54 protein-coding genes and 3 pseudogenes (1 of these 57 only partly in view) are annotated in these 56,589 nt (G+C 70.4%); 35 read left to right on the forward strand and 22 right to left on the reverse strand.

Translation table 11 applies throughout. The features are described from left to right. On the reverse strand, nt 1-254 hold a 254-nt coding region (locus ABZ098_RS34690), incomplete at its 3' end, for a glycosyltransferase (RefSeq protein ID WP_356597709.1). Nucleotides 255-564: 310 nt separating this feature from the next. Between ABZ098_RS34690 and ABZ098_RS34695 the strand changes: the two are divergent. The 5 genes and pseudogenes from ABZ098_RS34695 to ABZ098_RS34715 all read left to right on the forward strand — a co-directional run. Next, nucleotides 565-1,070 (forward strand): annotated as a pseudogene (locus tag ABZ098_RS34695) (DapH/DapD/GlmU-related protein); the annotation flags it as partial. A gap of 14 nt (nt 1,071-1,084) precedes the next feature. Next, complete coding sequence (locus ABZ098_RS34700; protein ID WP_356597856.1) at nt 1,085-1,975, forward strand: virginiamycin B lyase; 891 nt, start codon at nt 1,085-1,087, stop codon at nt 1,973-1,975. Nucleotides 1,976-2,039: 64 nt separating this feature from the next. Further along, nucleotides 2,040-2,387 (forward strand): YciI family protein, encoded by a 348-nt coding sequence (locus tag ABZ098_RS34705; RefSeq protein ID WP_356597710.1) that lies wholly within the window; start codon nt 2,040-2,042, stop codon nt 2,385-2,387. A gap of 249 nt (nt 2,388-2,636) precedes the next feature. Continuing rightward, a pseudogene (locus ABZ098_RS34710) lies at nt 2,637-3,352 on the forward strand (IS5 family transposase); the annotation flags it as partial. Nucleotides 3,353-3,480: 128 nt separating this feature from the next. Continuing rightward, nucleotides 3,481-3,870: a hypothetical protein gene (locus tag ABZ098_RS34715; protein ID WP_356597711.1), complete on the forward strand. Its 390-nt coding sequence runs from the start codon at nt 3,481-3,483 to the stop codon at nt 3,868-3,870. 267 nt (nt 3,871-4,137) lie between these two features. Here ABZ098_RS34715 and ABZ098_RS34720 read toward each other — a convergent pair whose 3' ends face one another. The 7 genes from ABZ098_RS34720 to ABZ098_RS34750 form a co-directional block, all read right to left on the reverse strand. After that, on the reverse strand, nt 4,138-5,034 hold the full coding sequence (locus ABZ098_RS34720) for an aminoglycoside phosphotransferase family protein (protein WP_356597712.1): 897 nt from the start codon (nt 5,032-5,034) through the stop codon (nt 4,138-4,140). A 437-nt stretch (nt 5,035-5,471) separates the two neighbouring features. Next, nucleotides 5,472-6,074: a DUF4328 domain-containing protein gene (locus ABZ098_RS34725; RefSeq protein ID WP_356597713.1), complete on the reverse strand. Its 603-nt coding sequence runs from the start codon at nt 6,072-6,074 to the stop codon at nt 5,472-5,474. 350 nt (nt 6,075-6,424) lie between these two features. Then, nucleotides 6,425-8,140 (reverse strand): cellulase family glycosylhydrolase, encoded by a 1,716-nt coding sequence (locus tag ABZ098_RS34730; RefSeq protein WP_356597714.1) that lies wholly within the window; start codon nt 8,138-8,140, stop codon nt 6,425-6,427. Nucleotides 8,141-8,753: 613 nt separating this feature from the next. Beyond that, a complete protein-coding gene (locus tag ABZ098_RS34735; protein WP_356597715.1) occupies nt 8,754-9,347 on the reverse strand; it encodes a DUF308 domain-containing protein in 594 nt (197 codons plus the stop codon). Nucleotides 9,348-9,391: 44 nt separating this feature from the next. Then, a complete protein-coding gene (locus tag ABZ098_RS34740) occupies nt 9,392-11,011 on the reverse strand; it encodes a DUF6351 family protein (RefSeq protein ID WP_356597716.1) in 1,620 nt (539 codons plus the stop codon). 198 nt (nt 11,012-11,209) lie between these two features. After that, entirely contained in the window at nt 11,210-11,911 is a 702-nt protein-coding gene (locus ABZ098_RS34745) for a cytochrome b/b6 domain-containing protein (RefSeq protein ID WP_356597717.1), read from the reverse strand. After that, nucleotides 11,859-12,587 (reverse strand): molybdopterin-dependent oxidoreductase, encoded by a 729-nt coding sequence (locus tag ABZ098_RS34750; protein ID WP_356597718.1) that lies wholly within the window; start codon nt 12,585-12,587, stop codon nt 11,859-11,861. The genes ABZ098_RS34745 and ABZ098_RS34750 overlap by 53 nt, the downstream gene beginning before the upstream one ends. Before the next feature lie 386 nt (nt 12,588-12,973). On the opposite strand from ABZ098_RS34750, the gene ABZ098_RS34755 reads away from it, so the two are divergent. The 4 genes from ABZ098_RS34755 (at nt 12,974) to ABZ098_RS34770 (ending at nt 17,885) form a co-directional block, all read left to right on the forward strand. Then, nucleotides 12,974-14,608, forward strand: a complete 1,635-nt coding sequence (locus ABZ098_RS34755) for an ABC-F family ATP-binding cassette domain-containing protein (protein WP_356597719.1) — start codon at nt 12,974-12,976, stop codon at nt 14,606-14,608. A 79-nt stretch (nt 14,609-14,687) separates the two neighbouring features. Continuing rightward, nucleotides 14,688-16,367: an ABC-F family ATP-binding cassette domain-containing protein gene (locus ABZ098_RS34760; protein WP_356597720.1), complete on the forward strand. Its 1,680-nt coding sequence runs from the start codon at nt 14,688-14,690 to the stop codon at nt 16,365-16,367. Between the two features lie 112 nt (nt 16,368-16,479). After that, nucleotides 16,480-17,046 carry a CGNR zinc finger domain-containing protein gene (locus ABZ098_RS34765; protein WP_356597721.1) on the forward strand — a complete coding sequence of 189 codons (567 nt, stop codon included), beginning with the start codon at nt 16,480-16,482 and terminating at the stop codon, nt 17,044-17,046. 266 nt (nt 17,047-17,312) lie between these two features. After that, on the forward strand, nt 17,313-17,885 hold the full coding sequence (locus ABZ098_RS34770) for a hypothetical protein (protein WP_356597722.1): 573 nt from the start codon (nt 17,313-17,315) through the stop codon (nt 17,883-17,885). 489 nt (nt 17,886-18,374) lie between these two features. Here the strand turns inward: ABZ098_RS34770 and ABZ098_RS34775 are convergent, their stop codons facing one another. Both ABZ098_RS34775 and ABZ098_RS34780 read right to left on the reverse strand, forming a co-directional pair. Beyond that, nucleotides 18,375-18,821, reverse strand: a complete 447-nt coding sequence (locus ABZ098_RS34775) for a VOC family protein (RefSeq protein WP_356597723.1) — start codon at nt 18,819-18,821, stop codon at nt 18,375-18,377. 638 nt (nt 18,822-19,459) lie between these two features. Further along, nucleotides 19,460-19,885: an organic hydroperoxide resistance protein gene (locus ABZ098_RS34780; protein WP_356597724.1), complete on the reverse strand. Its 426-nt coding sequence runs from the start codon at nt 19,883-19,885 to the stop codon at nt 19,460-19,462. A 472-nt stretch (nt 19,886-20,357) separates the two neighbouring features. Here ABZ098_RS34780 and ABZ098_RS34785 point away from each other — a divergent pair, with 472 nt between their 5' ends. The 3 genes from ABZ098_RS34785 to ABZ098_RS34795 are packed head-to-tail and all read left to right on the forward strand — an operon-like array spanning nt 20,358 to nt 22,967. Further along, nucleotides 20,358-20,864 carry a SigE family RNA polymerase sigma factor gene (locus tag ABZ098_RS34785; RefSeq protein WP_356597725.1) on the forward strand — a complete coding sequence of 169 codons (507 nt, stop codon included), beginning with the start codon at nt 20,358-20,360 and terminating at the stop codon, nt 20,862-20,864. A gap of 10 nt (nt 20,865-20,874) precedes the next feature. After that, nucleotides 20,875-21,237 (forward strand): cellulase, encoded by a 363-nt coding sequence (locus tag ABZ098_RS34790; RefSeq protein ID WP_356597726.1) that lies wholly within the window; start codon nt 20,875-20,877, stop codon nt 21,235-21,237. Next, nucleotides 21,237-22,967, forward strand: coding sequence for a phospholipid carrier-dependent glycosyltransferase (locus tag ABZ098_RS34795; protein ID WP_356597727.1), 1,731 nt, complete (start codon nt 21,237-21,239; stop codon nt 22,965-22,967). Before ABZ098_RS34790 ends, ABZ098_RS34795 begins: the two co-directional genes overlap by 1 nt. Before the next feature lie 123 nt (nt 22,968-23,090). Here the strand turns inward: ABZ098_RS34795 and ABZ098_RS34800 are convergent, their stop codons facing one another. Both ABZ098_RS34800 and ABZ098_RS34805 read right to left on the reverse strand, forming a co-directional pair. Further along, complete coding sequence (locus tag ABZ098_RS34800; RefSeq protein WP_356597728.1) at nt 23,091-23,288, reverse strand: hypothetical protein; 198 nt, start codon at nt 23,286-23,288, stop codon at nt 23,091-23,093. Between the two features lie 147 nt (nt 23,289-23,435). Beyond that, entirely contained in the window at nt 23,436-24,878 is a 1,443-nt protein-coding gene (locus tag ABZ098_RS34805) for an aldehyde dehydrogenase (protein WP_356597729.1), read from the reverse strand. 241 nt (nt 24,879-25,119) lie between these two features. On the opposite strand from ABZ098_RS34805, the gene ABZ098_RS34810 reads away from it, so the two are divergent. From ABZ098_RS34810 to ABZ098_RS34820, 3 genes are all read left to right on the forward strand, one after another. Further along, complete coding sequence (locus ABZ098_RS34810; RefSeq protein ID WP_356597730.1) at nt 25,120-26,187, forward strand: alpha/beta hydrolase; 1,068 nt, start codon at nt 25,120-25,122, stop codon at nt 26,185-26,187. 253 nt (nt 26,188-26,440) lie between these two features. Beyond that, the gene (locus tag ABZ098_RS34815) at nt 26,441-26,758 is read left to right on the forward strand and encodes a hypothetical protein (RefSeq protein WP_356597731.1); all 318 of its coding nucleotides are present in this window, start codon (nt 26,441-26,443) and stop codon (nt 26,756-26,758) included. A gap of 108 nt (nt 26,759-26,866) precedes the next feature. Next, nucleotides 26,867-27,727 carry an alpha/beta hydrolase gene (locus ABZ098_RS34820; protein ID WP_356597732.1) on the forward strand — a complete coding sequence of 287 codons (861 nt, stop codon included), beginning with the start codon at nt 26,867-26,869 and terminating at the stop codon, nt 27,725-27,727. Between the two features lie 284 nt (nt 27,728-28,011). Here the strand turns inward: ABZ098_RS34820 and ABZ098_RS34825 are convergent, their stop codons facing one another. From ABZ098_RS34825 to ABZ098_RS34835, 3 genes are all read right to left on the reverse strand, one after another. Continuing rightward, complete coding sequence (locus ABZ098_RS34825) at nt 28,012-28,812, reverse strand: GNAT family N-acetyltransferase (RefSeq protein WP_356597733.1); 801 nt, start codon at nt 28,810-28,812, stop codon at nt 28,012-28,014. Nucleotides 28,813-29,020: 208 nt separating this feature from the next. Next, the gene (locus ABZ098_RS34830; RefSeq protein WP_356597734.1) at nt 29,021-29,158 is read right to left on the reverse strand and encodes a hypothetical protein; all 138 of its coding nucleotides are present in this window, start codon (nt 29,156-29,158) and stop codon (nt 29,021-29,023) included. 267 nt (nt 29,159-29,425) lie between these two features. Next, complete coding sequence (locus ABZ098_RS34835; protein ID WP_356597735.1) at nt 29,426-30,967, reverse strand: DHA2 family efflux MFS transporter permease subunit; 1,542 nt, start codon at nt 30,965-30,967, stop codon at nt 29,426-29,428. A gap of 198 nt (nt 30,968-31,165) precedes the next feature. Here ABZ098_RS34835 and ABZ098_RS34840 point away from each other — a divergent pair, with 198 nt between their 5' ends. The 3 genes from ABZ098_RS34840 (at nt 31,166) to ABZ098_RS34850 (ending at nt 34,919) form a co-directional block, all read left to right on the forward strand. Further along, nucleotides 31,166-31,654 (forward strand): TetR/AcrR family transcriptional regulator, encoded by a 489-nt coding sequence (locus ABZ098_RS34840; RefSeq protein WP_356597857.1) that lies wholly within the window; start codon nt 31,166-31,168, stop codon nt 31,652-31,654. Nucleotides 31,655-31,955: 301 nt separating this feature from the next. Then, nucleotides 31,956-32,093 carry a hypothetical protein gene (locus ABZ098_RS34845; protein WP_356597736.1) on the forward strand — a complete coding sequence of 46 codons (138 nt, stop codon included), beginning with the start codon at nt 31,956-31,958 and terminating at the stop codon, nt 32,091-32,093. 165 nt (nt 32,094-32,258) lie between these two features. Next, the gene (locus ABZ098_RS34850) at nt 32,259-34,919 is read left to right on the forward strand and encodes a glycosyl hydrolase (protein WP_356597737.1); all 2,661 of its coding nucleotides are present in this window, start codon (nt 32,259-32,261) and stop codon (nt 34,917-34,919) included. A gap of 45 nt (nt 34,920-34,964) precedes the next feature. Here ABZ098_RS34850 and ABZ098_RS34855 read toward each other — a convergent pair whose 3' ends face one another. Then, the gene (locus ABZ098_RS34855; RefSeq protein WP_356597738.1) at nt 34,965-35,237 is read right to left on the reverse strand and encodes an acetyl-CoA synthetase; all 273 of its coding nucleotides are present in this window, start codon (nt 35,235-35,237) and stop codon (nt 34,965-34,967) included. A gap of 37 nt (nt 35,238-35,274) precedes the next feature. Here ABZ098_RS34855 and ABZ098_RS34860 point away from each other — a divergent pair, with 37 nt between their 5' ends. The 3 genes from ABZ098_RS34860 to ABZ098_RS34870 are packed head-to-tail and all read left to right on the forward strand — an operon-like array spanning nt 35,275 to nt 36,466. Further along, nucleotides 35,275-35,682 (forward strand): hypothetical protein, encoded by a 408-nt coding sequence (locus tag ABZ098_RS34860; protein WP_356597739.1) that lies wholly within the window; start codon nt 35,275-35,277, stop codon nt 35,680-35,682. Further along, nucleotides 35,679-36,137, forward strand: a complete 459-nt coding sequence (locus ABZ098_RS34865; RefSeq protein WP_356597740.1) for an SRPBCC family protein — start codon at nt 35,679-35,681, stop codon at nt 36,135-36,137. The genes ABZ098_RS34860 and ABZ098_RS34865 overlap by 4 nt, the downstream gene beginning before the upstream one ends. Then, a complete protein-coding gene (locus ABZ098_RS34870; protein WP_356597741.1) occupies nt 36,137-36,466 on the forward strand; it encodes a TfoX/Sxy family protein in 330 nt (109 codons plus the stop codon). Before ABZ098_RS34865 ends, ABZ098_RS34870 begins: the two co-directional genes overlap by 1 nt. Nucleotides 36,467-36,555: 89 nt before the next feature. On the opposite strand, the gene ABZ098_RS34875 is transcribed toward ABZ098_RS34870, so the two are convergent. The 4 genes and pseudogenes from ABZ098_RS34875 to ABZ098_RS34890 form a co-directional block, all read right to left on the reverse strand. Then, the gene (locus ABZ098_RS34875) at nt 36,556-37,434 is read right to left on the reverse strand and encodes an LLM class flavin-dependent oxidoreductase (RefSeq protein WP_356597742.1); all 879 of its coding nucleotides are present in this window, start codon (nt 37,432-37,434) and stop codon (nt 36,556-36,558) included. 182 nt (nt 37,435-37,616) lie between these two features. Then, nucleotides 37,617-37,859, reverse strand: a complete 243-nt coding sequence (locus tag ABZ098_RS34880; protein ID WP_356597743.1) for a DUF5302 domain-containing protein — start codon at nt 37,857-37,859, stop codon at nt 37,617-37,619. 39 nt (nt 37,860-37,898) lie between these two features. Then, nucleotides 37,899-38,003 (reverse strand): annotated as a pseudogene (locus tag ABZ098_RS34885) (zinc-binding dehydrogenase); the annotation flags it as partial. Nucleotides 38,004-38,193: 190 nt separating this feature from the next. Beyond that, nucleotides 38,194-38,757: a TetR/AcrR family transcriptional regulator gene (locus tag ABZ098_RS34890; RefSeq protein ID WP_356597744.1), complete on the reverse strand. Its 564-nt coding sequence runs from the start codon at nt 38,755-38,757 to the stop codon at nt 38,194-38,196. A 178-nt stretch (nt 38,758-38,935) separates the two neighbouring features. Between ABZ098_RS34890 and ABZ098_RS34895 the strand changes: the two genes are divergently transcribed. From ABZ098_RS34895 to ABZ098_RS34920, 6 genes are all read left to right on the forward strand, one after another. Then, nucleotides 38,936-39,835: an NAD(P)-dependent oxidoreductase gene (locus ABZ098_RS34895; RefSeq protein ID WP_356597745.1), complete on the forward strand. Its 900-nt coding sequence runs from the start codon at nt 38,936-38,938 to the stop codon at nt 39,833-39,835. A 271-nt stretch (nt 39,836-40,106) separates the two neighbouring features. Next, entirely contained in the window at nt 40,107-40,685 is a 579-nt protein-coding gene (locus ABZ098_RS34900) for a hypothetical protein (RefSeq protein ID WP_356597746.1), read from the forward strand. Nucleotides 40,686-40,851: 166 nt separating this feature from the next. Next, nucleotides 40,852-41,472: an SRPBCC family protein gene (locus ABZ098_RS34905; protein ID WP_356597747.1), complete on the forward strand. Its 621-nt coding sequence runs from the start codon at nt 40,852-40,854 to the stop codon at nt 41,470-41,472. A 63-nt stretch (nt 41,473-41,535) separates the two neighbouring features. Further along, entirely contained in the window at nt 41,536-43,851 is a 2,316-nt protein-coding gene (locus ABZ098_RS34910; RefSeq protein ID WP_356597748.1) for an FdhF/YdeP family oxidoreductase, read from the forward strand. Nucleotides 43,852-44,129: 278 nt separating this feature from the next. Then, nucleotides 44,130-45,197 (forward strand): hypothetical protein, encoded by a 1,068-nt coding sequence (locus ABZ098_RS34915; protein ID WP_356597749.1) that lies wholly within the window; start codon nt 44,130-44,132, stop codon nt 45,195-45,197. A 2-nt stretch (nt 45,198-45,199) separates the two neighbouring features. Beyond that, nucleotides 45,200-46,309 carry a hypothetical protein gene (locus ABZ098_RS34920; RefSeq protein WP_356597750.1) on the forward strand — a complete coding sequence of 370 codons (1,110 nt, stop codon included), beginning with the start codon at nt 45,200-45,202 and terminating at the stop codon, nt 46,307-46,309. Between the two features lie 337 nt (nt 46,310-46,646). Here ABZ098_RS34920 and ABZ098_RS34925 read toward each other — a convergent pair whose 3' ends face one another. Further along, the gene (locus tag ABZ098_RS34925) at nt 46,647-47,078 is read right to left on the reverse strand and encodes a MarR family transcriptional regulator (RefSeq protein WP_356597751.1); all 432 of its coding nucleotides are present in this window, start codon (nt 47,076-47,078) and stop codon (nt 46,647-46,649) included. A gap of 187 nt (nt 47,079-47,265) precedes the next feature. On the opposite strand from ABZ098_RS34925, the gene ABZ098_RS34930 reads away from it, so the two are divergent. The 7 genes from ABZ098_RS34930 to ABZ098_RS34960 all read left to right on the forward strand — a co-directional run bounded on the left by ABZ098_RS34930 (nt 47,266) and on the right by ABZ098_RS34960 (nt 54,430). Continuing rightward, nucleotides 47,266-48,438 carry a PP2C family protein-serine/threonine phosphatase gene (locus ABZ098_RS34930; RefSeq protein WP_356597752.1) on the forward strand — a complete coding sequence of 391 codons (1,173 nt, stop codon included), beginning with the start codon at nt 47,266-47,268 and terminating at the stop codon, nt 48,436-48,438. A gap of 134 nt (nt 48,439-48,572) precedes the next feature. Further along, nucleotides 48,573-49,472 carry an STAS domain-containing protein gene (locus ABZ098_RS34935; protein ID WP_356597753.1) on the forward strand — a complete coding sequence of 300 codons (900 nt, stop codon included), beginning with the start codon at nt 48,573-48,575 and terminating at the stop codon, nt 49,470-49,472. After that, on the forward strand, nt 49,469-49,894 hold the full coding sequence (locus tag ABZ098_RS34940) for an STAS domain-containing protein (protein ID WP_356597754.1): 426 nt from the start codon (nt 49,469-49,471) through the stop codon (nt 49,892-49,894). Before ABZ098_RS34935 ends, ABZ098_RS34940 begins: the two co-directional genes overlap by 4 nt. Further along, nucleotides 49,894-50,337: an anti-sigma regulatory factor gene (locus ABZ098_RS34945; RefSeq protein WP_356597858.1), complete on the forward strand. Its 444-nt coding sequence runs from the start codon at nt 49,894-49,896 to the stop codon at nt 50,335-50,337. The genes ABZ098_RS34940 and ABZ098_RS34945 overlap by 1 nt, the downstream gene beginning before the upstream one ends. Next, nucleotides 50,334-51,419, forward strand: coding sequence for a SpoIIE family protein phosphatase (locus ABZ098_RS34950; protein WP_356597755.1), 1,086 nt, complete (start codon nt 50,334-50,336; stop codon nt 51,417-51,419). The genes ABZ098_RS34945 and ABZ098_RS34950 overlap by 4 nt, the downstream gene beginning before the upstream one ends. Further along, nucleotides 51,403-53,265 carry a GAF domain-containing SpoIIE family protein phosphatase gene (locus ABZ098_RS34955; protein ID WP_356597756.1) on the forward strand — a complete coding sequence of 621 codons (1,863 nt, stop codon included), beginning with the start codon at nt 51,403-51,405 and terminating at the stop codon, nt 53,263-53,265. Before ABZ098_RS34950 ends, ABZ098_RS34955 begins: the two co-directional genes overlap by 17 nt. After that, the gene (locus ABZ098_RS34960) at nt 53,243-54,430 is read left to right on the forward strand and encodes a PP2C family protein-serine/threonine phosphatase (RefSeq protein WP_356597757.1); all 1,188 of its coding nucleotides are present in this window, start codon (nt 53,243-53,245) and stop codon (nt 54,428-54,430) included. The genes ABZ098_RS34955 and ABZ098_RS34960 overlap by 23 nt, the downstream gene beginning before the upstream one ends. A gap of 29 nt (nt 54,431-54,459) precedes the next feature. Here ABZ098_RS34960 and ABZ098_RS34965 read toward each other — a convergent pair whose 3' ends face one another. Further along, entirely contained in the window at nt 54,460-54,948 is a 489-nt protein-coding gene (locus ABZ098_RS34965; protein WP_356597758.1) for a MarR family transcriptional regulator, read from the reverse strand. A gap of 412 nt (nt 54,949-55,360) precedes the next feature. Here ABZ098_RS34965 and rph point away from each other — a divergent pair, with 412 nt between their 5' ends. Continuing rightward, a protein-coding gene (rph, locus tag ABZ098_RS34970; protein ID WP_356597759.1) for a rifamycin-inactivating phosphotransferase crosses the window boundary here: on the forward strand, nt 55,361-56,589 show its beginning. Its footprint extends 1,369 nt past the window's final position; 1,229 of the gene's 2,598 nt are visible here — the first part of the coding sequence; it begins with the start codon at nt 55,361-55,363; its stop codon lies off the right edge, out of view.

Raw genomic sequence — 56,589 nt, forward strand, 5'->3', positions numbered from 1 at the left:
CCGCGCGCCTCCCGCACCCCGACGTTGCGGGGCTTGCCCGGCCAGCCCGAGTTCTCCTGATGGATCACCCGCACCTGCGCGTGCTCGGCGGCCAATTCGTCGAGCCGCTGCGCGGAGTCGTCGGTCGAGCCGTCATCGACGTAGATGATCTCGTACGCGTCCTCCCCCAGCGTCTGGCCTAACAGCGACGGCGCACACATGTCGATATAACGGCCCGCGTTGTACACGGGCACCACGATGCTCACCTTGAGCATGAACGCTCCCCCTAAACGGAGACAACGTGTCTCCTGTTGTTCTTTGGACGTTCAGACTCTGGCAAAGGTTGTCCAATCCGAAGCAATCAAACGATTGTCTTCAGAAGTCGCCGCCCCCGCGGTGCGGTGCCGGTTCGCTGTGGGGGCTGCGCAGCGATCCTGGACTCCCCCGCCATGTCGGCGCGACCTGCGCGAGAGCATGGACGTGATCCCTCCGCGCGGACCGGCCCCGGGCCCCTTGATCTTGCTCGGGCAACCGGTCCACGGGTCGTATCCGGAAGGCTCCGGCGCAGGCACTTGGCCGCACGTCGTCCTCTACGCCCACGGCCAGGAGCGCCTCGTCATCGGCAAGTACTGCGCCATCGCCACCGGCACCACCTTCCTGATGGCCGGCGCCGAGCACCCGACGATGGGCGTCTCGACGTACCCGTTCACCATGTTCGCGGCCGGTGGGCCGAACAGACCCTGGACGTCGTCACCGCCATGCCCAGCCGCGGCGACACAGTCGTCGGCAACGACGTCTGTTCGGATACCGGGCGACCGTCATGCCCGGCGTTCGGATCGGCGACGACGCCATCATCGCGGCCGGCGCCGTGGTCACCACCGACGTTCCGCCCTACACGATCGTCGGCGGCACCCCCGGGCCGACCGATCCGGCAGCGCTTCGACGACGCCGACGTCGAGCGACTGCGGCGCGCCGCCTGGTGGGACTGGCCCGGCGACCTGGTCGCCGAACACGCCCGTACCATCATGGCCGGAACTCCGGCTGACATCGAACGCATCGCCACCGAGCAGGAAGCAAGGAAGTTCCATTGAGTCATGTGACCCAGATGCTCATCGAAGAACACACGGTGGCCGACGGTACGGCCGGGCCCTACGCCCTCACCACGGGACCGGACGGCGCCCTGTGGTTCACCCTCGTCCACAGCGGCCGGATCGGCCGCCTCGTCCCCGGCGAGGAGCCGACGAGTCATCGGCTCGATCCCGACTGCGGGCCGACCGTCATCACCCCTGGCCCGGACGGTGCGCTGTGGTTCACCGAGTACCGGGCGGACCGGATCGGGCGGATCACCACCAACGGCGTGATCGACGAATTCCACATCCCCACACCTGGTTGCGGGCCGTTCGGCATCGCGGCGAGCCCTGACGGCGCGCTGTGGTTCACCGAGACCACTGCCGACCGCATCGGCCGCATCACCGTCGACGGCCGCATCACCGAGTTCCCGCTGCCCGTCACCGGCGCTTTCCCCTCGGCGATCACCGCCGGCGGCGACGGCGGGATGTGGTTCACCCTCAACCAGGCCAACGCCATCGGACGGATCGGCGTGGACGGTACGGTCATCCTCCACCCCCTGCCGACGCCGGAGGCGGCACCGGTGGGGATCGCCGCGGGCCGCGACGGCGCGCTGTGGTTCACCGAAATCGCCGCAGGTCAGATCGGCCGAATCACACCCGACGGGCAGATCGACGAGTTCCCGCTGCCCGACCGCGCCGCCCGCCCGCACGCCGTCACCGTCGACGGACAGGGCACCGTCTGGTTCACCGAATGGGGCGGCAACCGCGTCGGCACGCTCACCGCCGACGGTTCCGTCACCGGTCACGACCTGCCCACGCCAGGTTCCGAACCGCACGGCATCGCCATCGGGCCCGACGGCGCTCTGTGGACCGCACTGGAGATAGGTTCACTTGCCCGCATCACCTCGGCCGACAGCACCGCCTGAAAAAATCACCCCTTCCCACACCATCAGCAGCGGTCGCTCGTACGACGACCGGAGAGGAGTTCCCATGAAATTCGCACTCGTGATCTTCGAGACGGACGAGTCGCGTCGTAGGATCCAGGCCGACCGGGCCGGGTACCGCAAGGAGTACGAAGGCTGGATCGGCGGACTCGCCGCAGCCGGAAAGCTGGTCGGCGGCGACGCCCTGGAGACCGAACACACGGCCCCTGCGACAGTACGCAGCGCGGCCGACGGGACATCGATCGTGACCGAGGGACCCGCGCACCCCGGCGAGGAGACCCTCGGCGGCTGGTTCATCGTCGACGTGGCCGACCGCGAGGAAGCCCTCGAACTGGCCATGAGCCTCCCCACCCCGGAGACCGTCGAGATACGCCCGATCCTCGAATCCGCCTGAACAACGCGGGAAACCGGCCCGATGGCACGCGTGCAGCCGCAGGGGTACCACTGCAGTGCCGCCTGACCTCGGCTGATCAGGCCGTCTGGCCGCAGCCGTAGGCGCCAACGATCTCGCCGCACAGAAGGCTGAAGTCGCCTTTAGCGACGTCTGGAACACGTCTTCGACGAGTTCTGGACGTCGCTTCTGATCGCGGAATCGCTCGTTGAGCCGTGCATGACGGATCTGATCGAGCGGCTGACGGAGGTCATACGCCCGCAAGGCGGCGGGCGACGGCGGGCCGGAGACCGCGAATGCCTGGCGGCGATCGTCTTCGTGGCCAGATCCGGCTGCACGTGGCGGCAGTTGCCGCCGGTGTTCGGGCCGGCCTGGCCCACGGTTTACCGGCGCTTCGCCCAGCGGAGCCGGAACCGGGTCTGGGCCAGGCCGCACCGGTTCATCCTCGCCGAGCTCGGCGCTCGGGGTGAGCTGGACTGGTCGCGGTGCGTGATCGACTCCGTCAGCGTCCGAGCTACAAAAGGGGCCACTGACTGGACCGAAGCCGACCGACCGTGGCAGGCAGGGGCGAAAGTTCACCTGATCACCGACCGGGGTGGCATGCCGCTGTCGCTAGGGATCCCCGGCGGCCACATGCGCGACAGCCGCGGACTGCAGCCGCTCGTTCGTGGAATCCCGCCCATCCGCTCCCGCCGCGGACCCCTCGGCGACGTCCGGCCCAGCTCCATGCCGACAAGGGCTACGACTACGGCCACCTGCGGAAATGGCTTCGCGGGCGCAGCATTCGCCACCGCATCGCCCGCAAGGGCATCGAGTCGTCCACGTGGCTTGGCCGACACCGCTGGGTCGTCGAGAGAACGGTCTCCTGGCTCGCCGGATGCCGAAGGCTGCACCGCCGCTACGAGCGCAAAGCCGAGCACTTCCTGACCTTCGTCGGCGTAGCCGCAGCCCTCATCGGCTACCGCCGTCACCAGGGGAAACGACGTCTTAGAGTGCTGTCGGGAGGGTGTCCATGTCGTTCGCCAGAAAACGATCTTGGACACCTTCGTTCTCGTCTCCGCAGGCACCCCTTGGACCACACCACCAGGAGGAACCAGTGTCACACCCGCAACTGCTCACCCCCGAGGAGAAGCTCGCCGACGCGAAGAGGCTGCTGAACCTCCCGCGCATCGTCGTTATCTGCGGCTCCACCCGCTTCATGACCGAGATGAACGAGGCGGATCTGCGGGAGACCAAAGCCGGAAAGATCGTCGTCAAACCGGGCTGTGACATGAAGTCGCCGCACGAACTCTGGTCCGATCCCGTAGAGGCCGAGGCGCTGAAGGTTCGACTCGACGATCTGCACCGGGCGAAGATCCGGCTCGCTGATGAGGTGCTCGTAGTCGGCGACTACATCGGAGACAGCACCCGAACCGAGATCGCCTACGCCCGGGCGCTGGGCAAGCCCGTGCGGTTCACCCACCCCGAAGTCGACCCTGACGCCTGACCGCTCGCTGCCACCCCGCCAACCAGGGCCGGTAGCCCGCCGCCTGACCGTCTCGCGGTGGTTTCGGCCGCCGCCCACCACGAGTCCTCCGTGAGCGTCCCTCGGAATTGATCATCTAGGGATGGAGCACTTCGACTGCCGGCTGCTAGCCACCGTGGACCGGGGGTGCCGATGCCGGGCTCCGCAACCGCGACGCGGCGGGCAACGGGGGCGGCGGCGAAGGACGGTCCGCGACCGCTCGGCTCATGCCCCTCGATCGGGGTGATATCACTCCATCGACGCCAAGATGCGGTCGAGTGTCCGGCGCCCCATTCTGCTCATCGTCGGGTTGCTCTCGACGTAGTACCAGACAAGACCCATCGCCTGTTGGAACGCCCACGCCTTGCCGCGCTCCCACTCCAGATCGTCACAGCCCAGTGTCCGCCGGAGGACTTCCCGCGGGCCCGACTGCAGCAGATGCCAGGCACTGACCAGATCCAGCGCCGGGTCGGCGGGCCCGAAGCCGCCGGTGTCGAGTACGCCGCTGAGCCGGTCTCCTGAGACCAGTACGTTGCCGGGAATCAAGTCACCATGGCTCATCACATCGGTACCCGTACGTGGCAACTCCCGAAAGTGGCTCCACACCTGGCGCAGCCGCGGCACGTCGAGCAACTCCTCGCTCTCCTCGAAGCACTTCGCCATCCAATCGTCATGGTGCGCGAGGACACCGCCACGGTTGTCGCCGCTGAAAACCCGCCCTCGCGTCTCGGCGCCCCGCAGAGCTGCGACGAAGGCCGCAAGGTCCTCGGCAAAGGCGTCCGACCCACTCGGGTCGGCGTCAGAGGCGACTGTTCCTGGTAGCCACGTCTGGACCGACCACGTCATGGGGTAACCCGCTCCCGGCTTTCCCAGGGCGACGGGTTCCGGGACGGGGAACCGAGACACCTGTGCCAGCTCCGCGCTCGCCTGGATCTCCTGTTCCAGAACTGCCAGTGCCTCTGCGGGATCGGCCAGACGCAGTGGGAAACGCGCAGAAAGATCGTTCCCAATGCGGAAGACGGCGTTGACCGTCCCGGTCGACGACTGAGGTTGGACCGCCTTGTCGCTCCACTGAGGAAACTGTTCCTGGACCAAGGTCGCAACGATTTCAGTGGTCACGTCCACCTGGTCATCGTGCATGGACATTCTCGCAAGCCTTCCCCTGGTGCAGTACGGGACGCCGGAAGCAGACCAGATCAACTCAGACGACAGTCAGTATGCAGACACCAGGGACCAGATCACCTGAGATTTTCGACCGCCCAGGCGCCTCAACCGGGCGCGCAGCGAGGTGTTCCGCGGTGCGCTCGGCGTCGTCGGCACCCTTGAGGTGGGCGGCATCCTGCTGACCCCGAGGCTGGTCCACGGTCATGACGACGGGCGTGGCGGGTGGCAGGGGATCGTCGACTCCGGCTACGGCGCCGATGTGGCCGACGGCTCGGCGATGTGCCGATCTCCTCGGCGCGCGCGTCCGGCAAGGGAGTTGGCAAGCAGCCCTACGGTCGGTGAAGCCCACGCCCGCCTCACCATCGCCGGTCACGCGCGGCACCTCTCGCCGCTGTGGGGAGATGCCTGGGAGAAACGCCTCACGCCTGTGCGAGAGGTACGGCCGGGACGGTGTCGCCGAGCGCGGCGCTCTGCAAGGCGGTGATGCGCTCGATGACGAGCCCAAGCAGCACGGCCGCCGCGATCATGAGCGCCTCCGCCACTACGAGGAAGGCCATCGACCCCGGGGCCACCCGACCCCCCACCACGAGCACCACCGTGTGCGTGACCCAGGCGACCCACCACAGATTCACCAGTGTCGCGTCTCGCTTCTGCCTCCAGGACGCGGAGCTCGCGCGCCCGATGTCGAGGAGGATCCGGCGTGGGACAAACAAGTTGGCCACCGGTATGAACCACGCGCCGATCGTCCAGCCCCGACTCGGGACCGAGGCCCGAGGGGACAGCTCCTGGGCGTTGCGCCGGGACCGGGCGAGCCATACGAGGAACAGCACGATCGCAAGGGTCATCAGATAGACGAAGATCATGGAGATGAAACCCGACTCGTGCAGGGACTCATCCGTCTGGCGGAGGTAGTCATCCCGGACAGCCGTCGCGCGGAACACGTCCGCCACGGCGGCGGCCGCTGTCGCCGCCTGCGCGGAGCGGGCAAGGATGCGGGGAGCTCTGCGGGTGGTGCTCGTCATCGTCTTCGGCCTGTCTCGGAGGCGTGTGCGGCCGCAGCGGGGCGCTGCGGCGGAGTGATCATAGGATCTACTCGCCGCACATGAATACGACTGTCCGGTTGTCGGTCGCGAGGTGTACGACCCCGACGGCGGTTGGCCACAAGTGCACGGCGACCGGCTCGCAGCAAGCCCGTATCCACAGGGCAGTCACGCCCAAAGCGCCGGGAGCCACCAGGCGCTCCTACGACAGCGCTGACCATCCCCCCACCTCCGGCATCGTCTACGAACCACTCCTCCCTCCAGGGATGCGGGGGCGCCCGTACATGGTGGCGCCTCCGCATCAGGTCCTGGTACGGAGAACACTGCCGTTCTCAGGCACTGCCCGTGACCGCGGTGCCGGACCTGGTCAGCGTGTACTTCACGATCGCCCCGCTCCAGAAGTGGAAGGTGAGGGTCACGGTGGAGTTGTCCGTGACCTCGCCGAAGAACGCGGTCGGCAAAGTGATCGTGCCTGCGGTGTAGTCCGGTGTGAAGGCCACGTTGAACTGCTTGTACGTCGTCCAGGACTGCGGACCGGCGGCGGTGCCGTCGGCGTAGACGGCTTCCATGGTCGCCAGCTTGTCGCCGTTGAACGCGGTGGGTATCACCAGCGAGGTCGTCGTACCGGTCGCACCGGTCAGCACCGGCTTCTCATAGGTGATGACGTTGACGGCCCAAGGAATTCCTTCCGTGAACCGGAGGGACAGGACGGCATTCGTGCCGTACTCCTGTGCTGCGGTCAGCCGAGTGAGCGTCGCCGCTGCGACGGTGAGGGTGTTGCCGCTGAGGGTGTAGTCCACGCCCCGGATCAGGGGGCGGGTGCCGACATCGATCCTCATCAGCCTGGTGCCGTTGGGGTTCACCGTGATCGTCGCGTCCGTCGGGGTCTTGCCCTTGGGCACGAAGAGCTGGTCGGTGGACGCCGTGCCGGAGCGCCCGGTCCAGCTGGAACGTATCTGCGCGTAGAGGCTCGGGTCGTTCCACTGCAGGGTGCGGCGGTTGAAGCGACTGCCGTTGTCCCACAGCATCGTGGTCAAGCCCCGGTAGCGCGCGTAGTAGCCGAGATACTCAAGGTACTTGAGCGTCTCGCCCTGTTCGACCGTGCCGGGGCCGGAGTCCCAGCCGAGCAGCCCGTACTCACCTACGACGACCGGGATCCCCTTGGCCACGAAGGACCTGTGCAGCAGGTCGAACGTGTCGGTCAGGTCCTGCTGGGTGGCCGCGTTGAAGGTCGTGTAGCCGGCGAGGTTCACGCTGAAGGGCCAGAAACTGTAGTAGTGGATCGAGGCCACGAGGTTCGGGTCGTCCAGCGCTGCGAACGTGGCCAGCAGGGTGTCGATCTTGGGCTGATCCGGGGTGTCCCCGAGCGTCGGCATGACGAGCAGGCGGTCGGCATTGCCTCCGCCGGTCGCGCGGACGACGGAGTGGAAGGTCGTGTTGAGCTCGTTCATCAGAACGGCGTTCTGCTGGTCGCCGGAACTGCCGTTGAAGAAGGGCTCGTTGATGCTCTCGAAGAGCAGTCGGCGCGATGCGTCCCGGAAGGTGGCCGCGATCTGCTGCCAGGTGGCTGTGTACTGCGCCAGGACCGTGTCGTGCTGGGTCGGCATGTTCGGCACCCACTGCCACGCGTCGCCGTGCATGTTGATCAGAACGTAGAAGCCCTCGGCCAGGGCCCAGTCGACCACCTGCTTGATCCTGGCCAGGAACGCCGGGTCGAGGGTGTAGGTGGGAGCGGGGCCCTCGTGCTGGCCCCAAGTCACCGGTATCCGGATGCTTTTGAAGCCCTGTGCCTTCACCCGGCGCAAGAACGCCTGGGTCACCCGAGGGTTGCCCCACGCCGTCTCGTCGGCGCCGATGGCTTCGAAGCTGTTGCCCAGATTCCAGCCCGGTTGCATGTGCGCGACGACGTCCAGCGCGGACGCCGACCCGGCGGAACCGGTGGGCCGGGCGGCGGCCTGGGCGGCCGTCGGGATGGACAACGCCGTGGCGGCGAGGGCCGCGGTGGTCGTCATGACCTGGCGGCGAGTGAAACCGGCTGAACTCGGCATAGAACTCTCCATTGAGTCGAAAGGCCTGCCCCCTGCGTCGAAGACGTCATCGTCGAAGCGCTTCGACATGCGGCCGGAGCCTAGCGCAACCCGACGCTGCTGAGAACGGGCTGATCCGTTTGGAACCTGCATCGGGTTTCGAAAAGTTGCGTGTCGAAGCGCTTCTCCTGCTGGGGCTTCAGGCGGGGTCTCACACAGGCCTCGTCGGGGGTTCGCCGTCCATCCGCCGCCGTTGCCCACGGAACCGGTGGTCACTCGGCGGGGGCGCTTACGCCCTCTCCGCGATCCGTCCGCGAGGGACGCACCGGAAGGTCCCGATCCGACGAGCTACAGCCGGACCTCCAGGGCGTCGTCGCCCGTTCCCACGGCCACGGCCGCCGCCGACGGCCATGTACCTCTACCGCTGCCGAGCCGACTCCCCCTGTTCAGGCGCCACTCGTCCTCCACGTACCTGCGGCAGGCTGTACACCTCTGCTTGGGACGACCTGCGCGGGCAGCTTCTCGCCGGGCCACAGCCGTCCAGCGCCACTTGCGACGACGGCTCCGCACGCACATCGCCCCGCAGCCCCGCAGCCTCGAAGGCCGCGGGGCGATGTGACGAGGTGTGAGCGAGTCACATGGTCCGAGCGCCGCGCAGCCGGCGGGACTTCCAGGCCAGCAGCAACGCCTGGAGGATGAACCACACTCCGCCACCCGTGGCGTACACCGACAGCACGTCGAGCGAGGGGTTTTCGCCCGCGGCCTGGATGTTGTAGGTGATGCCGACGAGGAAGGACAGGGTGCCCGAGATCAGGGTCGGCCACTGCTTGCCGAGTTCGGGACCGCGCCGCCGCAGTCCGACGAACACCTGAGCAGCTCCGGAGACGATCGCCCAGGCGCCGAACGCATGGAGCACGGGTGACACACCTCCGGCACCGGCGATGCCGATCGCGAGGGCGGCGAGTGTGCTGAGGGCTCCGTTGAAAGCAAGGACCCGGCGCTCGGAACCGTTCGGGGTGGCCCGGTGGTCGATCAGCGAGGACACGGCGTCGATCAGCGGGTAGGCGACCAGGAGGGTGAGCGCCACGGGATCGATGTCCTCGTGGGCGCCGGCGAACGCCAGGGCCCAGGCCAGGGCGAGGACACCGCGGCTCAGGTACAGCCTCAGCAGGGAGGAGCGTTCGTCCGTGGCCGCCGCGGGTGCGGGGGCCGATGTCCGGGTGCTCATGATGGTTCGGCCTTTCTCAGGTCGGTCGGTCGTCGTCCGCCCGGTCAATGCCGCGACGGGGAGACGCACTTGAAGGTGGAGGCGACGGCCGGGTCGCCGTGGCCCTTGTAGCCGGACACCTGCGGGTAGCTGCACAGGTCGCGGGAGACGCTCTGCCCCTGGTCGTCGACCAGCGTGGCGGGCAGGGTCCTGGGTGCCTTGCCGTGCTCGACCCACGCGGTCAGCGCGGCGAGGCCGTCCGCCGAGCCGTCGAGGCCGTTGAGACCGCAGTGGTTGGTCCCCGGGGCGAGGAAGAGACGGTAGAAGTCGTCGACCTTCCTGGTGCCGCCCAGCTCCCGCTCGACCTTCTGGCGGTACTGCACGGTGCCCCGGGCGGGGATGTACTGGTCGGCTTCGCCGTGCCAGGTCAGCAACTTGCCACCGGACGCGTGAAAGCCCGACAGGTCCGGGTCGTCGGTGCCGATGACCTTGTCGTACTCGGCGCGCGACTGCTTGAACAACTGCGTGAACCGGCTGTAGGTGATCGTGGAGAGGTCGAGGGACGGGTCCTTGGCCACCCAGAGCCTGAGCCAGGCGGCGGGTACCGGGAAGGGCGAGCCAACGACGTTCCCGTCGGTGTCGGGGGCGGTGTGCGCGGCCAGGGCCCAGATGTCGGCGCCGACCGGGACGCCGTACCAGAGCTTCTTGCCGGACGCCGTGCGCGGGCCGTCCCAGATCTTGCGTACGACGCCGGCGTCGGCCGCTGTGACGGTCAGCTCCTTCCCCTCGCACAGGACCTTGGTGCCGATGAGTCGACGCGGGTCGAAGTCGCACCGGGCGGGGTCGTTGACCAGGCCGTCCTTGACCCCGTCGAGGGAGTCACAGGCCCTGACGGCGGCGTCGGTGAAGGCGGTGAACTCGCACTGGGACGGATAGGTTTTCTCGTTGTTCATGACGACCTGCGGCCACAGGGTGGCGACCTCGAACTCGTCCCAGTTGACGCCGGGGGCGTCGGCGAGGATGCCGTCGTAGTCGTCGGGGTGGCGCTGGGCCTCCATGTAGCCCTGGCGTCCACCGGTGGAACAGCCGGTGAAGTACGAGTACGCGGGACGCTTGCCGTAGACCGCGTCGACGACCTCCTTGCCGACGACCGCAGCCTCGTGCTGGGAGCGGGAGGCGAAGTTCTTCAGCAGGGCGGTGTTGACCAGTCCCGCACTGTTCAGCGCCCAGCCCGTGTCGAGGGCGTCGCCGACACCGGCGTCCGTGCTGACGGCGGCGTAGCCGCTCTTGACCGCTGTGCCCAGGCCGACGTTGTTGTCACCGGCCAGGTAGGCGGCGCCGCCGAGACCCTGGAAGCGGCCGTTCCAGCCGCTGACCGGCAGCCAGGTCCGCACCTTCGCGTGGTCGTCGTCCCCGGGGTGGGTGAGGGTGACCGTGACCTCGCAGTAGGCCGGGACGCCGGAGACCGAACCGCCGAGGACCCCTGTGCCGGCGATGGTGCCGCCCTCCTGGCTGACCGCCGTCACGGACTCCACCTGGGTGCCGGCCGGGGCCTTCACGGACGGCGCCGCGCAGGCGGACGAGGTGGCGGCGGAAGCGTCCTTGGTCTCCGCCGAGGCGGTCGGCAGGTACACCGCCGCGGCCAGCGGCACACCGGCCGCGAGGACAGTCAGAAGTCGTCTCATGAGGTTCCCATCCAGGAAGAAGTAAGGGGTGTGTCCGGCCATGGGCGACACATGTGCAGGGCACACATGGCGGGCCGAGGACTGGTCGAAATCTATCACCTGTTAAGCCGGTGACGATAGTGTGCGGGGCGAGGTCGGCGGGGAGACAGATGTGGACTTCTCGCCCTGGCCGCAGGTTGGCACGCTGCCACGGACGTGTCAGGCCGTTCGACGGTCCGCCGCGTCCGCCGCACCGCCAGTCACCCGCTCCTCGCGCAGCCAGCGCGAGTGGTACCGCTGCGCCCAGGAGAGACTGACGTATCCGGTGCGCATCCCCGACCGCGCCTCGGGGTCCTCGAACGCCTTGCGCATGTGGCCCAGGAGGACGAGGGTGATCGCCCACGCCAGGAGGTCATGGACGAAGATCGCGCTGGTGCGGGAGATGAGGGGCAGCAGCCCCATGAACCACATCAGCAGGCCGGTGAACATCATCACCAGCACGGCACCGGCGATCCAGCCCGCGTAGAGCTTCTGACCCGCGTTGAACTTGCCGGCCGGGCGCGCTTCGGGCGAGGTACGGCGCCTGCGGACGGCGCGCAGCCACTGGCGGTCGTACACCGCGAAGCGGTTGAGGCGGCGCAGGTCCGCACGGAAGGCGGGAGAGAGGAGGCCGAGCAGGAAGGGCACGGGCAGTGTGATGCCGGACCACTCGTGCACCGTGACCATCAGGTGCCGTCGTCCGACGAGTTGTGCCAGTGGTCCGAGATAGAGGCAGGCGGCGGTGATCAGGCAGAGCAGCATCAGACAGCCTGTGGCCCGGTGGACCAGCCGCTCGGCGGTGCTGAAACGGCGTATCCGGCCCTCGCGTTCAGGCCGCGTCGCCGCGCCGGTCGGCTCCCTCGAGCCAGCCGTCGACCGCATAACCGCGCTCCTCCCAGTAGCCGGGAACGACCTTGTCGGTGACCGAGACGCCGGACAGCCACTTGGCCGACTTGTAGAAGTACATGGGTGCCACGTAGAGGCGGACCGGGCCGCCGTGCGCGTGGGTGATGGGCTTGTCCTGCATGGTGAGCGCCACCAGGACGTCCGAGCGGCGCGCCTGGTCCAGGGTGAGGCTCTCGCTGTAGGCGCCGTCGAAGCAGGTGAAGCGGATCGCGGCGCCCGGGGAGCGCACCCCGGCGTCGTCGAGGAGGTCCGCGAGTTTCACCCCGCCGAACGGCGTCTTCTCGACACGCCAGCCGTCGGTGCACACCACGTCGTGGACGACCCGGGTCTGCGGCAGCGCACGCAACTGGTCGAGCGTGTAGGTCTTCTGCCGTTCCACCAGTCCGCCGACCGTGAGCGCGTAGTTCGTTTCGTCCTTGTGCGGGACCGAGCCGACGACGCTGTAGAAGCGGAAGCCGCCAGGGTTGGGCAGCAGGCCGGTCAGGCCCGTCGCGTCGGCCTCCGAGGCGGCGGCCAGGAAGTTCTCCCAGCCGCGCTGGAGGTACGGCGCGGCGGCGAGCCCCGCCGCGCCCGCTCCGAGCATGCCCAGCATCGCCCGCCGCCCCACCGGTGCACCCCCGGCCCTCGGTCCCGGTCTCGATCTGTCCGCCATGGCGTGCGCTCCTTCCGACATGCGCGGCCCCTGCTGAGCAAGCGCGACATCGTCACCGGTTCAACTGGTGACGATGTTGTCACCTGCCCACGGAGCTGTCAAACAACAGCGGTGCGCCCACTCACACGTATGAGGTCGTCCGAGACGGGAAAACGCCGATCGAACGGAACGGCGGCTGTTAAACTCGGGGAGACGTTGACCGTTGATCGAGGAGTCACAGACGTGGTGGGTGAAGACGACATCTCCGGGTGAGATCCGGATCTGACGGCCACCGGCCGGCGCTGGGGAGCGCTGCTGAGGTGGTCCGTTTCGTCGACCCCTTTTCCCACGTCTGCCCAGGGCAGAGGTAACCAGCTCTGCCCTCCGTCCTCTCGAGGTCGCCTCCCATGTCCGACGCCGCGATCGTCTGCTCGAACCTCTCCTTCGCCTGGCCCGACGACACCCCGGTCTTCCAGGACCTGTCCTTCACCGTGCCCAGCGGCCGCACCGGCCTGGTCGCCCCCAACGGCTCCGGCAAGAGCACCCTGCTCAGGCTGCTCGCCGGCGAACTCCGGCCCGCCACCGGCTCGTTGACCGTGGCCGGCACCCTCGGCTACCTCCCGCAGAGCCTCCCCCTGACCGGCGATCTCACCGTCGCCGAGGTACTGGGGATCGCCGACGTGGTGCGCGCCCTGGACGCCGTCGAGTCCGGGGACGTCGACGAGAAGCACTTCGCCACCATCGGCGACGACTGGGACGTCGAGGAGCGCACCCGCGCCCAGCTCGACCGCCTGGGGCTCACCGACCTCACGCTGGACCGCAGTCTGAGCACGCTCAGCGGCGGCCAGGTCGTCTCCCTGGGCCTCGCCGCCCAGTTGCTCCGGGGCCCCGACGTCCTGCTGCTCGACGAGCCCACCAACAACCTCGACACCGAGGCCCGCCACAAGCTCCACGACGTGCTCTCGGACTTCACCGGCTGCCTGCTGCTGGTCAGTCACGACCGCGCACTGCTCGACCGCATGGAACGTATCGCCGAACTCGGCAGCGACGAACTCCGTTTCTACGGAGGCAACTTCACCGAGTACGAGGAAGCCGTGCGGGCCGAGCAGGAGGTCGCCGAGAAGAACGTCCGCAACGCCGAGCAGGAGCTGAAGCGGGAGAAGCGGGAGATGCAGCAGGCTCGCGAACGCGCCGAGCGCAGGATGAGCAACGCCTCCAAGAACCTGAAGAACGCCGGGTTGCCGAAGATCTTCGCGGGCAACATGAAGCGCGGCGCGCAGGAGGCCGCGGGCAGGTCCGGCACCCTGCACACCTCCCGGGTCAGCGAGGCCAAGGCCCGTCTGGACGAGGCCGGACGCGCGCTGCGCGACGAGCAGCGCCTCACCCTGGAACTGCCCGACACGCTGGTGCCCGCAGGACGGAACCTCTTCATCGGGGAGGGGATGAGGGTCCGGCTCGGCGAGAAGGACGTGTTCGCCCCGGGCGGGATCGACCTGACCGTCCGCGGCCCCGAGCGCATCGCGCTGACCGGGCCCAACGGCGCTGGAAAGACCAGCCTGATGCGCTTGATCACCGGCGACCTGGCCCTGGACGGCGGAGACATCAAGCGCGGCGACGGCCGGATCGCCTACCTCTCGCAACGCCTGGACCTGCTGGACCTGGACCGCACGGTCGCGGAGAACTTCGCCGCGTTCGCACCCGAACGGCCGGAGGCGGAGCGCATGAACCTGCTCGCCCGCTTCCTCTTCCGGGGCGCCCGCGCCCACCTGCCCGTCGGCGTGCTCTCCGGCGGCGAACGTCTGCGCGCGACCCTGGCCTGCGTCCTGTGCGCCGAACCGGCCCCGCACCTGCTGCTGCTCGACGAGCCGACCAACAACCTCGACCTGGTCAGCGCCGGCCAGTTGGAGGGCGCGCTCAACTCCTACCAGGGCGCCTTCATGGTGGTCAGCCACGACGAGCGGTTCCTCGCCGAGATCGGTGTGAACCGGTGGCTGCGGCTGGCCGACGGCCGCCTCATGGAGACGGGAGCGCCCGAATTGTGAACCGCTGACGTGTGACGTGGCCCGCGTCCGAGGCACGATGCCCGGCGGGCCGAACACCGAACACGTTGGACGGTTCCCCATGCCCCAGCCCCCTGTGCAGCCCGCACTGATCGCCCACGACCTCGTCCGCACCCTGGGTGACCGCCGCGTCCTCGACGGCATCTCCCTGACCGCCGCCCCCGGCCGGCGCATCGGCCTGATCGGGGAGAACGGCGTCGGCAAGTCCACTTTGCTGCGTGTCCTCGCCGGCGTGGACGCCCCTGACGCGGGCAGCGTCACCCGGCCCGCCGACCTGGGATTCCTCCACCAGGAGATGCCGTACGACACCGAGGCCACCATCGCCGTAGTGCTGGACGAGGCGTTGCGCGAGGCCCGCGAGGACCTCGCCGAGTTGGACCGGCTCGGCGCGGAACTCGCCCGCGTCCCCGAAGACGATCCCGCCCACCAGGAACTCCTCGACTCCTACGGCAGGCGCCTGGAACAGGCCCAGGACCGCGAGTCCTGGGACGCCGACCGCCGTGCGGCCCTGGTACTGGACGGGCTCGGACTCGGCGAGCTCGGCCACGACCGCACGCTCGGTTCACTGTCCGGCGGGCAGCGCGGCCGCCTCGCCCTGGCCGCCCTGCTCGTACGGCGGCCCTCGGCGCTGCTGCTGGACGAGCCGACCAACCACCTCGACGACGGCGCCGCCGCCTTCCTGGAGGAGCAGCTCCGCAACCTGCCCGGAACCGTGGTCGCCGCCAGTCACGACCGGGCCTTCCTCGACGCCGCCTGCACCGACCTGATCGACCTCGACCCGGCGGTGGACGGACCGGTCCGCTACGGCGGCGGCTACAGCGCCTACCTCGCGGAGAAGCGCGCCGAACGGGAGCGCTGGGAGCGTCGGTACGCCGAGGAACAGGAGGAGTTGGCGGAGCTGCGGCAGGCGGTGGGCGTGACGGCGCACCGGGTCGCCCCGGACCGGGGCCGTACCGACAACGAGAAGATGGGCTACGGGCACCGGGCGGGCCGGGTGCAGAGCCAGATCTCGCGCCGGGTCCGCAACGCCACACGGCGTCTGGAGGAGCTGGAGCGCACCCGGGTCGGCGAGCCGCCGCGCCCGCTGCGGTTCGCGGCCGGGGAGCTGGCCGCGTACGGCGAGGAGGGTGCCGGTCCCCTGGTGTCACTGCACGGCCTACGGGTCCCGGGGCGGCTCTCGGTGGGCGGCCTGGCGATCTCACCGGCCGACCGGCTGCTGGTCACGGGCGGCAACGGCGCGGGCAAGTCGACGCTCCTCGCCGTACTGGCCGGACGTCTGCCGGCCGAGGGCGAGGTGCACCGGCGGCGCGGGCTGACGGTGGGGCTGCTCACGCAGGACACCTCGTTCGAACGCCCCGGCCGCACCGTCCGCGACACCTACGAGCAGGCCCTGGGTGCCCGGCGGGCCGAGAAGGTGCCGCTGGGCTCGCTCGGCCTGTTGCACGAGGCGGATCTGGACAAGCCGGTCGGCCACCTGTCCGTGGGCCAGCGCCGGCGCCTGGCGCTGGCCCTCCTGGTCGCCCGTCCGCCGCAGCTCCTCCTCCTCGACGAGCCCACCAACCACCTCTCCCCCGCCCTGTGCGACGAACTGGAGGCCGCCCTGGGCCCCGGCCCGGGCGCGATCGTCGTCGCCAGCCACGACCGCTGGCTGCGCCGCCGCTGGCAGGGTCGCGAACTCCGCCTGAAACCGGGAGCGGCGCATCAGGAGGGAGCGCCACCGCTCCCCTCCCTAGAGCACTGACCAGGACAGTCGCATCCGGCCCGCATGACTGGCGGACGCACATCGTCGACGCAAACCGGTTGGAGGGGTGACGGTTCTTGCAACGACTTGAGTCACCTGTCAAGATGGTGATGTGAATCTTGACCATGTCTTCGTATGCGGGCACCCGGCTCTCGACTTCGCGGCCACGCTCCGGGCCCGACGCTCGACCCGGTTCGAGATGTTCGTGACGCCGGAGCGCCTGAACGCCTGGTACCTGGAGGCCGGGCTGGTGGACACGATCACCCCCGGTAAGGAGGACGACGTCCAGGAGGCCACGACCGTACGCGAGGCCATCTACCGGCTCGTCACCGACCGTCGGCTCGGCGAGGAGTTCGACCGGGAGGCACTCGCCGTGCTCAACGCCGCCGCGCGCAAGGCGCCCGCGACGCCGCAGCTCACCCGCGCGGGCCGGCACACCGACGCGACGCCCGAGCAGGCCCTGGCCACCGTCGCCCGCCAGGCCGTGGAGCTGCTCAGCGGCCCCGACGTGCCTCTGATGAAGGAGTGCGGCAACCCCGAGTGCACCCGGGTCTACATCGACCGTTCCCGGGGCATGCGGCGCCAGTGGTGCGGCATGGAGTCCTGCGGCAACAAGATCAAGGCCGCGGCGTACCGCGCCCGGAAGAAGTCCGCGCCCACCACCGCGGCCGCCCGCTGACCCCTCGGAGGATCACGGACGGCCGTTGCGCGAGGCCGTCCGTCACCGAGACACACACGTATCTCGGCTCAGATCTCGCAGCCAAGGATGTTGCTGAAGAGACGGGTTGATCCCCGTCGAGCAGCCCGAGGGCCGTCGCGGGCGAAAGAACCCTCCCTCCCCTATGCATAGGCACATCCGCGCCTATGTGTTGACACTCGTCCGCACAGGCCTCTGGAGCGTGGGTACCATGCGCAGCGTCATTCATATGGAGGGAGTGAACGGTTGTGACCAGCCAATCAGCCGCCACGCTCCGATCGCGGTACATCGCACAAGCCGCATCGGATCTGGAGGAGAACCGCCGGCGACAGAAGGAGTTGGCGGAGAAGATCACCGTCCTGAAGCAGGAGGAGGCCCTTCTCACGGACATCCTCAACCTCGCCGAGCGGTACGAGGGGTTCACGGACGCGACCCGTCTGCCCGAGCAGGTGCAGGACGAGCCGACCGTCGCAAAGGCGAAGCAGGCGCCGGTCGGAGCCGCCGCGGGACGCTCCACGCCGACCAGGACCGCCAAGACCGCCAAGAAAGCCACGGCCGTCACTACGGCGAAGACCGGTGCGAAGGGGAAGTCACACCAGCCTCTGCTCGGCGACCTGTTGGCGGAGCTGCTCGGCCGGTACGAGGAACCGCGTCCGGCAAAGGAGTTGCGGGACGAACTCCTGGAGAAGCACCCGGACCGCAACCCCACCCCGCAGGTCGTGCGCAACACCCTTGAGGCCCTGGTCGCCAAGGGCCGTATCCGGCGCCACAAGCAGCAGCATTCCGTCATGTACACCCTCGTCGAGAGGGACTCCGACTGACGTGGACGACGGTCGATCGGCCGACGGTTGCCCTGGAGGCCCCACCACGGCGGTGGAACCCAGAGCATCGGCACACATGTGCGGGCACAGGCGTGACAGGCGTGACACCTCGCTCACAGGTTTCGTACGGGCGCCGTACGTTGTCGTCACCGCGTCACCGACCGCGGCCAGCACGGTCGTAACCGCGTCACCAGTGTGGCTTCCGGCGGCCTCGTCCGGCTCCTCCGCGTCGCGGCGGGCGGGTGAGTCGATGAGGACGGTGCGGGCGGCGGCTCCCGCCGGGTGAGTGAGGCTGCCGCCTCGTCCAGCAGGTGGTCACCGGTCGGCACGGGAGGCCCCGGCAGCAAGCGGTCGCCGTCGAGACTCCGCGCCCCGCTCTCCAGGAGGTCGACCTCCCAGGTCACGGCGACGGTGGCCGTACAGCAGCTCGGCGACGCCCGGTCCGACGAAGTTGGCAGCGACGACGACCTGCCGATCCCGGGACGGGGCTCAGCGGCCGGGTGCGCGCTCGGTGACCTCCTGCAGGAACCATTCGTTGCCGTCGAGATCCTTGAAGGCGGCGAAGGTGCCGTAGCTGGCCCGCTCGGGGTGCACGCCAGGCACCCGGTGGGTGTCACCGGCGTGGTGGAAGGCGCCGGTCTCGTCGCGGAACGGGCCGGACACCTCCACACCGCGGGAGGTCAGCTCCTTCTGGGCCTCGAGGATGTCCGTGACGGTCAGTTGGAGGCCGTGGAGCGTGCCCGCCTCCTGCCGGGTGAGGCCCTCGCCGAAGATGACCGAGCAGGCGGAGCCGGGCGGGGTCACCTGCACGATCCGGTAGCCGTCGTTGATCGGGAAGTCGGCGTCGAGGCGCCAGCCGAGCTGCTCCACGTAGAAGCCTTTGGCCCGGTCCACGTCGGAGACGGGCAGGATGACGACTTCGAGCTTCATGTCCATTGCTGCGATCTCGCTTTCGATGTTCGTCCTGGGCACCCGGCGGGTGCCGGCGCTCAGCGTCGGCCGCGATCGACATGTGCGGCCTCGGTCACCTGACGGTGTGTTTGTCGGGTCCTGCTCTGGGGTCCCTTGAGCCATTTCGCCGTCCGAGCCGGAGCACCTGACGGACGGCTCGCGTGTACGGAGCTCCCCTCCCCCGGAAACGGTCGCAGTGGCCGGCACTCGGGTGGACGGGCGTGCGCGGCGCCGGTGTCTGCACCGCCGCCATGACGACTCCGCAGGCCGATGAGGTGCCGACACGGTACGACGCCTCGAACCGGGTCCGACCCGGTCAACGTCACCGCTGTCCTGGGGTCAGAGGACGTCGGGGGCGGACGGGCCGTATCCCGCGAGGGCAGCGCTCTCCGCCCAGTTCCACATCTGCGTGTCGGTCGGCCAGTCCGTTTCCGCGGGCCGCGCTGCGTTCCGGGGCGGTCGCTCGCTGACACGGTCACGATCCGAGCGCGGTCGGGAGGCGATCCGTACGTGGGTGTGCGTCGTGGCGGCCATGTCCTGCCCTCGCTCTTCGATCGGCGGTGCGGGTGCGGCTTGGGGGGCGGGCCCCGTGCGGGGGAACACGGGACCCGCCGGTCAGGGGGTCAGGCGGCGACGGCGTTGATGGTGACCGGCATGTTGTCGCGCGTGGCCTTGGAGTACGGGCAGATCTGATGGGCGGCCTGTGCGAGTTCCTGTGCGGTCGCTTGGTCGACGCCACCGAGGACGGGGCTGAGGACCGCGGAGAGGGAGAACTCGCCGTCGTCGCCGTGGGTGAGGGTTATCTCGGCGGTGATGGTCGTGCTCGTGAGCCGGATCTTGCGCGTGGTGGCCGCACGTCGCAGGGCGCCGAGGAAGCAGGCGGCCCAGCCGGCTGCCAGGAGTTGCTCGGGATTGGTCGCGGTGCCGGCGCCGCCCAGCTCCTTGGGGAGAGCGAGGCCGGTCTCCAGGAGACCGTCGGAGGAGCGGACGTGCCCGCCGTTCCGGCCTTCTCCGTCGACGTCTACAACAGCGGTGTAGCTGACTGCCACGGCTGATACTCCCCATCTGGGTCGGAGGGTCCTGGGATGCCTGCTGTCCGGCAGATTTTGCGTCACCAGTTGAAGCGGTGACGCAATCATGGCAGTTGTTACATCACTCGTCAAGGCGGTGACGCGCGGCGATCAGCGCCGGACATGTGTCGCTCACATGCGATCGTCGATGAAGTCACACCGTGTTCAGGGGCCCGGGCCGGCAGGCGCCCACGGTGCCCTGCCGGGCCTGAGAGGCGCCGACGAGTAAGTGCCCTCTCGACCGACGGGTGGAGACCATCTCGCCGTGCACGGCCCGCGAAGGCCGCGATGGCCTGCCCGCCGAGGCCCTGTTGACGGTGCGAGACGCAAAGCCTGTATGTGATCCACGCCACGTGACCGGAGCGCATAGCAGCGCGGGGGTCAGTGCCTTTGATGTAGATGGAGGGACACGCACGCGGCAGAACACAGCAGAAGACAGGGGGCGGCTCCGATGGGGCGGTTGCGGGCCGATGAGTTCGACCGGTTCGTGGCGGCCCGGTGGTCAGCGCTGCACCATCTGGCGCGGCTGCTCACCGGTGGTGACCGGCACCGGGCGGAGGATCTGCTCCAGGAGGCGCTGGTCAAGCTGTGGTTCGCCTGGCCGCGGGTGGCGGAGCAGGCGCCTGAGGCCTATGTGCGGAGGGTGCTGGTCCGTGCCGCGGCGCGTTCCGCGCGGCGGCGCTGGTGGGGTGAGCAGCCGGTGGAGGAGATGCCCGAACCGCCCGAGGTGGGTGACGAGGCCGCCGTCGTGGATGAACGGACCGGCCTGGAGGCCATGTTGGCGCTGTTGCCCGCTCGGCAGCGGGCCGCGGTGGTGCTGCGGTACTACCAGGACCTGCCCGAGCAGCAGGTGGCGCGGGCACTGGGGTGTCCGTTGGGGACGGCCCGTTCGCTCACGTCACGGGGTGTCGCGCGGCTGCGGCGGCTGATGACCGAGGCGATCGAGCCGGTCGACTGAAGAAGGAGCCATGGATCACTTCGAGCAGGAACTGGCACGCATGATGCGTGACGGTCAGCACGACACGCCGTACGAGGAACGGCACCGGGCCCGTCTGCGGGCCGGAGTCCGGGCCCGGCAACGGGTGCGGAGGCTCTGGATGGTCACCGGGTCCGGGCTGACCGTGGCCGGGCTCGGTGTGGGACTTCTGTGTCTGGCGGGGACACTCGCTCAGGGTGGGTCCAGCGGTCCGCAGCCCCGCCCGGTGACCTCCGCCGAGTCCGTCCCGTCCCCGTCGACGGTCCGTCCCGGCGCAACCGCCGACGAGGTGCCGGTGCCGACACGTGTCTCCGACACGCCCCGGGTGGCCACATGGTCGGGTTCGACGGGTTGATGTCCGTGATACGTGAGAACACACTCGCGCCGGTCGACGAGTCCGGAGTGCCGACGAGTCCCGGGCCGGGCTCCTGGGAGCGGCGGCTGCGGCGCTTCGGACACCTGGAAGGTCCTCGTACGTCCGTGCGCGACCGTCTGGTGGTGCCGTTTCCGGAGCCCGGGCCGCGGCCGTGGCGGCTGGTCGGTCTGTCCCCGGGGGCGGCGGCTCGGTCGGCGCGCTGCTCGGGGTGGGGTGGGCCACTGGTGGTGGCGGTCTTCGCCGGGATATTGCGCTTCTGGCGACTGGGCGATCCGCGAGCCGTGGTGTTCGACGAGACGTACTACGCCAAGGACGCCTGGGCCATGCTGCGGCTCGGCTACGAGGGCACCTGGCCGGATCGTAAGATTGCCGACCCGCAGATTCTGGCCGACCCCCAGGTGATCCCCCTCTCCGACGGCGGGGTCTTCGTCGCGCACCCTCCGACCGGCAAGTGGGTGATCGCCCTGGGTGAGTGGCTGTTCGGCCTCACCCCGTTCGGCTGGCGTTTCATGACGGCGGTTCTCGGCACACTCTCGGTGCTGATGCTGTGCCGCATAGGTCGCCGGCTTTTCCGTTCGACGCTGCTGGGCTGTCTGGCCGGGCTGTTGATGGCGATGGACGGTCTGCACCTGGTGATGAGTCGCGCCGCTCTGCTCGATCTCGTCGTCTCGTTCTTCGTGCTGGCGGCGTTCGGATGCCTGCTCATCGACCGCGACGCCGCCCGAGCCCGCCTCGCGGCGGCCCTTCCGATGAGCGAGGACGGCAGCGCACGCCCGGACGGACCCACCGGTGACAGCGCCGGAACGGGGGTGCGTTCCTGGCGACTCGCGGCCGGCGTCTTCCTGGGGCTGGCGGCCTCCACCAAATGGAACGGCCTGTACTTTCTCGCTCTCTTCGCGGTGCTCACGCTGCTGTGGGACGTCGGTGCCCGGCGCGTGGCGGGGGCGTACCGGCCCTGTCGCGCGGTGCTGCGACGGGACGCCGGCTGGTCGCTGGTGTCCCTCGTTCCGGTCGCCGTGGTGACGTATGTGTCGACCTGGACGGGCTGGTTCCTGTCCGACGACGGTTACGGGCGGCATTGGGCGGAGGGGCGCGGCGGTCCATGGGCGTGGATCCCGGCGCCGTTGCGGAGCCTGTGGCACTACGAGCACGCGGTGTACGAGTTCAACGTGGGGCTGCACACGCCCCACAAGTACGAGTCCAGCCCCTGGAGTTGGCTGGTTCTGGGCCGCCCCGTGCTGTTCCACTACCAGTCACCGAAGCCCGGGGTGGACGGCTGCGGCACGGCCGTCGACTGTTCGCAGACGATCCTCGCGCTGGGGACGCCGGTGCTGTGGTGGTCGGCGTGCTGTGCGCTCGTCTATCTGCTCTATCGATGGGCCCTGCGCCGCGACTGGCGTGCCGGTGCCGTCCTGTGCGGCGTGGGAGCCGGCTACCTGCCCTGGTTCCTGTACCAGGACCGGACCGTCTTCTCCTTCTACGCGGTCGTGTTCGTGCCCTACCTGTGCCTGGCCGTGGCGATGATGCTGGGCGCGCTTGCGGGTCCGCCGGGCGCGGCGGGCAGGCGGCGCGCGGGGGGCGCGGTCGCCGTGGGCGCCGTGGTGCTGCTGATCGCCTGGAACTTCATCTACTTCTTCCCGATCTACACGGGACAGACGATTCCGTACGCCGACTGGCACGCCAGGATGTGGCTCGACACCTGGATATGAGTTGTGAGCCGGACTGGGGGGTTTCGCCGCCGCCGATCGCCCGGACGGCACTGTAGAGCACGGCCGGCCGGGCGATCGGGGTCATCGTCCTGTGTGTGCCGAGGGCGACAACCCGGCGGGTGTCTACAGCCCCAGGTCGAGGGCGAGGCAGGAGTAGAACTTCCATGAGCCCTCGGGGTCGTACGATCCGTTCGCCCCGCCGGCCGGAGCGGCCTCGACAGCTTCGGTCATGTCGTCGAAACGTATGCGCTCGGGAAGCTTGCCGAATCGTGCGTGCCGTACCGCCGCCTCGGCGGCTTGTGTGCTGAGCCCCTTGTTCATGACCGTGCTCCACTTCGTCGATCGTGGACGGCGTCCCGCTTGTCGCCTGGAGGAGTCTCAGCATGCTCCTCCTTTCGTCACCTGTCAAGCAGGTGACGAAAGGAGAGTGTGAGACGTTCCCCATGGCGGCGACTTCTGCGGTTCCGGTCAGACGGTGATGGTCTTGTACTCGGTGTAGGTGCCGAGGCCGACCGCGCCGTACTCGCGGCCGACGCCGCTGGCCTTGAAGCCGCCGAACGGGCCGTCGAAGGCGACGGAAGCACCGTTGATCGTGACGGTGCCGGTGCGGACGCGACGGGCCACCTCCAGGGCGTGGTCCTCGTCGGCGGACCAGACGCCGCCGGACAGGCCGTACTCGGAGTCGTTGGCGATACGGACGGCCTCGTCCTCGTCGTCGTAGGCGATGACCACCAGGACCGGGCCGAAGATCTCCTCCTGCGCGATCCGCATGGAGTTGTCGACGTCGGCGAAGACGGTCGGGGTGACGTAATTGCCCTTCTCCAGGCCTTCGGGGATGTGCGGGCCGCCGGTGACCAGGCGGGCGCCCTCGTCGATGCCGAGTTGGATGTAGTCGCGCACCCGCTCCTGCTGGTCGGGGCGGATCATCGGGCCGATGAAGGTGTCGGGGTCGCCCGGGTCACCGACCTTCAGGGACTCGACCAGCCCCTTCAGCCCGGCCACGACCTCCTCGTGCCGGCTGCGCGGGGCCAGGATGCGGGTCTGGGCGATGCAGGACTCGCCGTTGTTGAGCAGGGAGCCGAACTTCACGCCCGCGACGGCCTTGTCGATGTCCGCGTCGGGCAGGATGATCGCGGCGGACTTGCCTCCCAGTTCCAAGCTCACCCGCTTGAGCTGCTCGCCGGCGATCGCGGCGATGCGGCGGCCGGCCCGGGTGGAGCCGGTGAAGGCGATCTTGTCGACGTCCGGGTGTGACACCAGGTGCTCGCTGGTCTCCCGATCCGCGGGCAGCACACTGATCACCCCCTCGGGCAGACCCACCTGCTCCAGCAACTCGCCCAGGAAGCCCATGCTCAGGGAGTTCTCCGGGGACACCTTCAGGACCACGGAGTTACCGGCGAGCAGGGACGGGATGATCTTCGAAGTGGCCGAGGAGAAGGGCGAGTTCCAGGGGATGACGGCGGCGACGACGCCGACGGCCTCGCGGCGCACCACGCTGCGCACCGGGGACGCCGGGTCGCAGGGTACGAGTGCCTCCTCCCAGCGGAACTCCTCCGCCGCCTTCAGGTAGGCGTTCGCCTGCCGAGTCAGGCCCGGCTGGCCGGCGCGGGTGAACCAGACTGCCGAACCGTTCTCCAGGGAGATCAGGTCAGCGATCTTCTCGGCGTTCTCCTCCCGCAACGCATTGAACCGCCGCAGGGTGGCGATGCGCTCGGCAGGCGGGGTCAGGCGCCACTCACCCGTCTCGAAGGAGGCCCGTGCCGCGGCGACCGCGCGGTCGACGTCCGCCGGCTGCGCCTGGGCGGCGCGGCCGATCACCGACCTGTCGTGCGGCGAGCAGATGTCGAGCAGTTCCGGGTCGCTCGGCTCGACCCAGGCGCCTCCGATGAAAAGCCGGCCGTAGGTGATCATGTGCGTTCTCTCTTCCGGTGCAGTTTTAGATCGTCGCCTCTAATTGACACTTCAATGTAGCACTTAGGTCACGTACATTCTCATCGATGTGCATTAGGTGCCAGCAGCCGGGCGGGCGGAAAGTCACCCTCTCTCCACCCGTCACCCCTTTGACAGGTGACGGAGGCTGTGCGAGGGTCGTCACGCCGCAGGCCCGGCAAGTACGAGCCGGTCATCTCACCCACACCACGGAGGACTCCACATGATCAACAGGCGCACCTTCGGCAGGGCCGTCGGTCTGGGCACCGGCGCGGCCGCGGTCTCGCTGACCGGCTTGCAGACCCACGCGTCCGCCGCGACCGCCGCGCGGCAGCAGAGCAGCGCTGCCGTTCCTCCGATGGCGACCATCGCGCCCGGCGCCCACACCGAGTTCAGCACGCTGAAGCACGTCAAGGCGGGTGTCCTCGACATCGGTTACGCCGAGGCCGGTCCCGCCCACGGCCCGGTCGTCGTCCTCCTGCACGGGTGGCCGTACGACATCCACAGCTTCGTCGACGTCGCCCCGCTCCTGGCCGACCTGGGCTACCGCGTCCTCGTCCCCTATCTGCGCGGCCACGGCAGCACCCGCTTCCTGTCCCGCCACACCCCCCGTACCGCCGAGCAGTCCGCGATCGCGTTGGACATCATCGCGTTCATGGACGCACTGAAGATCGAGAAGGCAGTCATCGCCGGTTTCGACTGGGGTTCGCGGACCGCCGACATCATCGCCGCCCTGTGGCCCGAGCGCGTCAAGTGCCTCGTGTCGACCAGTGGTTACCTCATCACCGACCGCAAGGCGCAGTTGGAGCCCGCGCTCCCGGCCGTGGAGCACAACTGGTGGTACCAGTGGTACTTCGCCACCGACCGTGGCGTGAAGGCCATGGAGAACGTCGACCAGCGCATCGCACTGTGCCGCTACGTGTGGACCCTCGTCTCCCCCAACTGGAACTTCTCCGACGCCACCTTCGCGCGCACGGCCGAGGCCTTCAAGAACCCCGACTACGCCGCGATCGTCCTCTACAACTACCGCTGGCGCATCAGCCTGATCGAGGGCGACCGACGGTACGACCGGTACGAGCGCAGGCTGGCAACCCAGCCCTCCATCGGCGTCCCCACCGTCACCCTCGACGCCGCTCTCGACCCGTTCACGGCGCCGGGCGACGGCACCTCGTACCGCAGCCACTTCACCGGCCCCTACCTGCACCGGACGGTCGCGGACATCGGTCACAACCTGCCGCAGGAAGCGCCTGCGGCCTTCGCCCAGGCCGTGGTGGACGCCGACCACCTTTGAGCGTCGGCCATGTCTGAGATTTCCGGCCAGCTTCTGAGATCCGGCCAGCTTCTGGGCGCCGGACACCGCTGAGCACAGGGCACGGCTGGGCACCGGTCGTCTTCGGGCAGCGGCCGCCTCCAGGCGCCGGCCCCGGATACGGTCCGCCCGTAACCATCATCCACACCCAACCGCGCCCATCCGCACCCGTCCTCCCCCGCCACCGGCCCGGCGCCCCGCACACCGTGTCGGTTCGGCGGAAAAGGCGTCCCCGATGAGCGAATTCCAGTGGAACCCGCTGCCCGCCGCCGAACTGCGTGCATTGCCGGTGCGGGACGCGGTGGTGCTGCTGCCCGTCTGGGCCACCGAGCAGCACAGGCCCCCATCTGCCCACCGGCGTCGACGACTTCCTGGCGGCGGAGGTGTGCCGCCGAGCGGCGGCACTGCCACCCACCCGGAGCCGATCCGTGACGGGCATCTGCCCGAGGTTCACGGACCGCGGATCACACTGCCGGCGGAGTCCACCGACCCGGTGCACATGGCCGTGCTCCTTCACCGGGTATCACCGAACCGACATTCGTCACCGCCTTGACGGGTGACGTTCTGCGTGAAAGATTCATCACCTGTTAGGCCGGTGACGAGAGCCGGCTGAACCGGACCATCGCGAGTATCGAGAAGAATTCCTGAGAGGGGTCATGTCGTGGTCAGCATCAAGGGTGGACGCAAGCGGCTGGTGACGGGGGCGGTCGCGACGGCCACGGCGGGGCTGGCGCTCGGCGCGTTCGCCCTCAGCGGCACCGCCAACGGCGCGACGGAAACCGCGGAGGCGACCGGCGCCACTGAGCACGCGAAGCCCACCGTCATCCTGGAGCACGGCGCCTTCGCCGACGGCTCCAGTTGGAACGGCGTCATCGCCGACCTGCGCGCCGACGGCTATCCGGTCGTCGCCGCCGCCAACCCGCTGCGCGGCCCGGCCTACGACGCCGCCGCCCTGCGCACCGTCCTCGACCACGTCAAGGGCCCGAAGATCGTCGTCGGACACTCCTACGGCGGCAACGTCATCAGCGAGGCCGCCACCGACGATCCCGAGGTCAAGGCCCTGGTCTACGTGGCCGCCTTCCTGCCCGCCCCCGGTGAGAGCGCCCTGGAGCTCACGAACAGGTACCCGGGCTCCACCCTCCCCGGCACCCTCGACCCGGTCACCTACAAGGCGGCCGACGGCTCCACCGCCACCGACCTGTACATCCAGCAGGACAAGTTCCACCACCAGTTCGCCGCCGACGTGCCGGCCCAGCAGGCCGCCCTGATGGCCGCCGAGCAGCGCCCCATCGCTCAGGCCGCCTTGGAGGAGAAGGCCACCACCGCGGCCTGGAAGACCAAGCCGAGCTGGGACATCATCACCACCGAAGACCTCAACATCCCCCCGGCCGTGCAGCGCTTCATGGCCGAGCGCGCCCACGCGCACACCACCGAGGTCGCCGCCTCCCACTCGGTCGCCGTCTCCCATCCACACCTGGTGGCCCGTGTGATCGAGCGCGCAGCCCGCGCGACCGTCCACTGACACTCGCGGAGTGGGCGGCGGGACCGCTCAAACCTCCCGCCGCCCTCGGACAGCTTCCCGATCTCATCGGCACAGGTGTCCGCCACGTCGCGGTCGAACTGCGGCCGGGTGAGTACCGGGTTGCTGCTCTCCGACGGACGCTGCGTTCGGCCGGTGCCGACGGGCTCGCCGGAGGTGTCGGCCGTCGTCATCCTGCGTTCCCGAACGAACCACGCAGCTCGGGCACTTGACAGCCGCTTCGATGCCTACGCCCCCGAACGCGACGCACAGTCACCGCCCTCAGCTCAGTCCTTGAGCGCGTAGAAGTGCATCGGGGAGTTCGGCTCGAAACCGATGCGCGGATACACGGGTGCCCCGGCGACGGTCGCGTGCAGGGTCGCCCGAGTCAGTCCGGTGGCACGGGCACCCTCGTACAGCGCCTTGCGGGTGACCGCCTCGCCGTAGCCGCGGCGCTGCTGCGCGGGGTCGGTGGCGACGAGCACGACGAAGAGCCTGCCCTGGGCTTCGACGGTGGCGGCGCAGGCGACCGGTGTGCCGTCCCGCAGTGCCAGGTAGGCGTACACCTCTTGTTTCCAGAGGGTGGAGCCGGCCAGTCCGTCGCGGCCATCGTCGAGGGGGAAGCCGTAGGCGCGCGAGTTGAGGTCCGCGTACGCCAGCAGGTGTGCGTCGGTGGTGACGCGTTCGAACGTCAGCTCCGGATGGTGGGGTTCAGGGATGGGAAGCAGGTCGCCGGCCATACCCGTGCCGGGGAAGGCGTGGGTCAGACCCGCGCGTTCCGCTGCCTCTTCCAGTGCCGCGCGTGCGTCGTCGGCGAGCAGATCCTCGAACAGCCACAGGAAACCCGGTTGCCGTTTGGCCCCCATGATGTCCGCCGCCTGTCGCAGCCGCTTCTCCAGGAGCGTCGCGTCGGCCCGGTCCTCGGTCAGGGTGATCGCGTTCCAGAAGGCGAACCGGCAGTCCGCCCAGCGGACGGCGATCCCCGGGAGATCCCTTACGTCCGCGTTCTCGTTGCGGTCGAGCACCATGGCACGCCAGACCGTGCAGAGTTGTGCCACGGATTCGGTCGCAGCGGTCAGGTTCGTCACGGCAATCCCTCACTTCGTCGTGTGCGGTAGGTGTTGTGCGCCGGGTACGACGATCTTTGCCGTCCGGGGTGTGGCGACACCGCCGTTCACGTCATAGTGGGTCCAGTTCAGGACAGCCGCCGTCCGCCGTCCCGTTCGCCCCCAGTACGGGGCCCGGTGACAGCCCGGCGGCGGCCACTGGGAGACGCGCCCCCCCCTGGAGCGGCCGTCATGGTCGGCCGGGGTCGTAGCGCTGCTTCACCGCGGCCAGCTGGTCGAACCGCTCCGCCGCGAACACCGCGCGCACGCCCTCCGTGTCGGTCGCCTCGTCAGGCGAACGGCGGTGTTGCTGAGGCGTGTCGAACACCGTACGGCGCTCACAGTGGACCGAGGCGCCTGGCATATGGGCGCAGCTGCGGTGCGGCGCGGACGAGACGGTCGCGGCGCTCCCGGAGTAGGTCGCGCGCCATGCGTGATGCGGGGCCGCGCTCTGAACCCGTTGTGGGACACCCAGCTCCAGCGGCTCTCGGAGACGGCTTCCCGGGATGGCGGCGCGTGACCGGCGCCCTGGGCGGCCGGAGCACGCCGCCGGCCGGCAGCCGGAATGGCGTCGGCCGGTAAAGGGCGTGGCGGGTCAGGCGGCCGGGACGGAATCCCTGGCGGGTGCTGAGGCGGAGTGGTCGGCGGTGGCGGTCTCACCGGTCGTGCGTGCCGGCTTGAGGAACAGTGCGAGGACGATCCCGAGGGCGAGGGCGGGCGCGATCCAGAGGTAGCCGCCGGCCGTGGCGTGGGCGAAGGCGTCCAGTGCGGTGTCGCGCAGGGCACCGGGAAGCCGGCCGATGGTGTCGGGGCGGGTGGCGTCGAAGCCGCCGGCGGTCGGCAGGCCGCTGGTGCGGTCGGCGAAGCCGGTGTTGAGGAGGGTGCCGAAGACGGCGACTCCGAAGGCGGCGCCGATGGAACGGGCGAAGGTGACGAAGGCGCTGGCTGCGCCGAGGTCGGCGGTGGGCACGCTGTTCTGGACCGTGGTCAGTACGACCATGGGCACCATGCCGATGCCCACACCGGTGATCAGGAAGTAGACGCTCAGCACAAGGGCGTTGGTGGCCGCCCCGATGGTGCCGAGCAGGAGCAGCCCGGCGAGATTGACGACCAGGCCTGCCAGCAGGATCGACCGCAGCCGCCCGACCTGTGCCGCCCAGCGTCCGGCCAGGGACTGGCTGACGACCAACCCGGCGACCAGGGGCAGCATGTGGATGCCGGAGAGGGTGGCCGAGACCCCGTGGACGATCTGGAGGTAGGTCGGCAGGTAGACCAGCACGGAGAACATCGCGGCGTTGGCGAAGAAGGCGATCAGCGAGGAGAACACCACGGTCCGGGAGGCGAACATGGCCGGCGGCAGGACGGGGGCGGCGGCGCGCCGCTCGACCGGCACCAGAAGTACGGCCAGAGCGACGGTGACGGCGATCAGACCGACGATGGCCGAGGAGCCCCAGCCCCAGCGCTCCCCGAAGGACGTGACGAGGACCAGGCCGGTTGCGATGGCGGCCAGGACGGTGGCACCGAGGTAGTCGATACGGGCCCTGACGCCTCGGGTGGCGGCGGGCAGGGCGCGCGCTGCGATGGTCAGGGCGACGATGCCGACCGGCAGGTTCACCAGGAAGGCCCACCGCCAGGACAGTTGATCGGTGAAGACGCCGCCCAGCAGGGGGCCGACGATGCTGGCGACGCCGTAGACCGAGCCGAACAGGCCCTGATAGCGGCCGCGTTCGCTCGGGGCGACGATGTCGCCGACGAGGGCGAAGGTCAGCACGATCATGCCGCCGCCGCCCACACCCTGAAGTACGCGGGCACCGACCAGTTCGGGCAGGTTCTGTGCGAGGCCGCAGACCACGGAGGCGGCCAGGAAGACCGAGGTCGAGGCCAGATACAGCGGCTTGCGGCCGAACATGTCACCGAGCTTGCCCCACAGAGGTGTGACCGCGGTCGACGCGAGCAGGTAGGCGGCGCTGACCCACGCGATGTCGTCGAAACCGTTCAGGTCCTCGGCCATGCGGGGCAACGCGGTCGAGACGATCGTCTGGTCCAGGGCGGCGAGGAGGACCGCCAGGACCAGCGCGCTCATCGCGGCGGCGACACCACCCGCCCTGGGTGAGGAGGAGCTGTCTGCCTTCGACATGGGAAGGTGCCTTTCAAGAGGTCTCACTGATCTGGCGCTACCAGAATTATCTGTCACATCAATGTAGCACTTAGGCTTCGTCCTTCTACTCCTCCGAGGCGCTATATGTCACAGGCATCACACGCCGCCACTAGAATCGGTGTGGTGAGAGCCGATGCAGCGCGCAATCTCGAAGCCGTCCTGACCACTGGGGCACGCATGCTTGCCGCCGACCCCGGCGCGAGCATCGCGAGCATCGCCGCCCAGGCAGGAGTCGACCGACGCACCGTCTACCGCCGCTTCGCCTCCCGCGAAGACCTCCTCGCGGCCATCTACGAGGCCCGTCTCAGCGCCATCGAGCAGGCCATCGAAGACGCCCGCCTGCGCGAAGCACCCGTCACCGTCGCCCTGCACCGCTACGTCGAGAACATCATCACCGTCAACCGCACCTGGCCCGTCGACCTCGCCCGCATGCTCACCGACGAGAGCGTCCACGCCCGGCGCGACGCGGCCGTCGAGGAGGTCGACACGTTCCTCCGGCGCGCCACCGACGAAGGCCTGCTCCGGTCGGGTCTCCCCCAGGGCTGGGCGAGCGCGCTGCTGCCCCAGCTCATGCACCTGGTCTCGCGGCAGTTGCCGGAACTGAGTGCCGGACAGGCGGCGGACGTCGTCGTCGACACCCTCCTCAACGGCCTCGGGGCGTCCTGAGCACATGTGTCGGGGGCGGGCCGTTCCGGGTCAGGGGCGGCAAGCAGGCGGTTTCGACGGAACGTGCCTGGAGGCCTCCCGCCTGAGAGAAGTCGGCACACGTGTTCGCCGGACCCACCTGCGCATTCCGACCTGATGGCGGCGACCGTACGGCACCGGCTGGCGAAGCTGGACCGGGCCATGAGGCCACCGCGGATCTGCCGGCGGGCTCCTGAGGTTTGCACCAGGCACCTCAATGGGCGGGACGCCGGGCCGCGCCCCGGGCACCCAGGTCAAGTGGGGTCTCCATCAGGCGGTCGCCGTGGCACCGAAGGCCGGCGCCGATACCCATACCGATGTCGATGCCCACACCGATACCGAGGCCGAGGCCGAAGCCGATACCGGAGCCGAGGCCGAGGCCGAGGCGTGCGGCTGCCGACCGGGCCGCGACAGCTGCTGAGCGCGCCGGAAGCGGGTGTCGGAGCACCCGTGCCGTCGAACTCACCGCCCAAGTCGCGCAAGTGGCAGGTTCTGGTCAAAGGCTTCCCAAACCTCCAGACGCTCCCTCCCCCTCGTGATCGGGTCTCCAGCGACGTCTGTATCACCGCCCGTTCGGGAGGACCTGGTGTCAGCACCAACTCGTAGAAGACGATGGCTCACCATCTGCGCCATCACCGCAACCGCCGGACTCGTCGCGCTCCCCGCGAGCGCCGCGCCCGGCCGACACGACAGCAGTCCCTTCGGGGCCCGCACACTCGCCCAACTCGCCGCCGAGCGAGCGCAGTCGGTGGGCACCATGAGCCCCAAGGTCAAGGAAGACGGAGACGACGGCGACGACGGCAACGAGGCCGACGAGATAGCCGAGGGCGCGGACCAGTACGCCGAGGCCCGCACCTCGCCCGGCATCGTCGCCCCGGGCGCGTACGGGGCCGCATGGTCCAGCCTCACCAAACTCCCTCGTACCGGCGGCAGTTGGCGCAACGTCACCGATCTGCCGTACAACTCCGACGATCCCCGTTACCGCGACATCGACTCCAACTCCAGTGGTGGCTCGGGCAATGTCACCGGCCGGATGGCCGCGATGGCCGCCGACGACGACGGGTACGTGTACGCGGGCAGCGCGGGCGGCGGGGTGTGGCGGTCCCGTAGCGGCGGCGGGCACTGGCAGCCCATCAGCGACCGGCTGCCCTCCCAGTCCACCGGTGCGCTCGCGCTCGACGGCGGCGGCCGGCTGTGGCTGGGCACCGGCGAGGCGACCACCAACGCGGACGCCTACCTCGGCAGCGGCGTCTACGTCCTTTCGGACCCGCGCCACGGCACGTTCTCCACGCGCAGCCGCGTCGGGGGCGACGAGCTGGAGTCCACCACCATCCACGAGCTGCGCTTCGGCGGCGGCAAGGTGTGGGCGGCGACCAGCGCGGGCGTGTGGAGCCACTCCACGAAGCAGCTCAGCGGTGCCTGGAAGCTGGAGTTCGCGCCCAACCCCGCGTACCTGCCCGGCGGTTCGCAGGCCGACGACCCCGACGCCGCGTACAAGAACATCACCAACGACATCGCGATCGACCCGAAGAACCCCTCCAAGGTCGTTCTGGCGGTCGGCTGGCGCAGCGGTGACGACTACAACGGCTTCTACACCAAGGTCAACGGCGCCTGGACCCGGATCAGCAGCGGCTTCGGCGACCTGCCGACCGACGCGGACGACGTCGGCAGCGTCACCTTCGCCCGCTCCGCCGACGGCTCGCGCTACTACGCCATCGACCAGTCCCCGGAGCAGTTGAACACCAATCCGGACAGCGGCCTTGAGGGCATCTACGTCTCCAAGTCGGGCTCTCCCAGCGGCCCCTGGACGAAGATCGCCGACTACCAGGGCCTGGCCGCCGACGGCTCGGCACTGACGTCCCCGGGCTACATGCCCGGTGTGCAGGCCTGGTACAACCAGTTCCTCACCGTCGACCCGGCCGACGCCGAGCACGTGTACGCGGGCCTGGAGGAGGTCTACGAGACCAAGGACGGCGGCACCAGCTGGTCGACCGTCGGCCCGTACTGGAACTTCGGCTTCTCCTGCTGGAGCATCGACCCGGCCAAGCAGACCGGCGACTGCAACCCGACCACCCACTCCGACCAGCACGGCGTCGCGATCGGCCGCTACCACGGCAGGAGCTTCGTGTACGTCGGCAACGACGGCGGCGTCTACAAGCGCCCCGTCAACGGCTCCCAGGACTCCTCCGGCCACGCCACCGACTGGACCTCGCTCAACGACGGCACCATCGACACCCTCCAGTACTACTCGGTCGGTGTCGGCAAGGACCTGGACCACGGCGGTGTCTCGGTCACCGGCGGTCTGCAGGACAACGGCCAGTCCGTCCTGCGCAGCAACGACACGGTGATGGGCTCCAACTTCGGCGGCGACGGCGGCGACACCCTCACCGACCCCGCCAACGGCTGCAACATCGCCGAGGAATACGTCTACCTGTCCATCCAGGTGACCCAGAACTGCGCGGTCAACGACGGCAGCTGGATCGACGACCCGAGCAAGGCCACGTCGTACAACGTCGCCCCGGCCGACAACGCCACCAGCGAGGCACGCTTCATCGCCCCGCTCGCGGCCGACGCGAAGAACAGCTCGACCTGGATCGCCGGCGGCCGTCACATCTGGGTGCAGACCCACGGCTACGCCATCCGCAGCGGTGACGAGTGGAAGAGCGTGTACGACCTCGGCGAAGGCCGTACCGCGACCGCCGTCGCGGCCTCGGGCGGCAAGGTGTACGCGGCCTGGTGCGGCCCCTGCAACAACCAGGGCTTCGCCCGCGGCATCGCGGTCGGGAACGCCGACGGCACCGGCTGGCACGACATCGCCCTGCCGGCCACCGGCGCGGACGGGACCGTACCGAACCGCTACCTCAGCGGCTTCGCCGTCGACCCGAAGAACGCCGACCACGTCTACCTGACGGTCAACGGGTTCTCGCGGCAGTGGACCGAGGGCCCGGGTGCCGGTGTCGGCCACGTCTTCGAGTCCAAGGACGGCGGCACCACCTGGAGGGACATCTCGAAGAACCTCCCCGACGTGCCGGCCGACTCCGCGGTCGTCACCCCGAACGGCGGCCTCGCCGTCGCCACCGACCTCGGCGTCGTCTACCGCGCGCCCGGCCGCTCGGCCTGGCAGCGTGTCGGCTCGCTCCCGGCCGTCGCCGTGCTCCAGCTCAAGCTGAGCCCCGACGGACGCACGCTGTACGCGGCGACCCACGGACGCGGCATCTACACGATCAAGGTGCGGGACTGCGACTGAGGCACCCTCGGCGTCGCGGTGAAGGGGTGACCCCGGTCTCCGGGGTCACCCCGCCGTCGTGTGCGGCACCACGGTCACCCGGAACGTGAAGGCCACACCGCCCGTGCCCGCCAGGTCCGGCTCCTTCGCCAGGGCGCTGATGTCGGCGGCACCTCCGCGGGTGCCCGGGCAGCGCAGCGAGGCCCTCGCCGTGCCGTCCGCGTCCAGCTGCCAGCCGGACGGCAGGACGAAGGCCGGGGCGGAGCTGCGTACGGCGGTCCACCGCTTGCCGTCCGTGCGCGGGCGCAGGACGAGCGACACCACGGTCCCGGGCCGCACACACACCTGCCGCCGGACCGCATCACCCGGGAACACCGTGACCTCCGCATGCCCGCCGGCGCAGCTCTCCGACGGGGAGGGCTCCGCGGCCGACGCGGACGGACCCACTTCCGTCGGGCTCGCGGTCGGGCTCGCAGGGGCCGTCCCGGACGCGGACGTCGACGCACCGGTCGACGGTGTCGCGGAGCCGCTCCCGGACGGCCCTCCGGACGAGCCGCCGCACGCCACCAGGACGACCGCTCCCGCGATCACCCATCCCCCGGCCCACCACCGCATCCGTACACCTCCCGGCCCGGCTCCCACGGACACCAGCATGCCCCACAGCGCCACGAGGCCGACCTCGGCACGTGCCCGGGGCGCGCACCCGCCGCCGATCACGGCCATGCTGGAGACGACCGAGCACCGACGGCGGCCGAACCAGGGGACTGAGGCGGTGACACGATGACCATCGACGTGACGGTACGGCGCGTGATCCCACTGCCGCCCGAGCGGGTCGCCGAGTACGCCATGGACTGGCGCCACGACGCCGAGTGGACGCAGGGCATCCGTACGGCGGAACTGACCCGGCAGGCGGACGGCGGCGGATTCGGGACGGGCGCCGAGGTCACCCGTACGGCCCGCTTCCTCGGCCGGCGCATCGACTACGTCCTGCGTGTGGCCGCGTACGAGCCTCCGAGGCTGCTGGACATGGTGTCCGTGGCGGCTCCCATGCCGATGCACGTGACCTACTCCTTCGCGGCGCATCCGGGCGGCACGCTCGCGGCCATCCGGGTACGGGGAGGCCCGGGCGGTCCGCTGAGCCTGGCGGCACCCCTGCTCTCCCGTCAGGTCCGTTCCTCCCTCACCAAGGATCTGCGTGACCTCGAGCGCAGACTCTCCGCGCGGCAAGGAGACATCTGATGGCGTACGACGAAGGGCTCGCCGAGCGCATCCGCCGCTGCCTCGGCACGGATCCCGGTGTCGCCGAGAGGCGCATGTTCGGCGGCATCGCCTTCCTGTACCAGGGCAACATGGCCGTCGGCGTGACCGGTGACGACCTCATGGTCCGCGTCGGCGCCGACGCCGCCGACGCGGCCCTCGCCCGGCCCGGGACGCGGCTCTTCGACATGACCGGCCGCCCGATGCGCGGCTGGGTCCTGGTCACCGGCTCCGCCGTGACGGAGGACGGGGCCCTGCGGGCGTGGATCGACGAGGGACGCGCGTACGCGGCGAGCCTGCCGCCCAAGTAGGCGCCCTCGCCGCTCCGGACGTCGGCCGGACGTCGGATCTGCGTCCTCGGCCCGGGCTGAGGACGTACGGCGATCGCCGATCCATGACGTCAGTCGTGCTGCGCGACCGCCTGCAGTACGGCCTTCAGCTGCCGCAGCGGATCCGGCCCGGCGATCCGCAGGGCGACCGTGTCGGCACCGGCCGCCGCCAGCTCGCGGATCTGCTCGGCGGCCTTGGCGGCGGGGCCCGAGACGGTGAACACCTCGTGTGGCGGACGTCCGAGCCAGGCGGCGTGGCCCTCGACGTGCGGCCGCAGGGCCTGAGTCACCTCGTCGGCGTCGTCTCCGACGCAGGCGAAGGCGAAGACCGTCAGGGTGTGGTCGGACGCGGCGCCACCCTTGCCGATCAGGGCGCGGGCGTTCTCCAGGTCGTGCGGACCGTGGCCCTCCGCGATCACGGTGCCGTCCGCGACCCGTCCGGACAGCTCCAGGGAGCGAGGGCGCACCACTCCCGCGACCACCGGCGGAACCTCGGCCGGCGGATGCGTCAACTCGACGCCGTCCAGGCGGACTTCACGGCCCGCCAGTTCGACCCGCTCTCCACGCAGCAGCGCGCGAACCGAGGTGATCGTCTCCTCCAGCAGGGCCAGCGGGGAGCGTGCCACTGCCCCCACCTGGGCCATCCAATCCTGCCCCCCGTGCCCGACGCCGGCCACCAGCCGGCCGGGGAACACCCTGGCCAGCGTGGCCAGTTCCATCGCGAGGAGCGCGGGGCTGCGCAAGGGGGCGGGGGCGATGCCGATGCCCACCCTGATGCGCTCCGTGGCTCCCAGGGCCACGGCCGCCGCGGACACCCCGCCGTTCCACCCGAGGTCCTCCACGACCCACAGGTCGTCCACGCCGAGCGCCTCGGCCTGCCGGGCGAACCCGGGCAGCCCTTCCGGGGCCCAGTCGCGGTCGTACATCACACCGATGCGTACGTTCGTCATACGCCGGAACCTATGTGGCGGCGACGCATCGTTCAACGGGGTATCCGGGCCGGTGAGTTCGGCCACCGCGAGGACGACCTACGGCAGGGGGTGAGGTGCCCGGAAGCGGTCTCGGAGATGTCGAGTGCTCCCGGGCGGCCACAGCGGCAGCGGCAGGTGTTCGGCTGCCGAACCGCTTCGGCTCAGCCCCCGCTCTTGCGCCGGAACGACCGCTGGCTCGACGCCGGGCCGTGCGCCCCGCGGATCTTCGCCGCGGGAGAGTTGGCGGCGATGTCGGCGGCCTCCGCCTGTGCACCGCGTTTGCGGTCCAGCGCCTCACGGAACTTCCGTTTGAGGTCGTAGTTGCCGTCGCTGTCGGGTGCGATGGCTGACGTCTCGGCGTCGGTCGGTTCCGAACCTTCTGGGGATGCGGCTTCTGCGGTCATCATGACCTCCTGGGTTCGGGCAGTGGGAAGCACAGCTTGTCATGCCGTGAGCACGGTCTTCCCCTCGATATGCCCTCGGGCGGCACGTTCGTGTGCTGCCCGGGCGTCTTCGAGCGCGAACGTGCTGTCCGTCGCGACGCGGATCAACGTGGTCGTGAGCGCCGTCCTGGGGGAACACAGGTACGACGACCGCTGGCCCCTCGCCCCGATCAGAACCGACTCGAGCGCTCGGCGCCCGGGACATCGGGGGCGGTGTCCGACCTCTTCGTGACCGGATCCGACCAAGCGATGATCGGCACTGTCTTGGTCAGCCGACACGAACGAAGCGCCCAGGTCAGCCCTCCCGGCTCACCGCCGCGTCCAGGAGCGGGCCGAGTTCGCGGGCCACAGTCGTCAGCGGACCGACATCCCGCTGGGCCCGGGCCATGAGGATCGCCCCCTCCAAGGAGCTGACCATGAGGGTGGCCAGCGCGCCGGCCCGCTCCTCCGGCACGCCCATGTCGGCCAACGCCCGGCCCACCGGACCGGTCCAGGTCGCGAACGCCTCCGCCACGGCAGCCCGAGTGGACGCGGTCGACTCCGCCCAGTCCACCGTGGCGGCGGCGACGGGGCAGCCACCCGCGAAGCCGGCGCTCTCGTACTCGTCGGTCCACTGGCGCACCATCTCGGCGAACAGCCCGCTCGGTGTCGGCTCGGGCAGGGCGGCGAGGAAACGGGCGACCCGGTTGCCCGCGTACCGGCCCGCCCACCGCACCGCCTCGTTGACCAGTTGTTCCTTGCCGCCGGGGAAGTAGTGCTGGAGCGAACCGCGCGGCGCACCGGCGTGGACGGCGACCTCGCGCATCCCGGTGCCGGCGACCCCCTCGCGCCGGATGAGCTGGGCCGCGCTGAAGACCATCCGCTCCCGAGCTCCCCGCTCCCGAGCTCCCCCCTCGGACACCGCCATCTCCGACCTCCAGGTCCGCTGCTGTTCGGCTTCACTCTATGACCGCCGTCATAAAGACGCTTACTATGACCGCTGTCATAGTGTGCGGCGACGGCTCGGCTACGGCGGGAGCCGGAAAAGGCGGTGCCTCGTGTACGTGGGATTCATCGGCCTCGGAACCATGGGGCAGCCCATGGCCCTCAATCTCGCCCGGGCCGGAACACCTCTCCTCGTGTGGAACCGCACCCCCGGCCGGAGCGAGGCGCTGAGCGCCGCCGGAGCGGAGGTCGCCGCGAGCCCTGCCGAGGTCTTCGACCGGGCCGCAACCGTGTTCCTCATGCTGGCCGACGAGGCCGCCGTGGACGCCGTACTGAAGCGCGCCACCCCGGACTTCGCCGGTCTCGTGACGGGACGGACCGTCGTCCACATGGGCACGACCTCGGCCGAGTACTCGGCCGGTCTCCAGGACGCCGTCCGGGCGGCGGGCGGACGGTACGTCGAGGCTCCCGTCTCCGGCTCCCGCATCCCCGCCGAGCAGGGTGAACTGGTGGGAATGACGGCGGGTGACGACGACGCCGTCGCGGCCGTACGCCCCCTGCTGGCCACCATGTGCCGGGAGACGTTCGGCTGCGGTGCGGTCCCCGGCGCGCTGCTGATGAAGTTCTCGGTGAACCTGTTCCTGATCACCCTCGTCACCGGGCTGGCCGAGGCGTTCCACTTCGCCGACCGGTACGGACTGGACCAGCGCCTGCTCCGGGACGTCCTGGACGCGGGCCCGATGGCCAGTGCCGTCTCACGGGTGAAGGGGTCCAAGCTGCTGGCCCGCGACTTCACCGTGCAGGCCGCCGCCACCAACGTCCTGGAGAACAACCGTCTGATCGCCGAGGCCGCCCGCGAGGCCGGGCTGGCCTCCCCGCTCCTCGACGCCTGTCACGCCCTGTACGCCGAGGCCGTCGAACAGGGCCACGGCGCCGAGGACATGGTGGCCGTCCTGCACGCTCTGGAAACCCGGACCGACGGCACGCCCGCCCCCGTCCCACGGCCGGAGTGACCGCTGGCCAGAATGTCCCCACCCGAACCGGAGTTTGACCGTTCCGGCCGTCCCGTCTCGTCCTTCGCGCGGCGTCCCAAGCTGCTCGCGGCCGGTGCCCTCCTGGTCTCGGGAGCCAGCGGCACGCTAAGCGTTCGCCAGGTCTGCGTCGGCGCACAGCGGTTCTCTGCTTTACGGGAATTTGAGGCCCTCGACCTGGACATTTCGCGCCGGTCGGGCCTGCCGAACAATAGCTTTGCCACGTCCTCCGACATGCCTCAGCATTCTCGACGTGACAGACACCGAACCGACCGACGACGAGGCACCCGACGGGCTGCTGGGCTGGTGCCTGGTGGCCAATGTCGCGCGGGAGACCGCACACGGCGAGAGCGGCCTCGAGATCCAGCACGGCACGCGGCACTTCTCCGCGGGCACCCTGTTGTGGATCCCGCGCGTCCGCTGGGACCCCGGCCACTGCCGCTGGCCCGCGGTGGGCCGGCACCGGGGCAACGGCCGCCGGTACGTCAACATGGTCGTGCGCGCGGAGGACCTGGAGAACTTCCGGGTCAAGGGCGTCTACAGCGAGGCCCTCGTCCGCAGCCTCAACGGCTACCTCCACGACCCGTCCGCCCCGCGGACCCTGCAGAACCCATGGACACGCGAACGGGCCCAGCTCTGGGCGGACAGTTGGAACCAGCCCCGGGAGCCCGTCCGCATCGACGGCCACTCCGACCCGCAGCTCTTCGTCCCCAACCCGCCGCCGCCCGAGCTCCAGGTCGACGGCGAGACCCTGTACCTCGCCCACTACGGCACCAGGGGAGCCCACTACAGCCGCACACCCCCACCCTTGGAACGGACGCCCGAGCCCTGACCCCCGCCCGGGGATGAGCGCCGCCTGGGAACACCGCCCCGCGCGGAACGCCGAGGTATCGGGACGACTCGAAAACCCCGATGTGGGAACCGGTAGAGAAGCCCTGACGCACGAAGGGGGCCGGGCGGCGCGACACCCCGGCGCCCTCACCGGAGGAGAGGCCACGATGGCGCGTGAACACGACTCCCGGCAGGCCGTCCCGAACCCGCCGGGGATGCCCTCCGACGGCGACGGCGTCACGCGCCGCCGGCCGCTGCGCAGGCGGCACGTCGAGGAGACGGTGGAGGTCGCGGTGCCGGTGCGGACGGCGTACAACCAGTGGACGCAGTTCAAGACCTTCCCCCGGTTCTCGAGCGTGGTGCACGGCGTCGAGCAGGTCAGGCCCACCGTGACCGCCTGGACCATCGGCTACGGGCCGCTGCGCCGTCGCTTCGCGATGGAGATCGTCGAGCAGGACCCCGACGCCTACCTGGCCTGGCGTGCTCTGGAGCTGCGCCCCTCGCACCAGGGCGAGGTGGAGTTCAGGCCCACGGCGTCGGGCGGTACGGCCATCACCGTCCGGATGCTGTTGCAGCCACGGGGAGCCGCGAAACGGCTCACCGGGTCTTCCAAGGTCACGCAGGTGACCGCCCGGCTGGTGCGCCGCGAGTTGCAGCACTTCAAGCAGTTCATCGAGGGAGTGGGGCAGGAGGGCGGAGCCTGGCGCGGCACCATCCGCAACGGGCGGGTACAGCACGACCACCCGGAACCGCCGAGGAGCCGTGTGGCCCAGTGGCCCGTCGGCTGACGCGCGTACCGGACGCGGCAGGACACAGCGGCGAGCGAGTCGCGGCGAGAGAAAGGCGATGCCATGCAGAACCCGCCCGGCGAGGAGCCGGAGACCGAACTCTCCGTGACACCGCCGAAGAAGTGGGCGGCCGGGGTCCCCGCGGTCGTGCACGCGCTGGAGTACTCCCTGGAGCAGACCTCCCCGCGCAGGACCGGGGTGGACCTGCTGGCCATGAACCAGGTGGGCGGGATCGACTGTCCCGGCTGCGCCTGGGCGGATCCGGCCCCCGGAAAACGCCATCGCAACGAGTACTGCGAGAACGGCGCCAAGCACATCAACGACGAGGCCACGAAACGCCGGATCACCGCCGACTTCTTCCGTGAGCACAGCGTTTCCGATCTCGCCGTGCGCTCCGACATGTGGCTCAACCAGCAGGGCCGGCTCACCGAGCCGATGATCAAGCGGCCGGGCTCCGACCACTACGAGCCCATCAGCTGGAACGACGCCCTGGGCGTGATCGCCGACGAGCTCACCTCGCTCTCCTCCCCCGACGAGGCCGTCTTCTACACCTCGGGCCGGGCCAGCAACGAGGCCGCCTTCGTCCTCCAGCTCTTCGCCCGCGCCTTCGGCACCAACAACCTGCCCGACTGCAGCAACATGTGCCACGAGTCGAGCGGCTTCGCCCTGAGCGAGACGCTCGGCACCGGCAAGGGCACCGTCAGCCTCGACGACCTGCACCACGCCGACCTGATCTTCCTGGTCGGGCAGAACCCCGGCACCAACCATCCGCGCCAGCTCTCCGCCCTGGAGGAGGCCAAGCGCAACGGTGCCCGCGTCGTGGCGGTCAACCCGCTGCCCGAGGCCGGGCTGCGGCGCTTCAAGAACCCGCAGAAGGCACGCGGGGTCGTCGGCCGCGGCACCCAGATCGCCGACCGCTTCCTGCACATCAAGCCCGGCGGCGACCTCGCCCTCTTCCAGGCCCTCAATCGTCTCCTGCTGGAGGCCGAGGACACCCGGCCCGGCACCGTCCTGGACCACGACTTCATCGACGCGCACACGGCCGGCTTCGAGGAGTTCGCCGAGCACGTCCGCACCGTCGACTGGGACGACGTGCGCGCGGCGACCGGACTGACGCGTGAGGAGATCGAGAAGGTCCACCACGACGAGGTCCTGCGCAGCCAACGCGTCGTCGTCTGCTGGGCGATGGGCATCACCCAGCACAAACACGGCGTGCCCACCGTCCGGGAGATCGTCAACTTCATGATGCTGCGCGGCAACCTGGGACGGGCCGGCACCGGCGTCTGCCCGGTGCGCGGCCACAGCAACGTCCAGGGCGACCGCACGATGGGCATCTGGGAGCAGATGCCGGACGCGTTCCTCGACGCGCTCCAGGAGGAGTTCGGCTTCGACCCGCCGCGTCCGCACGGGCTCGACTCGGTGAACTCGATCAAGGCGATGCGTGAGGGCCGCGTCAAGGTGTTCCTCGCCCTGGCCGGCAACTTCGTGCGCGCCGCCCCCGACAGCGACGTCACCGAGGAGGCGATGCGTTCGTGCCGGCTGACCGCCCACATCTCCACCAAACTGAACCGGTCGCACACGGTCTGCGGTGACACGGCGCTGATCCTGCCGACCCTCGGCCGTACCGAACGTGACGTACAGGCCGACGGCGAGCAGTTCGTCACCGTGGAGAACTCCATGAGCGAGGTGCACACCTCCCAGGGCCGCCTCGAACCGGCGTCGCCTCTGCTGCTCAGCGAAGTCGCCATCCTGTGCCGGCTCGCCCGCCGCACCCTCGGTGCCAAGCCGGACATCCCCTGGGACCGGTTCGAGGGCGACTACGGCACGATCCGCGACCGTATCTCCCGCATCGTGCCGGGATTCCACGACTTCAACGCGCGGGTGACGCGCCCCGGCGGCTTCCAGCTCCCCAACCCGGTCAACGAGGGCGTGTTCAACACCTCGGTCGGCAAGGCGCTGTTCACCCGCAACGAGCGGGTGGTGCCGAAGGCTCCCAAGGGCCACCTGCTGTTGCAGACCCTGCGCTCGCACGACCAGTGGAACACCGTCCCCTACACGCTCGACGACCGCTACCGCGGCATCCACGGCAGCCGTCATGTCGTGCTCGTCAACCCGGCCGACCTGAACGGGCTCGGACTCTCCCAGGGCGACCGCGTCGACCTGGTGAGCGTCTGGGCGGACGGCAGCGAGCGCCGGGCCGAGAACTTCGAGGTCGTCCCCTACCCCACCGCACCCGGCTCCGCCGCCGCCTACTACCCCGAGACCAACGTCCTGGTGCCCCTGGACAGCGTCGCCGACATCAGCAACCAGCCCACCTCGAAGGGCATCGTCGTCCGCCTGGAGCCCACGCCCGACCGGGCGACCCCCGCGTCCGCCTGAGACGTACGCGCTCGACCTCGCCCACGGGGAACGAGAACGAGGCGCACCAGTGCTCGCGCCCCTACGCACGAGGGTGCGCTCCGCGCGATTCCGCCAACCGGCCGGCGAGGCCTCGTCCGTCCACTACGACACCGTGTTCCCGGGCCGTTTCCCGACCGCTAGCGGTCCACCCCGGCCGATGAACCGTATTCCCAAGGGCCCACGATCGGCCGGATGCCGTCTGTCCCGGGGCGCCGAACGCCAATAGCCTGTGCGACCTTCGCGTGCTGGGAGGTCTCGTGAACGGTCTCCGTGCGGTCGTCGTCTGCCTTGTGATCACGTGTGCCGCGGTGCTGTCGCCGACCTCCGCCGTGACGGCCGCCCCGGCGGTGAGGCCGGGCTGGTCGGCGCTGCCGGTGCCGGCGGCGACCCCGCCCGTGACCGTGTCCGACCTCGCCGCCCGCGGGCCGGACGACGCGTGGGCCACCGGGTACGAGCAGGCCTCCGACGGGTGGCGGCCGATGCTCTACCACTGGGACGGCACGGCGTGGAGCCGGGACACCACCTTCCCCGGCGCCGGTGAGCCGGGCGGGCTCGGCAGGGCACAGTTCGTCGGCGCGGACATGTGGATCCTCCACACCCGCGCGGGCGGGGGCGAGATCCTGCGCCGGTCGGCGGGAGGGTGGAGTGCCGTCCCGCTGCCGCAGACCCTGTGGACCTACCAGGACTTCGCCGCGGTGCCCGGGGCCGCGTGGGTGGTGGGTGAGGACGACACCGGGCTGAAGGTGCTGCACTACGACGGCTCCCGCTGGACCGCGCAGGCCACCCCGGACGGCGTGCTGTACCTGATGGGGATCACCGCGCGTACCGCCACGGACGCCTGGGCCTGGGCGGACACCAGTACCGGGACGACCGTCCTGCGCTGGGACGGCACGGCGTGGCGGGACGCGAGGGTGCCGCTGCCGCCGAGCAGCAACGTCCACACCCTGCTGCTCGAACCGTCCGGCCGGATCACGCTCGGCGGCAGCCAGTACACCGACGGCGTGGCCCGCACCTACCTGATGAGGTTCGACGGGCACACCTGGCGCACCACCTATCCGCCGCTGGGCGACACGTACACCGGGGCCATGGTGCGTGGCCCGGACGGCGCGCTGTGGCTGCCGGTGCGCAGCGACCGCGCGTTCCAGTCGAGGTACGCGCGGGTGGACGGCCGGCGCGTCACCTTCTCCTACGGCCCGGAGCGCACGAACGCGATCGACGTCAAGGCGCGTGCGCTGGCCAGGGCCGGGGCGGCCCTGCTGTCCTTCGGCACCGTCGAGGTCTACGGCTCGAAACCGAACCTGATGAGTGAGCGGCTGGGAGGCTGACCATGGCACGCAGATTTCTCGTCGCGGCCCTCGCTCTCGCCATGACCCTGATCGCCGTCATGAGCGCGGCCGCGGCGGAGCCCCCGTCCTGGCAGCACGTGCCGGTCCCGTCCCAGGTACGCCCGCAGGCCGCGCTGAACGAGGCCGTGGCGTTCGGCCCGGACCAGGCGTGGGCGGTGGGCGCCGACGCCGTGGGTCGCGAGGCGCCGGGCTTCCCGCTGGTGCTGCGCTGGGACGGAACCGCCTGGCACCGCCAGAGCCTGTCCGGGATCGGCTGGCAGGGTGAGCTGCTGTCCATCGCCGCGACGTCACCGACCTCGGTCTGGGCGGTGGGCCGCGACGCGGCGGGCGGCGCCAGGCTGCTCCGCTTCGACGGCACGGCCTGGTCCGAGAGCCGGCCGCCGCCCGGTGTGGTGCTGACGAGGGTCGTCACCGGCGGCGGTGAGACCTGGCTGATCGGTTCGCGGGACGGCGCCCAGGTACTGCTGCGCCGGGACGGGCGAGCGTGGCGGGACGTGCCGGTGCCGCCGGGAGCCGTGTACGGCCTGCACATTAAGGCGGCCGACGACGTCTGGGCCGCGGGCACCACCGACTCGGGCGCGGCCGTGTCCCATTGGGACGGGCAGGCATGGCAGCAGACGATCGTGGACGGCTTCCCGCGGTCGGCCGTGGGCAGTGTGCTGGCGGTGTCCGCGACCGAGGTGTGGGCGGGCGGCACGGCCGGGTTCGTGGGCGGTCCCCCGGGCCGGCCGATCCCGCCGCTGCTGGTCCGCTTCGACGGGCAGACGTGGAGCCGGGTGACCGTGCCCACCGACTTCGGCTCGGTCAGTTCACTGACGGCCTCCCCCTCCGGCGATCTGGCCTGGGTCGCGGTGGCCCGCTCGCAGAAGTGGGGCCCGCCTGGCAGCACTCCGCCCCTCGTTCCCGGGCCGGACTTCCTCGCCTGGAGCGGGCAGTCCTTCACCGGGTACGCCGAACCGGCGGTGGCCGGAGAGGGAGAGTCCTTCACGCTGCGGTTGGCACCGGTGCCGGGCACGCGGACGGTCTGGTCGGTGGGCCGCGCCGACGGCCCCGAAGGCACCTTCGCCCCGCGCGTCCTGCTCTTCGATTGAACAGACGGAAAAGCCGAAAAGCAGCCCGGAAAAACCCAGCGCAGAGCAAAGCGGAAATCCATCACTCTTCCCCGGATGGCTCCGCGCATGCGCGGCTTCCCTCGATCGAGAGACATACGGCACACCCACCGAAGATCTCGACACGACGGGGTAACCGAGTTCAGGTAAGGGCGTCAGACGCACCGTTGCCGTCTGACAATGGAAGCCATGAAGCAACGCAGCGACCGTGTCGGACGTACGGGGAAGGACCTGGAATGCTCCGGTGGGCGGAGACCGCTCCGTGTGCTGGTCACCCATGTCGAGAGGTGACGAGGATGCCGACGGCGCGATCAGCGGTTCAGGCGGTCCGGCTGTCGGAACCCGTCGCCTCGTCGTGTGTCTGCGCCGCCGCGGCGCAGAACGCCTCCAGCCCTTCCAGCAGCGCGACCCGCTTGGCGGCAGGCATGTCCGCCAGCACCGTCCGCAACTCCCTCTCCCTGCGGGCACGCAGGTCGACGAGGAAGGCGCGGCCCCGGCCACTGAGGTGCAGCCGCACCTCACGTCTGTCCTCCTCGCTCACGACCCGCTCGACGAACCCGGCCGCCACCAACCGGTCGCACAGCCGGCTGGTGGACGGCGGGGTCGATGCGAGGGACTCGGCGAGGGTGCGCAGGTTGATGCCGTCGTGGTGCTCGAGGATGTGCAGCACCCGAAGCTGCGACGCGGAGGTGGGCGCGGTCGAGGCCCGGCCCCACACGACCTCCAGCAGCTCGACGGCCGTGGTGGTCACGCGTGCGACCTCATCGGGCTCTGAGCGGCGGCGGAAGGCAGTCACGATCACACTCTCGCAGGCACTGGGGTGCCTGTCAGCGTACTAGGCGGGCGGGCCGGCCACCCAGGACCGGGACGGTCGAAGCGAGCCGCCCTCGTGAGCGGGACCCGTACGTCGTCCGGCGAAGGACAGGTGTTTTTCCATCATGAAGAGATTTCTGGCCGTTGAACGCGCCCTGCGCACAGCGGCCCCCCACGAGTTGCTCGACGCCATCCGCGCCGTACTGATCGAGCAGTACGGCGCGGAGGACGTCGAGCTGTTCATGGCCGACTACAGCCTGACCGTGCTCCAACCGGTCTCGGTGCTGCCGCACACGCTGGAGCCTCTGTCGGTGCACAACACCCCGGCCGGCCGGGCCTTCGGCTCGCAGAAGCCGTACCGGGAGGAGGAGCGCACCGGGCGGACGCGTCTGCATCTGCCGGTCAGTGTGCGCGGCGACCGGCTCGGCGTGCTGTCCGTGACCCTGCCCGAAAGCGACGCCGCCCAGGGCTGGGAGTCCGAACTGGCCGACATCGCCGATGTGCTGGGGCACGAGGTGGTCGTGGCCGAACGGGACACCGACCTGTACCTCCAGGCGCGGCGCAAGGACCGGCTGACCCTGGCCGCCGAGATGCAGTGGCAACTGCTGCCCGGCCGCTCCTGCTCCCGCCCCGAGTACGAGCTGGGTGCCCAACTGGAGCCCGCCTATGCGATCTTCGGCGACAACTTCGACTGGTCCGCCACCGCAGACCACCTGATGCTGTACGTCACCAACGGCATGGGCGAGGGCATAGAGGCGTCCCTGCTGACGAACCTGGCCATCAACGCGTTGCGCAACGCCCGGCGTGCCGGACTGTCCATCGCCGACCAGGCGGCCCTGGCCGACCAGGCCGTCTACGCCCATTACCGGGGCCAGAGCTACCTGTCTGTCCTGATGTTCGACTTCGACCTGGCCACCGGCCGGGCGAGCGTCGTGGACGCGGGCTCCCCCCAGTTGCTGCGGCTGCGCGGCGGGACCGTGGAACGCGTCGACTTCGACGCCCAGCTCCCGCTGGGCATGTTCGAGGAGACCGACTACGTTGCACAGGACTTTCACATCGAGCCCGGCGACCGGCTCGTCTTCGTCAGCGACGGAGTCCACGCCGTGGCCTCCCCCCGGGGCGAGGCGTACGGGGAAGCCGCTCTGACGCGGGCCATCCAGTCCACCCGCCTGCTGCCCGCCGCCGAGGTGCCGCGCGCCATCCTGCGGGAGCTGACCGGCCACCGCGGTCAGGCCATACCGGACGACGACGCGCTGATCGTCTGTCTGGACTGGCACGGCAGGCGGCAGTTCGACTGACCGGCGAGTCTGCCCGGTGACGGCGGGGGCATGTTGTTCCCCGCACACGCTCACGTTAACGTTTGCCATGCGGCAATAATTGCCGCATGGCCTGACCGCTCGGCGGGCCGAAAGGGCTCGCAGGCAGGGAGACGATGCAGGTGGCGGAGCACGACACAGCCCTCGACACGGCGAAGGAGCTGGGCGCCTTTCTGGAGCGGCGTCGTGAGCAGATCGCCCAGCGCTGGGCGGACGCCGCCCTGTTCCGCACGGTCTTCACCGTGTCCCGGGACGAGGCGGTCGAGGCGTGCAAGGCCGTGGTGGACGCCCTGGCCGAGGTGGCCCGCGCCGGACGACTGGAGGAGGTCGACGCCCCGGGCTTCGACACCGTGCGGGACCAGCTGGGACGGATGGCTGCGGCGCGCGCCCGGGCCGGGTACACGCCGGTGCAGATCGCCGGCGAGGTCGCGGGGCTGCGTGAGCCGGTGACCGCCCTGCTGTCCGCTGAATTCCAGGACGCCGACGACGACGTGCGCGGCAACGCGTGCGCGCAGGCGCTGGCGGTCCTGATGGCCACGCTCCGCCTGGTGATCATGGAGACGACGGTGAGCGCGGGCGAGGAGCTCATCGCCCGGCAGCGTCAGCAGTTGCTGGAGGTGGCCACGCCGGTCATAAAGCTGTGGGACGGCGTCGTCGCCGTGCCGCTGATCGGGACCCTGGACAGCGCCCGCAGCCAGGTCGTGATGGAGAGCCTCCTGGAAGCCATCGTGGACCAGCGGGCCGCGTACGCCATCCTCGACATCACCGGTGTCCCGACCGTGGACTCGCTCGTGGCCCAGCACCTGATGAAGACGGTCGCCGCGGCCCGGCTGATGGGCGCGGAGTGCATCGTCTCCGGGATCCGTCCCGCCATCGCGCAGACCATCGTCCACCTCGGCATCGACCTCGGGTCGATCATCACGCGGGCCGGTCTCGCCGACGCGCTGGCCTACGCGCTCACCCAGCAGGGCATCGTCGTCTCCCCACGCCCGGTGACGGCGGCGAGCCCGCGGTGACCGGCTTCGTCGCCACGCACTCCGGCCCGGGCCCGGTACCGGTCCTGGCGCTGGGAGACGTCCTGCTGGTCACCTTGCAGGGCGAGCTGCACGACGGGGCGGCCGAACAGCTCCAGCACGACATCTCCCAGCGGATCGCCTCCAGTCCGACGCCGGTGAACGGTGTCGTGATCGACATCTCCGGGGTGGAGATCGTCGACTCCTTCCTCGGCCGCGTCCTGGCCGAGATCGCCGCGAGCGCACGTCTGCTGGCCGCCCGGACCGTGCTGGCGGGCATGCGTCCCGCCGTGGCCATCACCCTGGTCGAGATGGGTCTCACCCTGCCCGGCCTGGGAACCGCCCTGAACGTCGAGAAGGCCTTGTCCCTGCTGGCCCGCGCAGCCTCGGCGGCTCCGACCGCACACCCGGAAGAGGGTGCATGATGCATGCCCCCATCACCTCGACCACGCGCCTGCCCATCGGCTCGGACGCCGACCTGGCCTGGGTACGACAGCAAGTGCGCCAGACCGCTGCCGATCTCGGCTTCAACCTGGTCCAGCAGACGAAGCTGGTGACGGCGGCCAGCGAACTGGCCCGCAACGCCCTCGTCCACGGGGGTGGCGGGCACATGGAGATGACGGTGCTCGCGGAAGGCGCCCACCGCGGAGTGCGGCTGTCCTTCGTCGACGCGGGTCCCGGCATCCGGGACGTCGAGCTGGCCATGACCGACGGTTACACCACGGGAAGCGGCCTCGGCATGGGCCTGAGCGGGGCCAAGCGCCTCGTCAAGGAGTTCGCCCTCGACACCCGCCCCGGCGAGGGCACCACCGTCACCATCACCGACTGGGTCTCCGGCCTGCCCGCGCCCCGCACAGGTGCGCCTTGAGCAGGGTCTGGGACATCCCGGTCCAGGACAGCACCCGAGTGCGGGACGTACGCGTCGCCGCCGAGGCCGCCTGCGCCCGGGCGGGGCTGGACGCGCACGCCACGGCGGTCGCGGCGCTGGTGGCCACCGAGTTGGGCACCAACCTCGTCAAGCACGCCGGCGGCGGCCGTGTCCTCATCAATCTGGCCGCCCCCTCCGACACCCTCGCCGAGGACGTGCCCTGCGTACAGATCGCCTCGATCGACCACGGACCGGGCATCGAGAACGTCTCGGCGGCCATGCGGGACGGTCACACCACCGCCTCCTCCTCCCTCGGTGCGGGCCTGGGCACCTGCCGTCGCGTCGCGAGCGAGTTCGACCTGCACAGCAGACCGGGCCGGGGCACCGTCGCGGTGGCACGCATCACCCCGGCGCGGGCGCCCCGCGGTCCTCGCCCCCGGGAGGCCGGCTCTCGCACCGGCACCCGGGCCGGGGGGATCACCACCTCGCTCGCCCATGCCGAACACTCCGGGGACGCGTTCAGCCGGGTGCGCTCCGGTCCTCGCATCACGCTGATGCTGGTGGACGGGCTCGGCCACGGGGCCAAGGCAGCCGAGGCCTCCACAGCCGCTGTGGAAGAACTGCGCCTGTGTGCGGATCTGCCGCCGGCCGAGATCTTGCGGCGGCTGCACACCGCGCTGCGGACCACGCGCGGGGCGGCCGTCGGCGTCGCCCAGCTCGACGAGGACACCGACCGGCTCTCGTTCGCCGGAGTCGGCAACATCGGCGCCAGACTGCGCACCGACGGCACGTGGCACCCCCTCGTCTCCCACCCGGGCATCGTCGGGGCCCACTTCCCCGCGACCGTGCCCCTGCGGGAGAATGCCTGGGCGTCGGACAGCCTGCTCGTCCTGCACAGCGACGGGCTCCCCAGCCGCTGGGTGCCGCCCGGCGATTCCCGACTCGGCGCCCACGATCCGGCCGTGGTCGCCGCGGTCGTCCTCAGAGACGCCGGCAGCGCCGCCCGGCCCCTGCGCGACGACGCCAGTGTGGCCGTACTGGCCCCTGACCCCCGGACGGACCCGCATGACCGCACCCCCTGAGGTCTGGAGCATCGCGTCGGTCGCCGACGCCGCCCGGGCCCGCGCCGCCGTCGACCGCCTCGCCACGGACGGCGGGGCGCCGACGCTGGAACGCGTCCGCTTCCTGACGGCGCTGACGGCACGACTGCGCCACTGCCTCGGCGCGGGCGGTGCGTGGGAACTCCGGCTCCACGTACGGCAGTCCGCCCCCGGGCAGGAAGGCCGGCTCGAGGTGTCCTTGAGTCCGGCCGGAGAGGGGGAGCCGGACCCTGAGGACGAAACACCCGCACTCACCTGCCCCCTGCCCCACCAGCCCGCCCGCACGGGCCGCCGCGTCGCCGGCTCGCTGCCGCAGGCCCTGCTGCGGGCCGACGAGGACACCGCGGCGGTGCTGAGCCTGCTCGACGAGCAGGAGAACCTGGTCCGGCTGCACCGGGAGGAGCTGCACCACACCAACCAGGGCGTGCTGGCCCTGCACGCCGACCTGGAGGCCGCGGCACGCGCGCAGCGCGAGCTCCTCGAAGCCGAGCGGACCGCGCGCACCGCGGCGGAACGGGCCCGGCGCCTGCTGACGTTCCTCGGTGACGCCAGCGCCGCCATCACGTCGTCCCTCAGCTACACGGCCATCCTGCGCCGCCTCTCCGACATGCTGGTGCCGGAGTACGCGGCGCAGCTCGACGTCTGGCTCTTCGACGAGGAGGAGTACGAGGATCACGACGACGAGCGCCCGCACCGCGTCCGGGAGCACTCGGCCGCCGCCGTGGCCGCCGCCCGCACAGGTCGCCCCCAGCACGCCGCCGCCCACCCCGGCGCCCTTCCCGGCGTCGACGACCTCCCGCCCTCCGCCCTGTCCCCCGAGCGGCCGCTGCTGGCCATCCCCCTCGTCGCACAGCGCCTGCTGGGCGTCCTCACCCTCACCGCCCCCGGCCCCCGCTTCGACGAGGACACCTCCACGATGCTGGTCGAGCTCGCCCGCCGGGTCGGCGTCGCCCTCGACCACGCCCACCGCTACCAGCAGTCCCGCAACACCGCCGAGGCCCTGCAGCGCGCCCAGCTCACCGACCTGCCCACCCCGCCGGGCCTGCTGCTCGCCGCCCGCTACCTTCCCGCCACCTGGGGCATGAACATCGGCGGCGACTGGTACGACGCCTTCCTCCAGCCCGACGGCAGCCTGCTGGCCGTCATAGGGGACGTCACCGGCCACGGACTGCACGCCGCCGTCGTCATGGGCCAGTTGCGCACGGCCCTGCGCGCCTACGCCGTGGAGAACGCCACCCCCGGCGAGATCCTCACGCGGCTGCACCGCATGCTCGGCCACCTCCAGCCCGAGCTGTACGCCACCGCGCTGATCGCCCGCTTCCGGCCCGGCGAACCGAAAGTGGTCTGGGCCTCGGCAGGCCACCCGCCCGCCGTCGTCCGCGCCGCCGACGGCACCGTACGGGTCCTCGAAGCCAAACCCGGCGTGATGCTGGGCATCCCGCTGCCCTACGTGTACACGGACCAGCGGGCCGAGCTGCCCGCCGGTTCGTCCCTGGTGCTGTACACCGACGGCCTGGTGGAACGCCGGGGGCAGGGCATCGACCCCGGTATCGCACGTCTCGGCCGCGCCCTGGAGGCGCTGACCACGCCGGAGCTGGAACAGGACCTGGACGCCGCCGCGGACGCCCTGCTCAAGCCCCTCCTGTACGACTCAGAACGGGACGACGACGTCTGCCTGCTGCTGTGCCACACCGTGACCCCGACGGCGCGGAAGCGGCCCCGGAAGTCTGACCGGTCCCCCTCCGACTCCGAACCGCCTGAGAGCCGGCCCGCGCGCGGTAGCGTGAAGGACACAAGGCGAGAGGGTGGATTCCGTGAAAGCCTCTGAACCGCAGTTGTCCGCGGAAGCCCAGCTCCGCGCGGCACCGCCGCACGCCCTGGTCGCCACCGCCCGCCGTCTGCTCGCCGAACGGGTGGGCGCCCAGGACGTGAGGCTGCTTCTCGCCGACTACGGCCTGACGGTCCTGCAACCGGTGACGCACCTGCCACGGACGGGCCCCCCGGTCTCCGCCCACGAGGGGCCCGCGGGCAGCGCCTTCCTCACCCAGAAGCCGGTGCTCGAAGTCCTCCACGAACCGTCCGGGCACATGGCGCACCTGCCCATCACCGTGCGCGGCGACCGCCTCGGCGTCCTTTCGGTGCATCTGCCCGCGGGCGCCGTCGACCCACACACCGTGCTCCAGCTCGGCGACTTCGCCACGGCGCTCGGACACGAGGTCGCCACCGCAGGCCGCGACACCGACCTCTACCTCCAGGCCCGCCGCACCCGTCGGCTGACCCTCGCCGCCGAAATGCAGTGGCAGCTGCTGCCCGGCCGGGGCTGCGCCCGCGAGGAGTACGTCATCGGCGCCCACCTCGAACCGGCCTACGCCATCGGCGGCGACACCTTCGACTGGTCCACCGGCGCCGACCACCTCGTCCTGACCGTCACCGACGGCATGGGACAGGGCATCGACGCCTCCCTGCTCGCCGGACTCACGACCGGCGCCCTGCGCAACGCCCGCCGCGCCGGCATAGGCCTCGCCGACCAGGCGTGCCTCGCCGACCAGGCCGTCTACGCCCAGTACGGCGGCAAGGCGTACGCCTCCACGCTGCTGCTGCGCTTCGATCTGGCCACGGGCCTCGTGCACGCCGTCGACGCGGGGTCCCCGCAACTGTTCCAGCAGCGCGGCGGCCGGACCGAGCGGGTCGAACTGGAGGCGCAGCTGCCGCTCGGCATGTTCGAGGAGACCCTCTACACGCAGCAGACGTTCCAGGTCGAGCCCGGTGACCGTCTCATCGCGGTCAGCACCGGTGTCCACGGCACCCGCTCGACGACGGGCGACCTGTTCGGCGAGCGGGTCCTGCGCCAGATCCTCGGCGCCACCCGCACCGCGGCGCCCCACGAGACGGCACGCGCGGTCGTCTCGGGACTGATCGAGCACTTCGGCAGCACGGAGCTGCTGTCAGACGCCGCCGTGGTCTGCCTCGACTGGAACGGCCGCCAGGGCTGACCGCCCGGTCAGCCCTCGGGTCCGTGGCTTCAGCTCTCCTTGTCGGCATCGATCTGAGCGCTCAGGAAGGCCGTCAGCCCTCCGCTCAGTGCCGACCGCTCGCCGGGTTCCATGGCCGCGAGGACCGCGGCGAGCGCCTCTGATCTGCGCACCGCCACTTCGTTCAGCACCTGCCGGCCGCGCCCCGTGAGAACGAGCTGCACCTCGCGTCGCCTGTGCGGGTGCAGCAGACGCTCCAGCAGCCCGGCCGCCTCCAGCCGGTCGCACAGCCGGCTGGCGGTCGGCGGACCGATGTCCATGGTCTCGGCCAGAGTGGTGAGATTGAGTCCCGGTTCCGCCTCCAGGACCCGAAGGGCTCTCAGTTGGTGCGGTGACAGCCTCAGGCTCGCTCCCTGGGCGGCCACCGACCACAGGTTCGCGAGACCGTCCACGGCGTCGGCGACCTCCAGCGCGACGGAGAGTGGGTCGTCACCCGGTCCGCTCGACTGGTCGTCCCCCGAGCCACTGAGACGAGTCACACACCCATCGCTTTCAGTAATCGCTTGGCCATGCAGGTACCACCCTTATTCAAACGCGGTACCCGATGACGCGTCGACCAAGCACATGGCCCGCTCCGGAGGACGGCAAAAGGAAAAGGCAAGGAGAGAACTCTCCTTGCCACTCTCAACTTATAGCGCGACGGGGGGCTTGCGGCAAGCCCCCCGTCAGGGCGCACAATCGTCCGCCGAGGCCACAACCTGCGGAAATGGGGAAACGACGTGTTGTTGTCGACGTATGGTGCGCAGCGCCCCGAAGGGCGGAGCGACCGACCGACTCGTCGAGGGGAAGGCAACCGCGGATGACGACGTGCTCGACCGACGGTTCGACAGACCTGGAAATTCGATCGGGCAACGCAGTGCGGCACAGCACGGCCGCCTCGGAGGTGTCGCGATGACCGAGCAGTACGTGCTGGACCTTCAGGAGATCGACGAGAGCCGGCTCGGCGTCGTCGGCGGCAAGGGTGCTCATCTGGGCAGCCTGTCGCGGATCGAGGGCATCCGTGTGCCGGCGGGCTTCTGCGTGACGACGGATGCCTACCGGCGGGTCGTGGCACGGTCACCGTCGCTCGACGCGCGGCTCGACCGGCTCGCGCGCGTGAGCCCGGACGACCAGGAGGCGATCCGCACGCTCAGCGCGGAGATCCGCCGGACCATCGAGGAGATCGCCGTCCCGGACGAACTGGCGGAGGCGATCACCGGTGCGCTCGCCCGGTCCGGCGAGCGGATCCCGTACGCCGTCCGGTCCAGCGCCACGGCCGAGGACCTGCCCACGGCCTCCTTCGCGGGCCAGCAGGACACCTACCTGAACGTCATGGGCCCAACGGAGGTCCTCCGGCACGTCAGCCGGTGCTGGGCCTCGCTGTTCACCGAGCGGGCCGTGACCTACCGCCGGCGCAACGGCATCGACGACCGTACGGTCCTCATGGCCGTCGTCGTGCAGCGGATGGTCCTCCCGGACGCGTCCGGCATCCTGTTCACGGCTGACCCCGTCACGGGCGACCGGACGGTCGCCACCGTGGACGCCGGCTTCGGCCTCGGCGAGGCCCTGGTGTCCGGTCTGGTGAACCCGGACGTCTTCAAGGTGCGGCACGGCGAGGTCGTCGCCAGGACGATCTCCGCCAAGCAGCGTGAGGTGCGCGCCCTGCCGGCCGGAGGCACGCGGGAAGTGGTGATCGACTCGCGGCGGCAGGAGCAGCCGGCGCTGACCGACGCGCAGGCGGTCCGGCTCGCGGAGCTGGGACGGCGGATCGAGGCGCACTTCGGCCGGCCGCAGGACATCGAATGGTGCCTGGTCGACGACGACTTCCACATCGTGCAGAGCCGGCCCATCACGACGTTGTTCCCGGTCCCCGAGAGCGATGACCAGGAGAACCACGTCTACGTCTCGGTCGGCCATCAGCAGATGATGACCGACGCCATGAGGCCGCTGGGCCTGTCCATGTGGCAGCTGACGGCCATGGCCCGGATGCACCAGGCCGGCGGGAGGCTGTTCGTCGACGTCACCGGGCGCCTGGCCTCGCCCGCGAGCCGCGCGGCCCTGCTGGACCTCATGGGCAAGGGCGATCCGTTGGTCAGGGACGCCCTGGAGACCGTCCTCGACCGCGACGACTTCGTCCCCTC

The sequence above is a fragment of the Streptomyces sp. NPDC006335 genome, assembly GCF_040612795.1.
In the GTDB taxonomy this organism is placed as follows: Bacteria; Actinomycetota; Actinomycetes; order Streptomycetales; family Streptomycetaceae; genus Streptomyces.

Coding starts and splice junctions, on each gene's coding strand:
- ABZ098_RS34700 (WP_356597856.1), top strand. CDS start 1,085: ATGCTCATCGAAGAACACACGGTGGCCGACGGTACGGCCGGGCCCTAC.
- ABZ098_RS34705 (WP_356597710.1), top strand. CDS start 2,040: ATGAAATTCGCACTCGTGATCTTCGAGACGGACGAGTCGCGTCGTAGG.
- ABZ098_RS34720 (WP_356597712.1), bottom strand. CDS start 5,034: ATGTCCATGCACGATGACCAGGTGGACGTGACCACTGAAATCGTTGCG.
- ABZ098_RS34725 (WP_356597713.1), bottom strand. CDS start 6,074: ATGACGAGCACCACCCGCAGAGCTCCCCGCATCCTTGCCCGCTCCGCG.
- ABZ098_RS34730 (WP_356597714.1), bottom strand. CDS start 8,140: ATGCCGAGTTCAGCCGGTTTCACTCGCCGCCAGGTCATGACGACCACC.
- ABZ098_RS34735 (WP_356597715.1), bottom strand. CDS start 9,347: ATGAGCACCCGGACATCGGCCCCCGCACCCGCGGCGGCCACGGACGAA.
- ABZ098_RS34740 (WP_356597716.1), bottom strand. CDS start 11,011: ATGAGACGACTTCTGACTGTCCTCGCGGCCGGTGTGCCGCTGGCCGCG.
- ABZ098_RS34745 (WP_356597717.1), bottom strand. CDS start 11,911: ATGCGGTCGACGGCTGGCTCGAGGGAGCCGACCGGCGCGGCGACGCGG.
- ABZ098_RS34750 (WP_356597718.1), bottom strand. CDS start 12,587: ATGGCGGACAGATCGAGACCGGGACCGAGGGCCGGGGGTGCACCGGTG.
- ABZ098_RS34755 (WP_356597719.1), top strand. CDS start 12,974: ATGTCCGACGCCGCGATCGTCTGCTCGAACCTCTCCTTCGCCTGGCCC.
- ABZ098_RS34760 (WP_356597720.1), top strand. CDS start 14,688: ATGCCCCAGCCCCCTGTGCAGCCCGCACTGATCGCCCACGACCTCGTC.
- ABZ098_RS34775 (WP_356597723.1), bottom strand. CDS start 18,821: ATGGACATGAAGCTCGAAGTCGTCATCCTGCCCGTCTCCGACGTGGAC.
- ABZ098_RS34785 (WP_356597725.1), top strand. CDS start 20,358: ATGGGGCGGTTGCGGGCCGATGAGTTCGACCGGTTCGTGGCGGCCCGG.
- ABZ098_RS34790 (WP_356597726.1), top strand. CDS start 20,875: ATGGATCACTTCGAGCAGGAACTGGCACGCATGATGCGTGACGGTCAG.
- ABZ098_RS34795 (WP_356597727.1), top strand. CDS start 21,237: ATGTCCGTGATACGTGAGAACACACTCGCGCCGGTCGACGAGTCCGGA.
- ABZ098_RS34800 (WP_356597728.1), bottom strand. CDS start 23,288: ATGAACAAGGGGCTCAGCACACAAGCCGCCGAGGCGGCGGTACGGCAC.
- ABZ098_RS34805 (WP_356597729.1), bottom strand. CDS start 24,878: ATGATCACCTACGGCCGGCTTTTCATCGGAGGCGCCTGGGTCGAGCCG.
- ABZ098_RS34810 (WP_356597730.1), top strand. CDS start 25,120: ATGATCAACAGGCGCACCTTCGGCAGGGCCGTCGGTCTGGGCACCGGC.
- ABZ098_RS34815 (WP_356597731.1), top strand. CDS start 26,441: ATGAGCGAATTCCAGTGGAACCCGCTGCCCGCCGCCGAACTGCGTGCA.
- ABZ098_RS34835 (WP_356597735.1), bottom strand. CDS start 30,967: ATGTCGAAGGCAGACAGCTCCTCCTCACCCAGGGCGGGTGGTGTCGCC.
- ABZ098_RS34840 (WP_356597857.1), top strand. CDS start 31,166: ATGCTTGCCGCCGACCCCGGCGCGAGCATCGCGAGCATCGCCGCCCAG.
- ABZ098_RS34865 (WP_356597740.1), top strand. CDS start 35,679: ATGACCATCGACGTGACGGTACGGCGCGTGATCCCACTGCCGCCCGAG.
- ABZ098_RS34870 (WP_356597741.1), top strand. CDS start 36,137: ATGGCGTACGACGAAGGGCTCGCCGAGCGCATCCGCCGCTGCCTCGGC.
- ABZ098_RS34875 (WP_356597742.1), bottom strand. CDS start 37,434: ATGACGAACGTACGCATCGGTGTGATGTACGACCGCGACTGGGCCCCG.
- ABZ098_RS34880 (WP_356597743.1), bottom strand. CDS start 37,859: ATGACCGCAGAAGCCGCATCCCCAGAAGGTTCGGAACCGACCGACGCC.
- ABZ098_RS34890 (WP_356597744.1), bottom strand. CDS start 38,757: ATGGTCTTCAGCGCGGCCCAGCTCATCCGGCGCGAGGGGGTCGCCGGC.
- ABZ098_RS34905 (WP_356597747.1), top strand. CDS start 40,852: ATGGCGCGTGAACACGACTCCCGGCAGGCCGTCCCGAACCCGCCGGGG.
- ABZ098_RS34910 (WP_356597748.1), top strand. CDS start 41,536: ATGCAGAACCCGCCCGGCGAGGAGCCGGAGACCGAACTCTCCGTGACA.
- ABZ098_RS34920 (WP_356597750.1), top strand. CDS start 45,200: ATGGCACGCAGATTTCTCGTCGCGGCCCTCGCTCTCGCCATGACCCTG.
- ABZ098_RS34930 (WP_356597752.1), top strand. CDS start 47,266: ATGAAGAGATTTCTGGCCGTTGAACGCGCCCTGCGCACAGCGGCCCCC.
- ABZ098_RS34935 (WP_356597753.1), top strand. CDS start 48,573: ATGCAGGTGGCGGAGCACGACACAGCCCTCGACACGGCGAAGGAGCTG.
- ABZ098_RS34945 (WP_356597858.1), top strand. CDS start 49,894: ATGCATGCCCCCATCACCTCGACCACGCGCCTGCCCATCGGCTCGGAC.
- ABZ098_RS34955 (WP_356597756.1), top strand. CDS start 51,403: ATGACCGCACCCCCTGAGGTCTGGAGCATCGCGTCGGTCGCCGACGCC.